The organism is Pseudarthrobacter adonitolis, from assembly GCF_055412845.1.
This window is the reverse complement of sequence record NZ_JBVAYW010000024.1, coordinates 1-48,767: the sequence shown is the minus strand read 5'-3', so window position 1 is coordinate 48,767 and position 48,767 is coordinate 1. Positions and strand designations below refer to the sequence as shown.

Below are 48,767 nucleotides of genomic sequence, written 5' to 3'. Positions count from 1 at the left end.
CGAAGGTGGGACGGATGCAACTTAACTACGAGGTACTCAACGTCTCCAATGCAGAGCATCGACTGGTGGTCTACCAAGCCCCGCCGGGTACAGCCGACCACGACACGATGCTGCTGCTGAACATGGTCGGCGGCCCCGCACCGAACAAAGCGGTGCCCACCGGGGAGCCCTCAACCGGAACATCCTCGGCCCGCCCCAACTGGTAGCCAGGGACCGATCTTCAGCCTCGCGGGGACCCTGTCATGATTGGTGTCTGACCGGATCGACTCGGAACCCTCCACGAACTCACCAAACTCGCACCCGTGGCCATCATCGCCGAAACCCTCGGCTACTCCCCCACCACCATCGAACGCCACGCCACAGACTCGGCCGCCGCCTATGCCCAATACATCGCAGCAGTGAGGACATAACCGGCAAGGAAGGCGCTGCAGTTGCAACTGATCCCGATGGATTAGCCTGTGAAGCCAGAGCTTCGGTGCAACACCGTAGGTTGCATCTGCGGCGAGATGATGGGGGCGAGCAATGAAATACGAGCAGGCCGGCGAACTTGTGGTGACCGAACCCTGGACAGCGCAATCGGCAAGGATCTTCGAGGAGGGACGCGCGCACCGGCTCGTGCTGAATTATGCGCTCGGATTCAACGAACCGACGCTCGACTTCCTCCGCGGGCTTCCGATTTGTGAACTGGAGATCATCGACCGGCGCCAGACCAACCTTGATCCCATCTATTCGCTTGCCCCGACCCTGGAATCGCTGCACGTGACCACCGATCCTGATCTGACGATCAGGATCGCCGAACTTCCCAAGCTCCGTAGTCTCGGGGCATCTTGGGCTCAGGTCAGGGACACCATCGGCCAAGTCTCCGGGCTCGACTACTTGTTCCTGCTGGCCTACACGCCTGACAATCTTGAGCCGCTGTCTTCACATGCAGGTCTCCAAACCCTCCGGATGAAGGATCGTCCGAGACTGAGCTCTCTGGCTGGCCTATCCCACTTACCCAAGCTCCAGCGACTCGGCATCTACCTAGCCACGCGGCTTAACGACATCTCTGAGCTCCGCGGCCGCTCCGAAATCCGAGAGCTCGAGCTAGTCTCCTGCAAAAAACTGACGAGGATCGACGATCTCGCAGAGTGCACAGGACTACGCAGACTCAACATCGCCGAGAGCGGCGACATCGAGTCGCTCAGTCCAGTGGCCGGGCTAACCGAGCTTGAGGAACTCTACCTCTACGGATCCACCAAGATCTTGGACCACGACCTCACCCCCATCACCGGCCTGAAACGACTTAGGAGCTTCGCGATGATGAACCGCCGCGGCTACGAGCCGTCAGTGGATGTTCTCAAACGACAGGTTGAAGGACTCACCTGAGCTCTGCCGGGAAGCAAGCCCCGGCGCGGCACGCAGCCAGCCACCTTCGAACTCCCGTGCCATGAATAACCGTGCATGGCGCCCTACGCCCATACATTGCGGCAACGAAAGTGATCAGGCGAAGCCCCTGAATACGCCGTCGGTATCGGCGCTTTCAGCAAAGTCTTCCCAATCCATGTTGGCAAGGTTCAGGTTGTTATCAACGCCCCACAGCCCACGCGCTACACACCGAAACGGCTGGCGGGAGGCCTCATCAAGGTCGACAACAAGAATCGGATAATCCGGTTCAAGAGCGGCGTGGTCCGCAACGAAGAGGACGGCTGCCTGATCCTCGGCCTCTAGAGCAGTCTCACGAAGCCGCTCCCAATCAGCGTTTTCCCAAGCGTTATCGGCGATGACTTCCACATAGGCACGAAAGCCATCTTCGTTTTCGGTCAGCACAACCGAGAGGGCGTCGAGCCAAGCCTTCTCATCTGCGAAGCTCGTGCGGACCAGAAGCGAATTTTCTGTCTTCGGAAGAATCGGCATGTCGCTATCCAACCATGCCGACCACAAGTGCCCCCGAGACAACGCTTGTGTCGTTAGGCCGCCGGGCTACTCCCGGCTCATGAATAACCGTGCATGCCAGTTGAGTAGGGCGAGTTCAAACAGATGAAGGAACCCGTCCACAGCCGGGTTCCTGTGTTTTCGAGGTCAGGCTTACCTTTCGCCGTCGTCGGCATCCACTTTCGCCCGTTCCTCCCCGTCCACGGCTGGATTGCAGAGATTCTGGGCGCCGTGCCGATCGCGAACGCTACAGCAGGATTTATCCTTTCCGGCGTGGCAATTCCGGGCTTCATCATCGTGTACGGCCTCCGCTGGCTGCTCGCGGGTGTCCTTTGCCTGAAGCTCGCCCCTCACCTGGTCAGCAAAAGCCCCCAACGGAATGGCAGTATATAGGCGATATCTGTCACTTCTGCCATCCAGATACGGACGGCCAATCGTTAGCGTAGGGGACATGACAATTTCAATCGACCTGCCGCCCAGCCCGGTCGCCCGCGCGGCACTCGCTGTAGTACAGGCTTCGGAGAGTCCCTCGGTAGCCAATCACAGCGTTCGGAGCTTCCTGTTTGCTGAACTCCTCGCGATCCACGAGGGCGCACTGAACGATGCGGCATATGACCGGGACCTTCTCTTCGCCGCCTGCGTCATGCACGACCTGGGTACCGGGACCAAAGCACCTGGCGAGCAGCGGTTTGAGGTGGAAGGCGCCGATCTGGCAGCCGAAGTCTTGACCCAGCATGGTGTGGCGGCGGGGGACGTTGACCGGGTCTGGGAAGCGATCGCCTTGCACAGTTCACCGGGCATCGCCGAGCGTCGAGGGCTTCTCGCCTACCTGACAACGGAAGGGATCGGGATCGACTTTGGCCACAAGGCCGACGTCGTCATGTCACAGGAGCAACGCATCCACGCAGAGTACCCGCGGCTGGACATGGTCAAGTCGCTCACGGACTCGATCGTCACTCACGCCGCTCATTCGGTCGCCGCCGCGCCGCGCTACTCACTGCCGGGCGAGCTTGCCCGCGAACGAAAAGAACAAGGAGCCAGCAGCATGGAATTGTCGGCGTCTTCCTCCGTGTGGGGATGCTGACCGCCAGCACCGAACGCACGCGGCGAACTTGCGGCTTTAGAATCAACTTCTACTTAGGCCGACAATGAAGCGAACGAGCAGCGTTTCGATTGTCCGGCGGCACGCCACTGGACAAGCGGCGAGCTGGCGGCATACTCCGTGCCCAAGTTGGTGCCCAGCAAGCCCCGGCTGGCAAAGCAGGATAGCCGACCGGCTGGCGAATGACCTGGACCTGTCCACAATCCTGCACGCCTGCGCCGATCCAACACGGCTTCGGTTGCTTGCCGACATCAACACCGAACCGGGCAAAACCTGTGGAACCTTCGAAACCGAACTTTCCAAATCAACGCTTTCGGCACACTTCAAAGTGCTCCGGGAATCCGGTCTCATCTGCCAGGAACCCGGTCCAGGCAACAGCCGGCTCAATTGGCAAGGACCGGGGAAGTCCAACCGCGATTTCCCGACGTTATCAGCGCCGTACTCAAGTCCGTGACTCGTTTGTCATGGCTGAACTTCGATGGAGTGGATGACGAGGATAACTCTTCGCCCGGCATTCAGTGAGGCCGTCCGATGAGCCGCTCCCAGAGGACGACGGCGCTGCTCAGTTTGTCGTATCGGTGCGGCTTCTGTTCGTCGACGGCGCGCATCCGAGTGACGAAAATTCTGCCCAAGGAGCACCGCTGTGCCATATCCGGAACCCACCACAACCTCTGCCCCGACCGAGCTAGTATTCTCGTTCGGCACCCTATTGGATGAGAAGGTGCAGCAGTCGCTGTTCGGTACCCGGGTCAACATGGTCGAGGACTCCCTAATCGGGCACGGAACCACCGAGGTCGTCATCACCGACCTGGATGTGATTGCCAAGAGCGGCAAGAACGTTCACTTCGGCCTCGTCCGGCGTGAACGGGACACAGTATCCGGCGGCCTGCTGGCTCTAACCCCCGACGAGCTGGCCGCAGCCGACGCATACGAGGTCGAAGCCTACGCCCGCCGCCGCGTGCCTACCGGAGCCCACGGACAAGCCTGGTGCTACGTCTCCGCCGACCCTCTGGACGTGGCCGAACGCATTGCCTTGATCGGCGACAGCATCGCCTACGGGCGCCGCACCCAGGACGGCGGCTGGGCCGCCCGGGTCGCCTCGCGACATATCGCCCGCGACGAGGAAAACAACCGGTTCTTCAACCTCTCCTGGCCCGGCGCCACCATGCTCGAGATCCTGGACGCCGCCGAGGCCGAGGTGGCCGCCCGCCGCGCCGACACGGTCCTAGTGGCGGCCGGCATCAATGACCTGCTCCACGCCGACGGACGAAGCGGGGCACAAGTGAGCCAGGACGTTATCGCCCGGCTGGAATCCTTCTGCGACGCCATGGAACCTCAGGGACGACGCGTGGTCGTGATGAGCCCGAACTGGGTGGACACCACCTTGGTCCCCGGCCTCCACCTAGGCGAGATCCGGGACTTGCGCGAGACTTTGCGGTCGTGGTGCGAGCGGACCTTCCGGGACTTCCTAGACACCTGGGACGTCCTCGCCGACCGCCCGGCCCTGTTCAGCGACGGCCTCCATCCCACGGCCGAGGGCCACCGGCTGCTGGCCGGGGCTGTCGGCAACGTCTGAACTGCTCCCGGGGCCGCGTGTAGTTAATCCGGGACAGCTGTCAGGGCGGTCTGCTCCCGCAGCCTATCGGCGTCGCAGCCGCCTCGGGTCGTGCAAGTCGAGAACGTGTGCGGATGTTGTCGTCAATAGCTCCGCCCGGGCGCGCAGCGACGTTTGCTGGGGCATGTGCCCAGCATCAAACTCCCGGCCGTCCCGTCGGCGACACCTCTGTTCTCTTGGGTCATCGGAGGACGCGGCCCAGCCTTCCCTTGTCGTGGCGGGTGGCAGTTCAGCGTCTGGCCGGGCCTAGTAGCCGCCTGGGGCGAGCCGCGCTGAAAGTGTGGGTTTCCTGCATTTAATGCATGTTTCCATGGATAGGGGTTCAGTCAGCGCTCAGGTTCGGGTTTCGTCTCGCGAATGCTGGCGGATCCGCAGCTAGCTGCATCGCCGCCTGGCTATCGGCTTATATGAGCGCCCAGAAGGGGATCAATACAGCGTCACACCGCTGACTGGAGTTCCAGGGGGAAGATCTCTGATCTGCTGATGGATCTGCCCAGCGATATTCGTGGCAACCACGAAGTCGCTCAGTTCGACGTTCCCTAGTTCCAGCGCACCTCCAAGTGCCGGAGGAACCCGGAAACTGTAAATCTGGGCTTCCCCAGGCCGAAGGCCTGTGCTTTCAGCCTCGCTGGCCAAACCAATCATGAGGTACTCATCCTGCCCGTCCCGGGAATTTAAAGAAGACTTGAACTCGCCTTCAGTTTCCCAATGCCGGCTCAACTCACCGGCAAGTAGGTCTAAGAACCAGAAGCCGTCCTCACCTTGGAGAAACACGTCGCCAAAGGGTGAGGTGAACAATGGCTGCTTACCGGAAAGCTCAAGGTATGACCACGACTCAAGCGCTGCCGCGTAATCCTCCGGTGTAAAGCGTCTAATCGGCTCCATATGCAGACCCTACAGGAGCTAGCGGAGCAACAAATCAGGGTGGACCGCAGACGATCTCGCGGGATGGAGGCTTGGGGCCCTGCGGAAACAGGGCCCCCGGACTCGGCCTGACTCGAACAGGCTGCCACCCTCTCCATCATGGGTGCGGTCATCCGGAGCCAGCGCACCTTGAGCGAGGACAAGATCATTGACTCACACTCGAAGCGGCGAAGCGAGTCGCCGGCTCCTGGTGCCTCCGCTTCACGTAGGGGGCCGAGCACACGTGCCAACGAAAGCGATTAGGCGAAGCCCCTGAACACATTGTCGGTGTCGGCGCTCCCAGCAAAGTCTTCCCAATCCATGTTGGCAAGGTTCAAGTTGTTATCAACGCCCCATAGCTCACACGCTACACACCTAAACGGCTGGCGCGAGGTCTCATCAAGGTCCACAACTAGAATCGGATAATCCGATTCTAGAGCGGCCTGGTCCACAACGAAGAGCACGGCTGCCTGATTCTCGACCGCTAGAGCAACTTCACGAAGCCGCTCGCAATCAGCTTCTTCCCACGCGTTATCGTCTACGACTTCCACGTAGGCACGAAAGCCATCCTCGTTTTCCGTCAGGACAACGGAGAGAGCGTCGCGCCAGGCCTTGTCATTTGTGAAGCTCGTGCGGACAAAAAGCGAATTCTCTGTCTTTGGAAGAACCGGCATGTCGCTATCCAATCATGCCGACCACAACTGCCCACCGAGACGTTGCTTAGTCGTCAGGTCCCCGGGCTACTCCCGGCCCATGAATAACCGTGCATGCCAGTTTATTGAGTACGGGGAGGACCAAAAAGGTTCTCGAAATTACCCGCCGTGCAACCCTTCGATCGTCTTCGTGTCATCAGGTGGCATCGCCCATCACACGACGGTCGCATCCGAAGGTCGCCGGAATGCCCACCGATGCCCAGCCTGACCTGCTCGCCTTCGCCGCTTTCCCAGAGCGTCACTGGCGGCAGAATTGGTCCACCATGGGACGGCATCGATTTTCCTTCCATACGTGCTGGGACGGTGTGTAGCCTCCCTGGCGTTGACCAGGCTCAGTACGCCAGCAGCAGAGTCCCATCTCAAAATCAGCAGAGTCCCATCTCAAAATCGAATCTAAGCGCTTAGATTCGCCATGTCAACGGGCAACTCCGGCAGTGCTATCGATTGGCCGATTCCCTGGAATGCGTGAAGCCGCGTTCCGGTTCAAGGAGCCGCTGCCAACCATCGCCTTGAACATGTTCGAAGATCAGGTTCGTTTCCGTACTCCTAACCGCGGGATGGCTCGCCAGGTAGCGGAGGACGAACTCGCGGAGTTCCGAGGCGCTAGCCGCCGCAATGTGCAACAAATAGTCGTCGGCGCCGGCCATGTGGAAAAGAGCTCTAACTCCGGGCCAGCTCGGAGCCGCTAGGCGGAAACTATCCACTTCACCACGAGCGTGCTTGACCAGGCGAACCGAAACAAGGGCCTGCAAGGGCGCCAACGTGCTGAAATCAAGCTCAGCTCGGTACCCAAGGATGTTCCCTGAGGCTTGGAGCCGGCGCAATCGCGTCGAGATGGTTGACTCTGCGACACCAATGTCAGCCGCGAGGGCGGCTCCGGATGCACGGGCATTAATTGAGAGGGCTCGCATCAGAGCACGATCGACGCTGTCAGGGACGGAAATCTGCGGTTCCATATGGGTCTACATCCAAAAAGTTGAAGAATGTGCGATGTATCTACCAATATAGCTATCTTCTGCGAATCAATTGCATCAAAATGCAGTATCTGCTTTGGTTGGGCCCATGCAAAAACCGCAATTTCGTATCGAAACGCTCGCCGTCCATTCCGGGATGGACGGCGTGACAGAGTCCGGTTCTCACGTTCCGACAATTGATCTTTCGACAACAAACCCGCTTGCGAGTGTCGAATCCGGGGGTGACTCTTACGAGAACCTGGCAGCCGGAGGGGACCTCGCCCCGGAGCAATCCGCCGTCTATCAGAGGCTGTGGCAACCGGGTGTAGCCCGTTTCGAGGACGGCATCGCCTCTTTGGAGGGGGCACACAGGGCCGTAGCCTTCTCCACGGGCATGGCCGCGCTTGCGGCTTGTCTGACAGCGACCGTGGCCGCCGGAAAGCCTCACGTAGTCGCGCTCAGACCTATATACGGTGGAACTGATCACGTACTCGCTTCAGCGCTCTTGGGAACGAGCGTGACATGGGTCGATGAAAACGGCATTGCCTCGGCAATCAGGGAGGACACCGGCCTGGTCATTCTCGAGACTCCGGCCAACCCCACGCTTGAGATGATTGATATTCGTCATGTTGTCGAACAAGCTGCTGGTGTCCCAGTATTGGTCGACAACACCTTTGCGACTCCGGTGATGCAACGCCCGATCGAACACGGCGCGACGCTCGTCCTGCACAGCGCCACGAAATATATAGGCGGCCATGGTGACGTGATGGGAGGGGTGGTTGCAACAAACCCCGATTGGACCGCACGGCTTCGGGGAGTCCGCGCTCTAACTGGAAGCCTCCTCAATCCATTCGCGGCCTATTTGCTTCATCGGGGGTTGCGCACATTACCCGTACGTGTCCGTGCGCAACAAGCGACAGCATTTGAGCTCGCGAGAAGGCTGCAGACTCACCCGGAGGTCGAACGGGTGATGTACCCGGGTCTCCCTGGACAGGATCCCAAGGGACTGCTCGGCCGGCAGCTTGACGGGCCTGGATCTCTCATCGCGATCGAGATGGTGGGCGGCTACGACGCCGCACGAACATTCGTGGAATCTTGCCGTCTCCTCACCCATGCGGTCTCGCTCGGAGGAGTTGACTCGCTGGTCCAGCACCCGGCTTCTCTGACGCACAGGCCTGTCGCTCCGGAAGCCCGACCAGGAGCAGGGATTGTTCGGCTCTCCATCGGGCTCGAGCACGTTGACGACTTGACCGCGGACATAACTGCGGCTCTCAACCCCTTGAGCCGGGTAGTCGAACAGACTCTTGGCGCCGCGACATGATGAGAACCTACGTGCATCCGCACGTTTCGCCCACTGCAAGTGAACCAGAGAGCACGTGATGCTTTGTGGACTCAGGTTGATCCCACGTGTCCAGGACCTCGAACGCCCTTAAGGCGAGCTCGTTGAGGGGAAGAGACACGGTGGTCAGTCGATTGTTTCCATAGAGGGCCTCTCGAATTCCATCGAAGCCGACAACAGCGAGGTCCCGAGGTATCTGCAGACCGACTACAGCAGCCGCACGCATTGTTGCCAGCGCCTGCTCGTCGGTGGTTGCAAAGATTGCCTGGGGTGGTGAATCGGATGCCAACAATCCGCGCACGACCGTCTCGGCTTCCAACCGATCAAACGGCGCACGATGCAGTTTCCCGTGCGTCGAAACCCCGGCTGCCCCGAGAGCCAGTTCCCAACCGCGTTTTCGTTGCCCCGAGGGACCGAAATCGTCCGGGCCGGTGACGCAGTGGATATCAGTTAGACCGTGCCCGAGGAGATGATTCGTGGCCAAGAGTCCGCCCCCCAGGTCGTCGAACACCACGCTGGGGGCATCCGAATTGAGTGGCATCGAATGAAGATAGATCCTCGGGCCGGCGCCCTTGGACTGAACCGTTGAATCGATGCTTGTCACGAATATTCCACGTGGACGCAGGTCCGAAAAGGCCAATTCGTATTCCACTTCCGCTGTTTGGTCGTAAGCAGTGTTTCCGAGGAGTGTGAGAAGGCCGCGCGCTTTGCCTTCCTGCTCGATATGCCGGGACATCTCACCGAAGAATGCATTCGAGGAGTCAGGTACCAAAAGTCCGACAAGGTTGGACCGACCGCTCATCAGGGCCCCCGCGATTGGGTTTCGCCTGTATCCGAGGTCTTCGATTGCCTTCTGCACTTTGCGCCGTGTATCCGGGGCAACCGGGCGCGGCCCGTCATTGATGACATAGCTAACGACCGCGGTGGAGGTTTGCGCCAGACGCGCAACGTCGGCCAAAGTGGGCCTTCGAGAAGTAGTGCTCATGTATCCCATCCCAATCTGCGAAATTCGCTCATCCGTCTGGTGGTATCACCCGCGAGCTCGGGCCCCGGGTCAGGCTCTGTCGTTAGTATGCCGCGGCTTGCAATCGCCCAAGCCGACAGAGCCCAAGCCGGCGTGGTCGTAGAACGTCTCATGCTCGCCCTAAGTCGCAGCCACAATCTCTGTGAGCAGTCGACTGATGGCGGTTCCGCGGCACGTCCGGCAGCAATGACCTCTCTGCCGAGAGTCAAGGCCAGGTCATGTCGTTCCACTCCCGCAAGCCAAGCAGTCTCCTCCGCGGCTTGCTGCGTGACCGCCAATGGATCCGTCTGTGATGTATCAAGAGGGTTGTGGCGTATATCTGGCATGCGGTCACTGCACACGTCATGTTCGAAAACGGGTTCTGCCGATTCCATGGCCCCACCTTGCCTTTCTGCCTCCGAGGGCGTCACTTCTCTGACGATGGTTGACAGCTATCATTCTAAGCGCTTAGAGTCGTCGAAACCCAATGCATATCGGCTCCGTCGGAACCGATGCACACATTCTCACCAACGGAGTTGAGGGCTCGACATGAACGATATCGGGAAGAAAGGGACCTTCTGCTTACCCGCGGCACTCAGGTCGTACTTTGCCCAAGATCCAATGCTGTGATCGGGCTCGATCTTCCCCCCGCCGCGGCGTATCTGAGCGAGGGCCATAAGATTGCGATCGGCACGGACTCGCTCGCCTCGTCCCCGTCACTTGATCTCATGTCAGACGTGAGGCTCCTGGCAGATCTGGCCCGCGAGCAGGGTTACATCAAAAAAGACCTCTTCGTGCGACTGATCCGAGCCGCCACGACCGGCGGCGCCAAGGCGATGGGGCTTGCAGTGGGGTCAGGATTTGGAGCCCTTTCTCCCGGAGGCCCAGCCGATATTGCACTCTTTGCAATTGAAGTTCACGATCATGACGTCGAACGATCGCTGGTATATCAGGGCGAGGGAAACTGTGTTTTAACCATTTCGGGCGGCAAGACCATTTATGACGCCCGCGAAACTGCCAACAATGGCCTCAACCGTCGATTCGACCATGAAGTGGCAGCGTCTCCATGACGGAAGTCTCCGCCTCAGGTTCGCCTCGCGGCAGTCGAGCCAACCACCACTGATCCGGTTTTACGAGAATCGGCTTGCAAATCGCTTCTCACACGCGACCGGTACCCACACCCAGCGCACAGCCGTGCGCACAGATTCACCAGGGGACAACCAACATGACTGCCACCACGTTCTTCGACAATCAGGCGCCCGACTCTGAGACCGGACACGCAGAATTCAGCTCTCAAACCTTGCGCGACATCGAACGGCGAGTGTTGTGGCTTGCAACCTCGATCGTTCACCACGCGAACCGTGTTCGTCCCAACAAGTCAGGAGTCAAGGTCGGCGGGCACCAGGCGTCAAGTGCATCAATGGTAACGATCATGACTTCGCTCTGGTTCGGTCAGCTTCGGGCGGAGGACCGTGTGTCTGTGAAGCCGCATGCTTCCCCGGTGCTGCATGGGATCAACTATCTGCTGGGCAGCCTGGATGAGAAGTACCTCACGACGCTGCGGGAGTTCGGCGGGCTGCAGAGTTACCCGAGCCGGTCCAAGGACCCGGACCCGGTGGACTACTCCACGGGCTCGGTCGGTATCGGTGCGACAGCGCCGATCTGGGGTGCGATCTCGCGGCGTTACACCGAGACCGTGACCGGCACGCCGACCCGGGGGCGCCAGTATTCCCTTGTCGGCGACGCCGAGCTCGACGAGGGGGCCGTCTGGGAGGCCGTCCTGGACTCCAACGTTGCCGATCTCGGTGAGATCGTGTGGATTGTTGATCTGAACCGGCAGTCCCTGGACCGGGTCGTGCCCAACATCGCGGCGGGCAAGATCGAGCGTCTGTTCGCGGCCGCCGGCTGGCAGGTCATCACCGTGCGCTTCGGGCGCCTCCTCGAAAGCCTCATGGCACGTACGGGAGGCGATGCTCTGCGGGAGCGCATCACTGAGATGTCCAACCCCGAGTACCAGCGGCTCCTGCGTTGCTCCGCCGAAGAACTGCGCCGCCGCCTCCCCGGTGACGGCGCAGGGAGTGAGGCCATCGCCGGCCTCATCGCGGGCGTCGAAGACGACGTGTTGATCCGGGCGATCAGGAACTTGGGCGGACATGACCTGGCCGCACTGCGCGAGGCTTACTCGCAGATCGATGACACCAAACCGACCGTCATCATCGCCTACACCGTCAAGGGCAACGGCCTGCCCACCGAGGGCCACCCGCAGAACCACTCCTCGCTGCTCACCGTTGAGCAGTACCGTCAGCTCGCAGACCGGATGGGTGAGAACCCTGATGCCCCGTGGGTGCGTTTTGACCCCTCAAGCCCCGCCGGGCAGCTGGTCCGGACAACAGCTGAGTCCCTCCAGCGCGAGAGCGTACCGGTGGTGGCCCCGCCGACAGTCCCGACCGATTTTGGCAGGACTCCCTCAGGCACGGCCACGACGCAGGCCGCCCTGGGGCGTGCGCTGCTGGACCTCAACCGGACGGCGCCCGAGGTCGCCCGGCGAGTCGTGACCGTCAGTCCCGACGTGAGTTCCAGCACCAACCTCGCCGGCTGGTTGAACAAGGTCGGGGTGTGGTCAGTTGAAGAGCGCCAGAACTGGTTCAGTGACGACGCCGAAACCGTGATGCATTGGCGGGAAAATCCCACCGGACAACACATCGAACTTGGCATCGCCGAGGTCAACCTGGTTGGGCTCATCAGTGAGCTCGGCGCGACTTGGAGCCGTTGGGGCCAGCCTCTTTTCCCGATCGGTGTGCTCTATGACCCGTTCGTTGAACGGGCTCTGGAACCATGGTCCTACGGTATCTACGCCGGCGGGCAGTCGATCCTGGTAGGGACACCGTCCGGTGTTACGCTCGCCCCCGAAGGCGGGGCCCACCAGTCCATCAAGACCCCCTCCATCGGGTTGGAACAGCCCGGGTGCACCAGCTACGAACCGGCGTTCGCCATTGATGCTGAATGGACGCTGCTCGCCTCGATGTCGCAGCTCGGACGACCGGATGGCAAGTCCGCCTACCTGCGGCTCTCCACGAAACCGGTCGATCAGCAGCTGGCTGCCGTGCCCGAGGATCCGGCTGCCCGTGAGCGTCGCCGCCGTCAGGTGGTTGCCGGCGGTTACGTGCTGCGCGCGGCCACTAACCCGGCCGCGACGATCGTCACCATGGGAGCCCTGGTCCCGGAAGCGCTGGCAGCCTCCGATCGCCTGGCGGCCCAGGGCACTCCGGTGGACGTCGTGTGTGTCACCAGCCCGGGCCTGCTCTATGAAGCGCTCCAGGGCCGCAACGGACAGAACCAGGACGCACCGTCCTGGATTCTGGATCAGATCCTGCCACCGGAGCGTGCTGTTCCCATGGTCACGGTCCTCGACGGACACCCACACACACTGGCGTTCCTCGCCGGCGTGCACCAGGTCAAAAGCCGCAACCTCGGCGTGGACCGCTTCGGTCAGGCCGGCGACGTCGACGACGTCTACCGTTACCACGGAATCGATGTGGACAGCATCGTGCGCGCCACCCTGGACGTGACCCAGTGACAGAGACGACGACAACAACGTTCACCCTGCCGCCGATGGGAGCGGGCGGAACGGTCGCGACCCTTTCGCGCTGGCTGAAAAACCCAGGCGATCCGGTCACCGACGGCGAGCCGTTGCTCGAGGTCGCGACGGACAAGGTCGATACCGAAATATCCGCTCCCTTCTCCGGCACCCTGATCCGTATCCTCGCCCAAGAAGAAGGACTCATGGTTCCCGTGGTCCGCGACACCCAAACGAAGGATGTCGACGAGATCGCCGCGGCCGTGGACGATCTCGCCGGACGAGTGCGTACCGGCCGGATCACTCCCGTAGACCTGGAGGGCGGGACGTTCACGATCACCAACACCGGCAGCAGGGGCTCCCTCTTCGATACCCCCATCCTCAACTACCCCCAGACAGCAATCCTCGGCACCGGGACCGTCGTGGAACGCGTCGTGCCCCTCCCCTCAGAAGATGTCCGCATCGGCATCAGATCCTTCGCCTACCTCGCCCTGACCTACGACCACCGGATCGTCGACGGAGCAGACGCCGCCCGCTTCCTCTCACAAATCAAGACACACATCGAAACGGGCGCGGCCGACAGAATCTAAGCCGTGATCCGGTGTGGGCCAACGAGAGGCTATGGATTAAACCAGCCGCCAGAGCGAAAGGAGCACCGGCATGAGCCTGCACCAACAGTCCAGGGAAAGCGTCCTCCTCAACGGGCGGGGCTACAACCGCGTCGGCGAGGCCGCGAAAGAAACGTTGCTAGCCCTGACCATCCAGAATCCTACGGCTACCGGGGCCAGCCAAACGCTCCTTATGAAGCAGTGGAAGCGCCTCTGGCCTCAGGAATTTGTCGAGCTTCGCCGCGGCCTCCAGGTAATTGGCACCGGATGGGTCAATGAAGTCACCCGGGACGGCAGTATCATCTGGATCCATCTGAGCGGCGATGGGGTCGGGTAATGATCCACGAGGGCGACGGGATCGACATTTGCCGTGCAGACCCCCGGATCCGCCAGAAGGGGTGTTGGCAACGGTGCTGCCACGAGCCGCAATCGCCGTATCCGCTTTTCGCGGCGCCAATGCCCGCTGGCATCCTCTCCGGTTTGGTCCATGCCCTTGTGGGAATCGCGTGCCGAGTCAAACAGGTGTCAGCTTGGGGTACACCCCAACCGGACGTCAGGCAGCCTCTTGGACACCGTCAGGATAGGGTCTACATAGCGTTCCGGCACGCCCCCAATGGAAGCACTTAGATTCCAATCTGACAGGACTTTGCAAAGAGCCACCACGTCGCCGGTAGCGCCCACGGTGTCCGTCTGGCCTGGGCACGTTGGCGCTGTCAAGATCAATGAGTCCCGCCGACACCAGGTCAGTGCCTCCCGCGGCCGCCTTCCCGATCGACGTGCTGAGTCGCACGCCCTTCATTGCCCAGCGACGAGCTCTTCTGGAGGCGAATACGCCCAACATTGATACGCAGGGTGCCAGTAGAAGGGATCCTTTGCAGAATCTGCAGAATTGGACTCTGTGATACCGCGTCACCCGTCCGGGTACCTGGACCCTTGAAGTCCGCCCCGCTACAGGGATCTGGGCCTATTCGAGGACTCGCTGGGCCGAGGCCCGGATAGAAACGTCTACGAGTTCGGGGTGCCGTGTCGGCTGTTAATTCCGCGGATTTTCGGGGCTTCCTTGACATGGGTGCGGGCAGCAATCATCTGATTTCGAAAAGCTCGATCCCCGGGCCGCGGCTCAACCGACCGGGACGCTTTACAGCACCTTCCGGATGGTTTCTTCGAAGCTCGTGACGTGGTGCAGGGCCAGCTCGCCTGCCTTGTCGGCGTCCCCCGCGGCCACCGCTTTGAGCAAATCCACATGCTCGGTGATGTGGCCGCTCACCGAGGGCACCTTGTCCAGGACCAGGCACCAGATGCGCGTGGCCAGGTTGTCGTAGCGGATCAGCGTGTCTTCCAGGTGCGGATTGGCGGCCGCCTTGTAGATCAACCGGTGCACCGTCAGGTCGTAGCGCATGAGGTCGCGCGACTCCCCCATGCTGGGATCCAACTCCGCAATGGCACCGGCCACCTGCAGCAATTCCCGGCGCATGCTCTCGCTTGCCCTGCTGGCCGCACGCCGCGCGGCCAGCGGCTCCAGCAGTTCCCGGATCTCCGAGACGTCGGCCAGCTCCGTGAAGTCGACATTGGTGGCAAAGGTCCCGCGGCGCGGATAGGACACCACCAGGTGGTCGACTTCCAGCCGCTTGATCGCCTCGCGCACAGGAGTCCGTCCGAAGCCGAGCTCTGCCGCCAGCTGCCCGTCATTGATCGGCTCGCCCGGACGGATCTCGAGCATAATCAGCTTGTCGCGCAACTGCCGGTAGGCGGCCTCCGCCTGGGACGGAGCTTCCTCCTCGGCGGTAGGCAGGGCAAGAAGTGCATTCAAGGCGCCCCTCCGTTCTTCGCTACATAGCCTCCGGGTTCCAAGCGGAAGCCCAGTGGCACTTTGCTTCGCGCTATTGACTCCGTTGTGACCTCAATCATACCATTGACCTCACACTGATATATCAGTCATCGCAACAGTGGTATTTCAAAGGAGCATCCGTGGTTGAGCAGTTGAACGAGCGACTTTCCGCAGTCGATCCCGAGATCCACCAGGCCATTGTCAATGAGCTGGGCCGGCAGCAGTCCACACTGGAGATGATTGCCTCGGAGAATTTCGCCCCGGCGGCCGTCATGGAGGCGCAGGGCTCGGTCCTGACGAACAAGTACGCCGAGGGCTACCCCGGCAAGCGCTACTATGGCGGCTGCGAGCACGTCGACGTCGTCGAGCAGCTCGCCATCGACCGGGTCAAGGCCCTGTTCGGCGCGGAATTCGCCAACGTCCAGCCGCACTCCGGTGCGCAGGCTAACGCCGCCGCGATGTTCGCGCTGTTGAACCCGGGCGACACCATCATGGGACTGGACTTGGCCCACGGCGGCCACCTCACGCACGGCATGCGCATCAACTTCTCCGGCAAGCTCTACAACGTAGTCCCGTACCACGTCCGTAAATCGGACCTCCTGATCGATATGGCCGAGGTCGAAGCACTGGCCCTGGAACACCGTCCAAAACTAATTGTGGCCGGCTGGTCCGCCTACTCCCGCCAGCTGGACTTCGCCGAGTTCCGTCGGATCGCCGACCTCGTGGACGCGTACCTCATGGTGGACATGGCCCACTTCGCCGGCCTCGTGGCAGCAGGACTGCACCCCAACCCGGTCCCCTACGCCGACGTCGTCACCACCACCACGCACAAGACCCTCGGCGGCCCGCGTGGCGGAGTCATTCTGGCCAAGGAGGAGTACGCCCGCAAGATCAACAGCGCCGTGTTCCCCGGCCAGCAGGGCGGCCCGCTGGAGCACGTCATCGCCGCCAAGGCCGTGGCCTTCAAGCTCGCCGGCACCCCTGAATTCAAGGAACGCCAGGAACGCGTCCTGCAGGGATCCAAGCTGCTGGCCGAACGGCTCCTCCGCGACGACGTCGCCGCGGCCGGCATCTCGGTGGTCAACGGCGGCACCGACGTCCACCTGGTCCTGGTGGACCTCCGCAACTCGGAACTGGACGGCCAGCAGGCCGAAGACGCGCTGCACCGGATCGGCATCACCGTTAACCGCAACGCCGTCCCGTTCGACCCCCGCCCGCCGATGGTGTCCTCCGGACTCCGGATCGGCACACCCGCCCTCGCCACCCGCGGCTTCGGCGCCGTGGAATTCACCGAAGTGGCGGAAATCATCGCGACGGCGCTCATCGCCGCGGCTGGTACTGGCACTGACAACAACGACGCCAGCGCCGAAACCGGCGGCGCCTCACTCAGCGACGACGCCGCCGTCGGACTCCGCGCCCGGGTCACCGCCCTGGCCGACCAGTTCCCGCTTTACACGCATCTTTCCCAGGACGACAGCGGCACCGAGATCGCCGCGTTCGAAACAGCCATGATCGGAGCCGCCCAGTGAGCACCCAACAGCTCCCGGAGCACCCGGATTTCCTCTGGCGCAACCCGGACCCCAAGAAAAGCTACGACGCCGTGATTGTGGGCGGCGGCGGGCACGGCCTGGCCACCGCCTACTTCCTGGCCAAGAACCACGGCATGACCAACATCGCCGTCCTGGAAAAGGGCTGGCTGGCTGGCGGCAACATGGCCCGGAACACCACCATCATCCGTTCCAATTACCTCTGGGACGAGAGCGCGGCCATCTACGAGCACGCCCTCAAGCTCTGGGAAATCCTGCCGGAGGAGCTCGAATACGACTTCCTGTTCAGCCAGCGCGGCGTGATGAACCTCGCCCACACCCTGGGCGACGTCCGCGAAAGCATCCGCCGCGTCGGCGCGAACAAGCTCAACGGCGTGGACGCGGAATGGCTGGACCCGCAGCAGGTCAAGGAACTCTGCCCCATCCTGAACATCAGCGACAACATCCGCTACCCCGTGATGGGCGCCACGTACCAGCCGCGCGCCGGCATCGCCAAGCACGACCACGTGGCCTGGGCCTTCGCCCGCAAGTGCGACGAACTCGGCGTGGACATCATCCAGAACTGCGAAGTCACCGGCTTCGTCAAGGACGGCAACCGCGTGGTGGGCGTCAAGACCAACCGCGGCACCATCAACACCGAAAAGGTGGGCCTGTGCGCCGCCGGCCACAGCTCGGTCCTGGCGGAAATGGCCGGCTTCCGGCTCCCCATCCAGTCCCACCCGCTCCAGGCCCTGGTTTCCGAACTGCACGAACCGGTCCACCCCACGGTGGTCATGTCCAACCACGTGCACGTCTACGTCTCGCAGGCCCACAAGGGCGAACTGGTCATGGGCGCCGGCGTGGACTCCTACAACGGCTACGGCCAGCGCGGCTCCTTCCACGTGATCGAGCACCAGATGGCCGCCGCCGTCGAGCTTTTCCCCATTTTCGCCCGGGCGCACGTGCTCCGGACCTGGGGCGGCATCGTGGACACCACCCTTGACGCCTCCCCCATCGTGGGCACCACTCCGGTGGAGAACATGTTCGTGAACTGCGGCTGGGGCACCGGCGGTTTCAAGGGCACCCCGGCTGCCGGACTCACCTTCGCGCACACCATCGCCACCGGGGCCCCGCACAAGCTGAACAAGCCGTTCGCGCTGGAACGCTTCGAAACCGGTGCCCTGATCGATGAACACGGCGCAGCCGCCGTCGCCCACTAGCCGCCGTCAGCGACCCTGCACCCTAGAAAGAAGACGCACATGCTGCTTATCTCCTGCCCCAACTGCGGCTCGCGCGACGAGACCGAGTTCCACTACGGCGGCCAGGCCCACGTGCCGTACCCGGAAAACCCCGACGGGCTGAACGACCGCGAATGGGCCGAGTTCCTGTTCTACCGGGACAACACCAAGGGCGCCTTCGCCGAGCGCTGGCTGCACAGCACCGGCTGCCGCCAGTGGTTCAACATGCTCCGCGACACCGTCACCTACGACATCCAGGCCGTGTACCCGATGGGCACGCCCCGGCCGGCAACGGCCAGCCCGGCAGCCTCCGAATCCGGCACTGCCAGCCTCGCCGCCGACAGCACCACCACCGGCACCACCGCGCCGAGCACCGCAGCAACCAGCATCACCGCCCCGGAAGGAGCAACCAAGTGACTTCCCAGAACGCCCGCCTCGCCGCCGGCGGACGCATCGACCGCACCATCTCCTGGCGCTTCACCGTGGACGGCGAGGAATTCACCGGACACCCCGGCGACACACTCGCGTCCGCCCTGCTCGCCAACGGCCGGATCGCCGCCGGCAACTCGCTCTACGAGGACCGGCCCCGCGGCATCATGTCCGCCGGGGTCGAGGAAGCCAACGCGCTGGTCAGGATCGAGGCACGGTTCCCGGGCCACGTGGCCGAGTCCATGCTCCCCGCCACCACCGTCACCCTGGTGGACGGCCTGCAGGCGGGCCTGCTCAACGGCCTGGGCCGACTGGACCCCGAGGAAGACCGGGCCGAATACGACAAGAAGTACGTGCACACCGACGTCCTGGTGATCGGCGGCGGCCCCGCCGGCTTGGCCGCAGCCCGCGAGGCGGTCCGCACCGGAGCCCGCGTCATGCTCATGGACGACCAGCCTGAACTCGGCGGATCACTTCTCTCCGGATCCACTGCGCCCGGGCTGGCTGAGACTATCGAAGGCAAGCCGGCCCTGGAATGGGTGGCGGACGTGGAGGCCGAACTCGTTTCGGCAGCTGAATGCACCGTCCTGAACCGCACCACGGCCTTCGGCGCCTACGATGCCAACTATGTCATCGCGGTCCAGAACCGCACCGACCACCTGTCCACCCCGGCCGCCCCCGGCGTTTCCCGGCAGCGGATTTGGCACGTGCGTGCTAATCAGGTGGTGCTCGCTCCCGGCGCCCACGAGCGGCCCCTGGTCTTCGAGAACAACGACCGCCCCGGCATCATGCTCGCCTCGGCCGCCCGCAGCTACCTTAACCGCTACGCCGTTGCCGCCGGGCAGCGCGTGGTCATCAGCACCACCAACGACAGCGCCTACGCCCTCGCCGCGGACCTGCGCGCCGCCGGGGTCAGGGTTCAGGCCGTGGTGGACGCCCGTCCCGCGCTTACCGACGTGGCAGCTGCCGCCGTGGAAGCCGGCACCCGGGTGCTGATCGGCAGCGCGGTGGCGGGCACCGCCGCCGGTGTCAGGGCCGATGGAACCAGCGCCGATGGCCGGCTGGCGGGCGTGACCGTCCGCAGCATCAACGACGACGGCGAACTCACCTCCGGCGTCGAAGAGATCGCCTGCGACCTGCTGGCAGTCTCCGGCGGCTGGAGCCCGCTGGTGCACCTCCACTCCCAGCGGCAGGGCAAGCTGCGCTGGGACGAGGAGCTGGCAGCCTTTGTGCCAAGCACCGTGGTCCCGAACCAGCAGACCATTGGCTCCGGCCGTGGCAGCTTCGAACTCGCCGACTGCCTGGCCGAAGGCATTTCCGCCGGAGCCACCGCGGCCACCGCCGCGGGCTTGGCGTCCACCACCAAGCCGTCCGTCATCGGCGAGCCGAAGGCCTCCGGCCCTACCCGCCAGCTCTGGCTGGTCCCGGGCCAGACCGGCACGCCGGATGAATGGCACCACCACTTCGTGGACTTCCAGCGCGACCAGTCCGTGGCAGACGTCCTGCGCTCCACCGGCGCCGGCATGCGCTCCGTGGAGCACATCAAGCGCTACACCTCCATCAGCACCGCCAACGACCAGGGCAAGACCTCCGGGGTCAACGCGATCGGCGTCATCGCCGCCGCACTCCGCCAGGCTGGCGAAGCGTCCCGCGGCATCGGCGACATCGGCACTACCACCTACCGGGCACCATTCACCCCGGTGGCGTTCGCGGCACTCGCCGGACGCCAGCGCGGCGAACTGTTCGACCCCGCCCGCGTCACCTCCATCAACCCGTGGCACGTCGCACAAGGCGCACTGTTCGAGGACGTCGGACAGTGGAAGCGTCCCTGGTACTACCCGCAGGCCGGGGAGGACATGGACGAGGCTGTGCTGCGTGAATGCGCCGCCGTCCGCGACTCCGTGGGATTTATGGACGCCACCACGCTCGGCAAGATCGAAATCCGGGGCAAGGACGCCGGTGAGTTCCTCAACCGGATCTACACCAACGCGTTCAAAAAGCTCGCGCCCGGTTCCGCCCGCTACGGCGTCATGTGCATGGCGGACGGCATGATCTTCGACGACGGCGTGACCCTGCGCCTGGACGAGGACCGGTTCTTTATGACCACCACCACCGGCGGTGCCGCGAGGGTGCTGGACTGGCTGGAGGAATGGCTGCAGACCGAATGGCCTGAGCTGGACGTGCACTGCACCTCGGTGACCGAACAGTGGAGCACCATTGCCGTCGTCGGGCCTAAATCCCGGGCGGTGCTCGCCAAACTGGCACCGGAGCTGGCAGCGGGTGGCGGGCTGGAAGCTGAAGCCTTCCCGTTCATGACGTTCCGGGAAACCACGCTGGCTTCCGGAGTCCGGGCGCGGGTCTGCCGGATCTCGTTCTCCGGCGAACTGGCCTACGAGATCAACGTGCCGTCCTGGTACGGGCTGAACACCTGGGAAGCCGTGGCCGCGGCAGGGGCCGAATTCAACATCACCCCGTACGGCACCGAAACCATGCACGTGCTCCGCGCCGAAAAGGGCTACCCGATCGTCGGGCAGGACACCGACGGCACCGTCACCCCGCAGGACGCCGGGATGGAATGGGTGGTTTCCAAGGCCAAGGACTTCGTCGGCAAACGCTCCTACGCCCGTGCTGATGCCCAGCGCGGGGACCGCAAGCACCTGGTCAGCGTCCTGCCCGTTGACAGGACGCTGCGGCTGCCGGAAGGCACCCAGCTCGTGGAAAAGGGGATCTCAACGAACCCCGCCTACGGCCCCGTCCCCATGCAGGGCTTCGTAACTTCGAGCTACCACAGCGCCGCGCTGGGCCGCTCGTTTGGGCTGGCCCTGATCAAGAATGGCCGCAACCGCATCGGTGAGACCCTCGTGGCCGCCGCCGGCGACCAACTGGTTGACGTTGTTGTGGCAGAAACCGTACTTTTTGACCCCGAAGGGACCCGCAAAGATGGTTAACTCTGCAGCACTCAATGGCATCAATGGACTCCGGGACATCCGCCGCAGCCCCGCCTCCCACCTGGCCGCAGCGCTGGAGGCCGGCTCCGTCCAGGGAACCGTGGTCCTGGAAGAAGGCCCGTTCCAGACCATGGCGGGCATCCGCGTGGACCCCCGTTCGGAGGAAGGGGCACGGATCTCCGCTGTCGCCGGCGGCCTCCCGGCACGCTGCGGCGACGTTGGCGGCGCGAACGGCGTCAGCGTCCTCTGGCTCGGACCATCCGAGTTCCTGGTAGTGGCACCGGAACAGGCCCACGACTCCCTGGGCGGAGACCTCATCGGCTCCCTCGTGGCCGCCCTGGGCGAGGCCCCCGGCCAGGTGGTGGACCTCTCCGCCAACCGCACCACCTTCGACCTCACCGGCCCACGCGCCCGGGCCGTCCTGGAAAAGGGCTGCGCCCTGGACCTGCACCCCCGCAGCTTCACCCCGGGAACCGCCCTGAACACCGAGGTCGGCAACATCCCGGTGGTCCTGCAGAAGACCGGGGAGGAAAGCTACCGGCTCTTCCCCCGCGCCTCGTTCGCCGATTTCCTGGGCCGCTGGCTCCTCGACGCCATGCGTGAGTACGCCTCGCCAGAGGTCCCCTAAATGGCGCTCAGCGTCCTGGACCTGTTCTCCGTTGGCATCGGGCCGTCGTCCTCACACACGGTCGGCCCGATGCGGGCAGCGAAACTGTTCGCCGACGGACTCAAAGGCGACGGACACCTGAGCTCCACCAGGCGCGTGCAGGCCGAACTGTTCGGCTCGCTCGGCGCCACCGGGCGGGGCCACGGCTCGGACAAGGCCGTGGTCCTGGGTTTCCAGGGGCTGGACCCCGAAACGGTGGACACGTCCACGGCGGATGACCGGGTGGCCGCCGCCGCCCTCGACGCCGAACTGTGGGTGGGCGGGGAGCACCGGGTGGACTTCAACTGGGACGAGGACGTGGTCCTGCACCGCCGCAAATCCCTCCCGGCCCACCCCAACGGCATGACCTTCCGCGCCCTGGACCACACAGGCGCCGTGCTCAGCGAACGGAGCTTCTACTCCATAGGCGGCGGCTTCGTTGTTGACGGGGATGCCGACGCCGGCGACCGGGTAGTGGCCGACGCCACCATCCTCCCCTACCCCTTCACCACCGCAGATGAACTCCTGGCGATCTGCAGCCGTGAAGGCATGTCCATCTCCGACGTGATGCTCGCCAACGAACTCACCTGGCGCAGCGAAGCGGAACTCCGAGAAAAATTGCTGGCACTCTGGGCCGTGATGCGCGAATGTGTGCACAACGGCTGCGCCGCGGAAGGGACCCTTCCCGGCGGGCTGAACGTCAGGCGCCGGGCGCCGTCGTTATTCCAGACCCTGACCGCGGACACCGGCGTCACCGACCCGTTCCGGGCGATGGAATGGGTGAACCTGTTCGCCCTTGCCGTCAACGAGGAAAACGCCGCCGGCGGGCGCATCGTCACCGCACCCACCAACGGCGCGGCCGGCATCGTCCCGGCGGTGCTGCACTACTACATCAAGTTTGTTCCGGGCGCCAACGACGACGGGGTGGTCCGCTTCCTGCTGGCCGCGGCCGCCGTCGGAATTCTCTTCAAGATCAACGCCTCCATCTCCGGCGCCGAAGTTGGCTGCCAGGGCGAGGTGGGCTCCGCCTGTTCCATGGCGGCCGCCGGCCTGTGCGAGGTCCTCGGCGGCACGCCCGAGCAGGTGGAAAACGCCGCCGAGGTGGGCATCGAACACAACCTCGGCCTGACCTGCGATCCCGTGGGCGGGCTGGTGCAGATCCCCTGCATCGAACGGAACGCCATCGCCAGCGTCAAAGCCATCAATGCCGCCCGTCTTGCCCTGCACGGCGACGGCAGCCACAAAGTGTCCCTGGACAAGGCCATCAAAACCATGCGTGAGACAGGAGCGGACATGAAAACCAAATACAAGGAGACCTCCCGCGGAGGCCTCGCCGTCAACGTGATCGAGTGCTAGCCATGACTGCCATCCAGAATGAGGCGTCGCCTGCGCGGCCCGTTACCACCGTTGAACACGTGCTGACCCTCGACTGCCCGGAGCAGCCCGGCATCGTCCACGCGGTTTCCGGCTTCCTGCTGGAGCACGGCTGCGACATCGTGGACAGCAAGCAGTTCGGTGAGCGCTCGGAAGGGCACTTCTTCATGCGGGTGCATTTCGCGTCCGACGGCGACGCCTCCACCGCGGACACGCTGCGGGCCGCTTTCGGCCCGGTGGCGGACCGGTTCGGGATGCGCTGGCGGCTGGAGCCGCAAGGTTCCAAGCGCCGCGTGCTGATTATGGTGTCCAAGTTCGGGCACTGCCTCAACGACCTGCTGTTCCGCGCCAGGAGCGGCGAACTCCCGGTAGAGATCGCGGCCGTGGTCTCCAACCACACCGACCACCAGACGCTCGTGGAATGGCACGGCATCCCGTTCTTCCACGTCCCGGTCACCGCCGACACCAAGCCGGCGGCCGAGGCCCGGCTGCTGGAACTGGTGGACGAGTTCGACGTGGAACTGGTGGTGCTGGCCCGCTACATGCAGGTCCTCAGCGACGAACTCACCCGCAAGCTCGACGGGCGCGCCATCAACATCCACCACTCATTCCTGCCCAGCTTCAAGGGCGCCAAGCCCTACCACCAGGCCTACGCCCGCGGGGTCAAGACCGTTGGCGCCACCGCACACTACGTCAACGCCGAACTCGACGAGGGACCCATCATTTCCCAACAGACAGTGGAAGTGGACCACACCTACGGCCCCGAGGACCTGGTGGCCGCCGGACGCGACACCGAATGCAAGGCTCTCAGCAACGCCGTCCGCTGGCACTGCGAAGGCCGCGTGATACTGCAGGGGAACAGAACCGTGGTTCTCGGCTAAGCAGGGAAACACCGACGGCGGCAGTCACCCGACGCCGTCGGCGTTTCCCGCATTTCCGCATTTCCGCATTTCCGCATTTCCGTGAGTCCGTCACACGGCGCGGGCACCCGACGTGAGCACCCGCTCCACGTCCTCCGTCTCCGGATAGGCTGCCTGCGTTCCTTTTCGGGTGGTGGCCAGCGCGGCGGCAATCGAGGCGAAGGCGGCCGCTTCAGCGAGTGGCGCGCCAGCTGCCAGGCGGGCTGCCACCGCCCCCGTGAAGGCGTCGCCGGCGCCGGTGGTATCCACGGCCTTGACCTTGACGGGTGCCACCCGGATCAGCTGCTGCCCTGAAGGAGCCTGCGAATCCAGCACCACGGAGCCGTGGGCCCCCAGCGTGACCAGGACCCGCTGGAGTCCCCGCTCCGCAAAGGCCAGCCTAACCGCTTCCCAGTCCCCAGCATCCGCGTCGCTGCCGGGAATTGCGGCGGAGCCAAGGAACAGCAACGCCTCGTGGGCGTTGACCAGCAGGACGTCTGTCAGGTCCGCCAGTTGCTGCGGGATTTCCGCGTAAGGCGAGAGGTTGAGCAGAACTTTGGCGCCGGCGTCGTGCCCTGCCCGGGCGGCGGCCTCAACCGTGTCAAGGCTGACCTCCAGGCAGAGACAGACCACCGCGGCGCCGTCGAACGTTTCCGCCGCGGCGGCGACGTCCGCCGGCGAGAGTGTGCCGTTGGCGCCGGCCGAGATGATGATGTTGTTCTCACCATTGGAATCCACGGCGATGACGGCGACGCCGGTGGCCTCAGTTGCTGAGGTCCGCACGCCGGAGATGTCCACCCCGGCGCCGGCAGCCGAGGACAGCAGCATGTCGCCATTGGCGTCCACCCCGACTGCACCCAGCAGGCTGACGGCCCCGCCCAGCAGGCTGGCGGCGACGGCCTGGTTGGCGCTCTTGCCACCCGGGTTAACGGCGAATCCGTTGCCGTGTACCGTCTCACCGGGCAGCGGCAGCCGCTCGCAATAGATGGTCAGGTCCGCGTTCAGGGACCCGACGACGACGATCCTGGCTGGGGAGCCGGCTATTGCGGAGCTCATTCGGTCACCTCAGCCTCGACAGGCTTGGGAATGAGGAGCGACGCGGCGAACGCGGCCACCGTGATGACCAGGCCCGTCACCACCACGGTGAGGTAGGACGCCTTGGCGTCGCCGAGGGCCGAGGTGGCCACCAACACGGCGGGCAGCACCAGGAAGCTCAGGCCGGCGCCCAGGTTGAAGGCGCCCGCGTTCATGCCCGGCAGGAATCCCGGGTTTCCTGCGGGTGCGAGGACAACTCCGAGTCCGTTCAGCATGATGTTGACCGTACCGGCGTACATGATGCCCAACAAGACCGTTCCGGCGATCATCATGGGCAGGCTGCTGAGGCCGAAGAACGCGATGATGGCCAGGGCGGCGATGCTGCCCAGCATGCCAATGCGAAGGACCTTGGTGTAGCCGAGCACCGGCGCGAGCCTGCCGCTGATGGGACCCACCAGCCAGCCGAGCAGGGCGTACGGGGTGAGGATGATGAGCGACATTTCGGTCGGGCCGATGCCGAATCCCGGGTCCGCCGCCTGCACATACGCCGGCACGATCCCGTTGATGACGGCGAAGATACCGGTCATGGTCAGTGTGGTGGTCAGCAGCGGCGCCCAGGTGGAGCGCTGGCGCAGGTGAACGGTTTCCACCATGGGCTGTTTGGCGCGCTTTTCCACGGTCCAGAAGCAGTAGAACGCGACGGCGGCAACCACCACCAGCCCGACGGCCAGCAGGAGCGTGCCGGGCGCGAAGGCGCCCACCAGCTTGGAGCCCTCGTTGAGGGCGGTGAGCAGCGCACCCACGGCGACGACGATGAAGAACACGCCCAGCCAGTCCATGGAGGTGCCGGCGGCCGGCTTGCTCTCGCCGGCGAGGAAGGCGATCAGAGCGGTGGCGACGAGGCCCAGGACCACCATGAGCCAGAAGATGCTGCGGAACCCGAAGTGCTCGGCGAAGTAGCCGCCCACAAAGGAGTCGACGCCGGCCACGCCGCCGTTGACCGCGGTGATGAGGCCCATGAGCGTCCCGTATTTGCGCGGGTTGCTGACGGCGGAGCGGAGCATGATGAGGCACAACGGCACGGTGGGGCCGCTGACGCCCTGGATGATGCGGCCCACAAACAGCCAGGTCACGTCCGGGGCCATGGCCGCAATGACCGAACCGACGGCCATCAGGAGCATCATACCGATCAGGATTTTCTTGCGGCCGATGATGTCGCTCAGGCGGGGCAGGAAGAGGGAGAACAGGGCTGCCGCGGTGAAGAACCAGGTCTGGGAGAGTCCGATGACGGCCTGATCGGTGTTCAGTTCCTTGCCCATGGTGACCAGGGCCGGGCTGAGCATGGAGGCGTTGAGCTGGAAGGCGACGCACGCGGCCAGCAGGGCGACCATCAGGGCGGTGACGTTGCCCCGGCTGGTTTTTGAGTCAGTGAGGGTGGCACTCATTTACTTGGCTCCCGTGGCTGCTGCAAGGCCGGCAGGTTCACCGATGCGCACGAGGGCATCCGTGATGAGATCCCAGAAACGGGCGTGGTCCAGGTCAACGGCCACGGAAGTGGTGCAGTCGTCCGGCGCGGGGGCGCGGAAGTCAGCTACGGTCATGCCGAGGGTCAGCGTGCCCTGCAGTTCGATGTCCACCGGAACCTTGCGGGTGGTGACGATGCTGGGATCGATCACGTAGGCCACGGCGCAGGGATCGTGGACGGGCGGAAAGTCAAAGCCCTGGGCGTCCTTGTAGGTCTGGGTGAAGAACTCCATCAGTTCCATCACAAACTTGGCGGGTCCGGTACCCACAGCCTCAATCCTCTCCACCACGTCCGGAGTAGCGAGCGCCTGGTGGGTGAGGTCCAGGCCCACCATCACCACGGGCCATTTTTCGTTGAAGACGATGTGGGCGGCTTCGGGGTCGATGATGATGTTGAATTCGGCCACGGCGCTCCAGTTGCCCACGTGGTAGCCGCCGCCCATAAGGACAACTTCCTTGACGCGTTCCACGATGCGCGGTTCCTTGCGGGCTGCCAGCGCGATGTTGGTGAGGCCGCCGGTGGGAACGAGCGTGACCGTGCCGGCTTCGTGGGCCATCACGGTGTCGATGATGAGGTCGACGGCGTGGCGCGGGTCCAGTTCGATGGTGGGCTCCGGCTGCGCGGGGCCGTCCATGCCCGTCTCGCCGTGGATGGACGGCGCGGTTTCGATGGTGCGGACCAGGGGCCGGCCGCAGCCGGCGGCAAAAGGCACCCCGGTGATGCCGGCGATGGTCCCGACGGCGAGCGCGTTCCGGGTGACCTTTTCGAGCGTCTGGTTGCCCACAACGGTGGTGACGGCCAGCAATTCGATGTCAGGGTTGCCGTGGGCGAGCAGGATGGCCACGGCGTCGTCATGCCCGGGGTCGCAGTCAAGAATGATCTTCTTGGCGGCGGGTTTCATCGGTTTGGATTCCACGTTAAATCTCCACGTCATTGGGGCCTGCCGGAGCAGTGGCCGAAAGTATTCAGTGCGATCATGGCACCCGCCCCGGCCGCGCGTCAAGCGCTTAACGTTGCAGCACGTCAAGCGCTTGATGTCTTAATGGGCTTCTTCCGACCCCGGTGGGTTCAGTCGGTTAGCGAGCGCACTACCCGTGCAGGCGACCCCACAACAATGGCACTTTCCGGTACGTCCTTCGTGACCACGGACGCAGCCGCCACCACGGCATCATCACCAATAGTCACGCCCGGCAGAATTGTGGCGTTCGCCCCGATCCAAACATTGCGGCCAATAACCACAGGGGCCGGGTGCATGTCCGCGCGACGGCTCGGCATGAGGTCGTGGTTGAGCGTGGCAATCACCACGTTGTGCCCGATCAGACAGTCGTCCCTGATGACCGCACCGCCCTGGTCCTGAAACTTGCACCCGGAATTGATGAAGATCCTTTCCCCGAGGGAGATGTTTTTCCCAAAGTCGGAGTATAAGGGCGGGAAGACAGTCACAGATTCGTCTACCGGCTTGCCGGTCAGCTGAGCTAACAGCTCCCGTACCCGCGCCGGTTGCTGATATCCGCCATTGAGTTCGCCAGTGACGCGCAGGGCATCCTGGCTGACCCGGTGCATGACCTCATGCAACGACGAGTCCCCGGTGATGGTCTATCCGGCATTCAGTGCCTCAAGGAGATCGGCGAGTTCCATGGTGTCCTTTCGGTCAAAGCTCGTAACGCGTGTGCGCACACGTTAATTGTTGGGTTCTGCTGCTTCCGAAACCGCCGTGGCCGCCCAGCTGGTGAGGAGTTTGATGCGCTCTTCGTGGGTCGTCCCGGGTTCGGCGGTGTAGAAGCTGACGTCGTTGACGACACCCGGGGAGGTAGGCAACGCCAGGGACTGGTAGGTCAGCTCCAGGTCGCCGACCACGGGGTGTCGCAACCGTTTGGTTCCCTCGTGGCGGAAACGGATGTCATGCGATGCCCATAGCGTGCGGAACTCGGGGCTCAATGTGGATAGTTCGCCTACGAGTTCGCGCAGAGAGCGGTCGTTGGGCTCACGGCCGGCTTCGGCGCGCAGCAGAGCGGCGGTGGCCGCGGCGCCGGCGTCCCAGTCGACGAAGAACTCCCGTGAGGCCGGGTCGAGGAAGTGAAAGCGTGCGAAGTTTGCTGGGCCGTTGGCAGTTGTGGTGTCGCTGGCAAACATGGGCGCGTGGAGTGCACGCCCCAGCGCATTAGAGGCCACGATATCGAGGCGGCCATTGCGGACGAACGCCGCAGACATGGTGATGGAGTCAAGCAGCCAATGGACAGTGACCGCCAGCCCCACTTCCTTACGGCGGGAATGCGTGCGGCTCCTGGGTCTGGCGGCCCTTGCCAGCTCGAAAAGGTACAGGCATTCCTCATCGTTCAGGTGCAGTGCCCGGGCGACGGCCCTGAGGACGTCTTCAGACACGCCGCTGATGTTGCCCTTCTCCAGCCGCGCGTACCACTCGGTGCTGACTCCGGCGAGGACCGCGACCTCCTCGCGGCGTAGTCCTGGAACGCGTCGGCGGCTTCCGGCAGGCAGGCCCACCTGCTCCGGGAGGAGTTTGGCGCGACGGCTGGCCAGGAAGTCCCGGATGTCGGCGCGGTTATCGGGCTGATTGTCCATGAATCCACGATAGCCCCGGTTCATCTGGCTTACGGGGGGGAGAGTTTGTCCCCCCATAAACGCAGCCTTCTTCGTCCGATGAAATTGGGGTGACATTGATGGAAAGGCACCCAAAACAGGAGAAATATGTTTACCGTCAATGCTTACGCCGCGCCCTCCGCTACCGGGGACCTGATCCCCACCACCATCGAACGCCGCGACGTCGGCCCGCACGATGTCTTGATCGAGATCAAGTACGCCGGCATCTGCCACTCGGACATCCACACCGTCCGGGGTGATTGGGGACCACAGCAGTACCCGCTCACCCCCGGCCACGAAATCGCGGGCATCGTCGCGGAGGTCGGCGCCTCCGTCACGAAACACTCAGTGGGCGACCGGGTGGGAGTGGGCTGCATGGTCAATTCCTGCCGGGAATGTGCCAACTGCCTCAAGGGCGAGGAGCAGTACTGCCTGGCTGGGAACACCGGCACCTACGGCGCCGTGGACCGCGACGGCACCATCACCCAGGGCGGCTACTCCACGCACGTCGTCGTAACCGAAGACTTTGTTGTGCGGATCCCCGAAGGCATCGAGCTCGACGTCGCCGCTCCCCTGCTGTGCGCGGGCGTCACCACCTATTCCCCGCTGCGGCACTGGGGCGCCGGTCCCGGGAAGAAAGTTGCCGTCGTCGGCCTGGGCGGCCTCGGCCACATGGCCGTCAAACTCGCGCACGCCATGGGCGCGGATGTCACCGTACTCTCGCAGTCGCTGAAAAAGCAGGAGGACGGTCTCCGCCTCGGAGCTGGCCACTACTACGCCACCAGCGACGAGACCACCTTTGAGGATCTCGCCGGCACCTTCGACCTGATCATCAACACCGTGAGCGCATCGATCGACATCAGCGCCTACCTGCAGCTGCTCACCCTCGACGGCGCCCTGGTCAACGTCGGCGCTCCCGCTGAACCGCTCCCGGTCAACGCGTTCGCCCTCATCATGGGCCGCCGCTCCTTTGCCGGCTCCATGATCGGCGGGATTCGCGAAACCCAGGAAATGCTCGACTTCTGTGCCGAGCACAACCTCGGGGCCGAAATCGAAGTCATCCCCACCGACAAAATCAACGATGCCTACGAACGCGTCCTGGCCTCCGACGTCCGCTACCGGTTCGTCATCGACATCTCCACCTTGGGCTAGAACGCCCGCACGCAACACTGTCGCGCCCCGCCTACTACGATCGGAGGTATGGAATCCGTCGAGCAGGTGCAGCGCCCTGGACGCACGGCGCGCATCACGGCGGCCATGGTCGCGGCCCGCGCCGGCGTCTCGACGGCGACGGTTTCCCTTGTGGCCAACGGCAAGACTGCGGGCCGGGTCTCGGAGGACAACATCGCCAGGGTGCGGGAGGCCATTTCCGAGCTTGGGTACGTGGTGGACGGCATCGGCAGCTCGCTGGCCAAAGGCGTCAGCTCCATCGTTATCCTCGTGTCTCCGGACATCTCCAACCCGTTTTTCGCCAAGGTGATCGCCGGTGTCCGGGAGTCGCTCGGGGCCGACTACCAGCTGCTGCTGTCCGTCACCGCCGCCGGGGAGTTCCCGCAGGCGGACGACGTCCGGAAGCTGATGGCGCTCCGGCCGGCCGGGCTGCTGGTCGGTGCCCCCAACGCCGAATTCCTGGAAGAACTTTCCGCCGCCGGCCCCGTGGTCCTGCTCGATGCCCCGGGGCTGGAGGCCTACGCCCCGTCGGTGAATCTGGATGTAGCCCACGGCGCGCGGCAGCTGGCCGCGCACTTGGCCAGGTCGGGCCACCACCGGGTGGCCTACGTGGACAGCGTCACCGGCACGGCGACGTTCGAGGTCAGGCGCCGCGCCTTCCTGGCCGAGGCCGGTGCACGCGGCATGTCGGTGCCCGCTGACGGCATCATCAGCACCACCATCGACGTCGGTGCGGCCGCCGCCGCGTTCGCCACCGCCTGGCCGGCGTGGCAGCAGTCCGGGGTGACCGCCGTCGCGTGTTGCACGGACACCCACGCCTACGGCGTGCTGCAGGAAGCACGGGTGGCGGGGGTGCAGATCCCGAATCAGCTCGCCGTCGCAGGCTTTGATGATCTGCCGTACTCGGCGACCAGCAATCCCAGCCTGACCAGCGTGCACCTGCCGGCAACCTCCCTGGGACTGAAGGCAGGCGAGCAGCTGCGCCGGCTCATGGAAGGCCACCGGCTGGAGCAGCCGCAGCTGACGCTGGAGAGCTCCCTGGTGGTCCGCAACTCCACCTCGTCAACGCCTACCGGAGCATGACAACGTTCTGTCGCACCCCCACCGTAAGCTGGGGGCATGCCGAGTAACTGGGACAGCCTGGACGTCAGCCTGCGTGAATCCGTGCAGGAGAACGTGGCGATCTACGAGCGCGTGCGCCCTGCCCTGAAGCTGGTCACCCGTGATGTCCTGCACATCCTCCGGGGCATGTTGAAGGACACCGAGGTCACGCCGCTGTTTGTCACCGGGCGGACCAAGTCGGTGGAATCGTTCCGGGAGAAGATTTCCCGGATTGAGGAACCGCTGGAACCCGGCGGACCCCCGGTGCTGAAGTTCCCGGACCCGTTCCGCACGCTCAACGACATGGTGGGCGTGCGCGTCATCACCAAACTGCCCGCGGAGAATGCCCTGGTGGCCAACATCATCAAGCGCCAGCGCCAGGTCTTCGACTGCCGCGGGGACCGCGAGAAGGACATCGGCTCCATTGAGTCCGGCACGTACGGGTACTCCAGCCGCCACCTCATCCTGCGCACCATCCAGAACGAGGCCGTCAAGGATTACCAGCAGGCCTTCAACCCGGACACTCCGGCCAACGGCAGCTACTTCTTCGAATGCCAGATCCGCACCGTCTTTGCCCACGCCTGGAGTGAGATCGAGCACGACATCCGTTTCAAGGCCGAGGACCCCCGCGCCTGGACTCCGCATTTCGACCGGCAGTTCACCGCCACCGCCGCCATGCTGGAAACAGTGGAAGGCGCCTTCGCTGACCTCCACGAACGCTATGAGGAAGTTCGAAGCTACTGGGACATGGACGGCGAAGGTGCCGCGCAGCTCACGCCCAACCGGATCCGCGACGTCTGGCGCACGCTGCTGCCGCACGTGGACCGCAAAGTGGATGACGACTGGGGCTGGGCGGCCGAGCTCATGGCGGCCCACGGCCTCAACCAGACCGTCCAGCTGGCAGCCCTTCTGAGCGCCCAGCGGATCACCGAGGTCCGCAAGGCGCTGGACCACCGCTACTCCCCCGGCCCGGACCGCCTGCTGGATGACCTCCTGCTGTGGCAGTACGGCACCAAGCACATTGACCTCACCGCAGAAACGCCCGACGCCGTCCCGCACCCGCGGCGCGACAGTCTCCTGCGGCGGCTCAAACAGATCGAGCGCTACCGCCAGGCCAAGGCCGAGTAGACCAATCGCGGAGCCGCAGGATTGTTGGGCACCACTGACATTCAACTACCCTTGACTCATGGTGGAGGCTGTTGCAGACGGACCTCGCATGCTCCCGGCTCCAGCCCAGCGGCAAGATCCGGCACCTGTTTTTGCCCCTCTCTGACAAGGATTCCGCCATTTCCACGGACGCATTCTTCGCCACGCTCACCCGGAGCCGCAACGTCATCCTGCCTGCGGCCGCACGGTCCTGGCTGAACACGCCGCGTGGACTGCTCACGGGCTTCATCCTGGTGCATCTGGGGTTCCTCATCTTCGCGGCGCTGCTGTCCCTGCGCGGCGAAGCGTTCAGTGACACGTTCATTTACCGCGACTGGGCCCGGGCAGGTTTCGACGAAGCGAACCTCAGCGGCGGCCCCAGCCCCTGGGTGTACCCCATCCTGGCGCTGATCCCCATGGCACTGGCAGGGCTTGCCGGTCCCGGACCGTTCTTCTTCCTTTGGGTGCTGATGACCGCCATCCTCAACGGCTGGGCCCTGGCCAAGCTCACGGAGCGTGGCCGCAATCAGGATGCGATTCCCGCGGCCTGGTGGTGGCTGATCTTCACCCTGCTCATGGGGTGGCTCGGCTTCGCACGCGTGGACGGCCTCACCGCACCGATCGTCCTGGTGGCCCTGGCCTACGGGGTGGGCCGGCCGTTCATCGCCTCGGTCCTGCTCAGCGCCGCCACCTGGGTGAAGGTGTGGCCAGCCGCCGTCATGCTGGCCCTGTTCGCCGTCGTCAAGAACCGCCTGCTGGTGGTGCTGGCAGGCGTGGCCACGTCGGCGGTGGTGGTGGCACTCGCCGCCACGGTGGGCAGTGTGCCCAAGCTGCTGAACTTCCTGACACAGCAGGGCGACAGGGGCATGCAGCTCGAGGCAACGTTCACCACCCCGTGGCTGTGGCTGTCCGTGCTGAACATCGGCGACTCCCGGATGTACATGAACACCGACATCAACTCCATGCAGGTCGACGGCCCCGGCACCGCCGTCATGTCCGTGCTGATGCAGCCGCTCCTCATCCTCGCCGCGCTGCTCGTGGCCGGACTGACGTTCTGGGCGCTACACAACGGCAAGCTCAACGGCAACGGAAAGGCCGACGGCGGCGTTGACCGGACCGAGCTGCTGCTGGCCGGCGCGCTCACCCTGGCCACCGCCTTTGTGGTCTTCAACAAGGTGGGCTCGCCCCAGTTCATGGTGTGGCTGGCCCCGGCTGTGGCCGTGGGCCTGGCACACAGCTGGCGTGAATGGAGGGTCCCCGCGGCCATGCTCATCGCCATCGCCGTGGCCACGTTCTTCATCTACCCCCTGTTCTACGATGCCCTCAGCCACAACAACCCCCTCATGGCTGGCGTGCTGACCATCCGCAACGTCCTCCTGGTGGTCCTGTTCCTGTGGTCCGTCCGGCGCCTCTACTCACTGGGCAAAAAGACTTCCGCGTCCGTCCCCGTGCTCAAGGAGTCCTGAGATTTCCACGAAGTTCTTCGACCGGCTGGTCAGCGTCCGCAGCACCGTCCTGCCCTCCCGCGTGGTGGACTGGTTCGCCCGTCCGTCCAGCGTCTGGTGGGGCTTCGCTGTCATCCACTTATACTTCCTGGGCTGGATGGCGTCTTTCTTCCTCAACGGCGATACGTTCAGCGACACCGAGCAATACCGCCAGTGGGCCATGGACGGCTACAACCCGGACAGCCTGGACGGCAAAATCAGCCCCTGGGTATACCCGGTGCTCGCGCAGATCCCCATCTTCCTCGCGAACATTGTCGGACCCAGCCTCTACCTCCTGTGCTGGTACCTGATCATCACAGCCCTCAACGCCATCGGACTTGCTTTCCTGACCCGCGGACCGCGCAAGGTGAAGGGCATCGCCCCGGCGTGGTGGTGGCTGTTTTTCACCGTCTTTATGGGTTACCTCAGCTTCGCCCGGGTGGAGGGCATCACCGCCCCCATCGTGCTGATTGCCCTGCTGTACGCGGCTGAACGCCCCGTGGTGGCGGGGATCCTGCTGAGTGTCGCCACCTGGATCAAGGTGTGGCCGGCAGCGGTCCTGGTGCCCATCGTCATCGCCAGCCGCAAGCGGATCCAGGTGCTGGTTTCCGGCGTGGCAGTCACCGCCGTCGTGGGCCTGGGCACTTACCTTTCCGGCGGCCTGCCGCACATCATGGACTTCCTGACCAACCAGGGCGAACGTGGCATGCAGCTTGAAGCCACGTTCTCCACCCCGTGGGTATGGCTCAGCGTGTTCAACATCGCCGGGTCCAAGATGGCGGACAACACCGCCATCAACTCCACCGAGGTCTACGGCCCCGGAGCCACGGTGGCCGCGTTCCTGATGCAGCCGCTGCTGATCCTCGCCGCTGTGGTAGCCGCCGTCCTGCTGATCCGGGCCCTGAACCGCGGCGCAGAGCGGGAGGAACTCTTCCTCGAGGGCGCACTGATGATGACCACAGCATTCATCGTGTTCAACAAAGTGGGTTCGCCGCAGTTCATCATCTGGCTGGCACCGGTGATCATCGCCGGCCTGACGCACGACTGGGAACGCTGGAAGGTTCCTGCCGCACTGCTGATGGGCATCGCTGTTACCACCTTTGTGATCTACCCGCTGTTCTATACGCCGCTCATCCATGCCCACCCAGTCATGGCTGCCATCCTGACCACGCGCAATGTGCTCCTGGTGGTGCTGCTGTGGTGGTCGGTGAAGCGGACCGCGGAGCTTGGCCGCAAATCGCAGGCGGTCCCGCAGGCCCGAACCGCCTGAGGCGGCGGGCGCCCTCAGCCGACGAGCGGCAAGGATCTGCGGACTCGCCTCAGCGGGGCGTGTCTTCGTGAGACTTCCTGCGGCCTCAGGTCTTTCACCACAATGGGATGTCAGCAGCAGACCCGGGACTGCGGCAAGGCCGGATCGGTTATTTCGGGCAAACGACGTTTTACCCCGTGTCCCGTCGCATCTAAGTTGGCTGACTATGTCAACCTTTATTGGCCCCGGCAGGACGGCTATTTAGGCTCCACCTGAGTATGTCATCTGGTCGGAGTCCACTAGGACGGCCGGGAGGGTGCCCACCTGCTTGCTCTCAGACGATTCGGCTTGTTGGCCTTGGTAGGCAATCAGCGAGGTAGCCGGTCGCCTACGCGGCCGAGGCCGTCGACTGGGTCTTTTTTGGGCGCCACTTGGGCGGTACCGGGCAGGTCCCATCGAGGATGCCAGGGTGGAAACGTGATTCGTCGGGCGATCAGGTGAGCGTGCGCCACGAGCTGGACGCCGAAGCTTCAGGTAGCATACGACTGCTCTGGAAGCTGCTCGTGCTGCCGATGCACAGCGGCGTGATCGAGGATATCTTCGATCATCTTGAGCGCGCTTCCACTGGCACCGCCCATCGGCAGCAGCCAACAAGTGCACCCATAAGGTGGCTTGCGCGTCGAATGGCGGCCGCGGGCCTTAGATGAGTGAGTCCTATTTAGGCAGTTGCCGCGTGGACGTGGAGAATTCGGAGGTGGAGGCTGACTGGATCGACCACGGTTGCGACGAACCGGATTGCGGTGGTCACCAGTTGAATTTCAGGAGGTCTAGGCCATTCGGTGAACCAGGAAGTGGACGGCACGGCCTGGCGTTCGGGATCTTACGCTGCCCTGATCGGTCCCACGTTCCCGGGGACCACTGGCCCGGCCGTGCAGTTCTTCGTATATACACCCGGTACGGGGGCAGTCTCTACGGGGTGTCGGAGTGGCCCGGCCGGTGAGGCGCGAGCGGTGCGATGTGAACCTCACAGTTGGCTGCGATTGCTTCTCTGTCCGCGGCGGGTACGTCGTCGGTGAGGATGACGTCTGTGAAATCGCTGACGGGGACGAAGTGGTGCAGGGAGGTACGGCCTACTTTGCTGCCGTCCATCATCAGAATCCGCCGCGTGCCTGCTTTGAGCATGGCGCGCTTCATGAAGACAATGTCCTGTTCCTGGTGGTAGGTCATCTCGGAGCCCATGGTCGAGGTTGACTGGAACACTATGTCCACGGCGTAGGAGTTCACTGAGCTGTCGGTGGGCAGTCCGATGAACGAGTCGTGTGTCCGGGAGTACTGGCCGCCGATGACAATGAGACGGATGTCGTCGTTTTCACGCAGGACTTCGAGGGCCTGCCGGTAGTTCGTGAGGACCGTCAGAGGGCCGGTCTTATTCAGCAGGCGTGCCAGCGCGAGAACGGTTGTGGAATCGTCGAGCATGACCGACATGCCGGCCTCTACGAACCCCAGAGCCTTGTTGGCCAACGCCATCTTGGCCTGGGCCTGCATCTGCATGCGTATTTCGGAGCTGGCTTCGAACACGGTTGAAGGCAGTGCGGACACGCCGCCGTGAACCTTGCGCAGAACTCCCCTCCCGGCCAGGTCGTCAATGTCGCGGTGAACGGTCATGAGGCTGACACCGGCGAGGGCTGCCAGTTCGGCAGCAGTTGCAAACCCGGCACCGACCACGTGTTCGACGAGTTCCTGCTGGCGGCGGAGCCGCGGCTTCTTCAACGCAGTTGTCTCGCTCATCGGCTTGCCTTCACCCTCGACTTGAATATGTTCCCTGCACCTGCCGGGGCCTTTGCGGCACGGAGTCTCTTCAGGATACCGCGGTCAAGCAGCCGGGCCTTGTAGAACGATATCAATTTTAGTGAGTTAATTCACAGAATTTCTGTTACTCTTATCACATCCGTTGCGATGCGGGATGACCGCACGCCGTAGACCTCACCCGAGAAAGGGAATTCAATGAAGAACTTCTACACACGAGCGGCCGCCATCACCGTGGCTGTCCTGGCAACCGCGGCGGCCCTAGCCGGCTGCTCGTCACCCCAGGGCGGCGTGGGCGCCGGCGGCGACGCCTCCAGCGCCAAGATCGCGTTCCTGATGCCGGACATCGCCTCGACCCGCTACGAACTGTTTGACAAGCCGCTGTTCGAGGCCAAGATTAAGTCCCTGTGTTCGGGCTGTTCGGTCATCTATTCCAATGCCAACGCCAGCGCAGCGAAACAGCAAGAGCAGGCGAACTCAGCCCTGGCCCAGGGGGTAAAGGCGATCGTGATCGACCCTGTTGACTCGGCTGCGGCGGCCACCATCGTCAACACCGCGAAGGCACAGAACGTCCCGGTCATCGCCTATGACCGGCCGATCCCGTCAGTTCCGGCCAGCTACTATGTCTCCTTTGACAATGAAAAGATCGGTTCCCTGATCGCCCAGTCCCTGGTGGACCACTTGAAGAAAAGCAATGCCACGGGCGGGCTGCTTCAGGTCAACGGTTCCCCCACGGATGCGGCCGCCGGGTTGATCAAGAAGGGCATCCACACTGCAGTGGACTCCAGCGGCTTCAAGCTGCTGGCCGAATTTGACACCCCGGGCTGGGAACCGACCAAGGCGCAGGACTGGGTCAGCGGTCAGATCACCCAGTTCCCGGGACAGATCGCCGGCGTTGTTGCTGCAAATGACGGCACCGGCGGCGGCGCGATTGCCGCCTTCAAGGCCGCCGGCGTCAACCCGCTACCGCCCGTGACGGGCAACGATGCCGAGCTTGCAGCTGCCCAGCGGATCATTGCGGGGGACCAGTACAACACCATCTCCAAGCCGATCAAGATCGTTGCCGAAGCGGCTGCGGAAATCGCCTACAAGTTTGCCAAGGGTGAAAAGCCCGAGGGCAAGGCCACCTTGTTTGACACCCCGTCGGAGCTGTTCGTCCCGACCGTGGTCACGATCGACAACCTCAACGAGACACTGGTGACCAGCGGCATCCTGAAGGTCTCCGACCTCTGCACGCCGACCTACGCTGCAGCCTGCGCCAAAGCCGGCATCAAATAACAGGGAAATGGTGCCCCGCCCGTTCGGCCGGGGCACCCATCCGCCGATCGCACCACTATTACTGCTTAGAGGATCACATGTCTTCAACACCCACTACACCCGGCGACGGGACCGGAACGCCGCTTCTGTCTTTGCGCGACATCAACAAATCCTTCGGCGCCGTCGCCGCGCTCATGGAAATCGATCTGGACGTGGCCGCGGGAGAGGTCGTCGCCATCGTCGGTGACAACGGTGCCGGCAAATCAACGCTGGTCAAAGTGCTCTCCGGAGTGCATGCCCCCGACTCCGGGACCATCGCCTTCGAGGGCAACGACGTAACCATCCCCACCCCGATGGCCGCCCTGCACCTGGGCATCGCCACCGTCTTCCAGGACCTTGCCCTCTGCGACAACCTCACCGTCGTCGACAACCTCTTCCTTGGCCGCGAAATTTCACCGCTGCGGCTGAACGAAGTCGAAATGGAAACCCGGTCCTGGGAACTACTGAAGCAGCTCTCCGCCAAGATTCCCTCGCTGCGCACACAGGTCGCCTCCCTCTCGGGCGGGCAACGCCAGACCGTGGCCATCGCGCGGTCCCTGCTCGGGGATCCCAAAATCGTCATCCTGGACGAACCCACTGCCGCCCTCGGCGTGGCCCAGACCGCTGAAGTGCTGAACCTGGTGGAGCGGCTGCGCGAAAGAGGGCACGGCGTCATCATGATCAGTCACAACATGGCCGATGTGAAGGCCGTCGCCGACCGCGTCGCCGTGCTCCGGCTTGGCCGCAACAACGGTGTCTTCAACGTCAGCGACGTCTCGACGGAAGACGTCATCGCCGCCATTACCGGTGCGACGGACAACGTCGTTTCCCGCCGGTCCGCCGCACGCGGGGCACCCGGAGCTTCCACACCCAGCGAGGAGAACCAGGCACAATGAACAGCAAAACCGCACCCACGCCCCAGATCCGGCCGCTGGACCTGCAGGACGAACGGCTTCAGGACCGCACTGGACTCAAGGGACAACTCACGGCCTTCGTGGACAGAACCCGCTCCGGCGACCTTGGCGTCCTGCCCGTAGTGGCGGGGCTCATCGTCATCTGGGCCGTCCTACAAAGCCTGAATCCCATCTTCCTCTCCAGCGCCAACCTGGTGAACCTCGCGATGGAAAGCTCCGCGGTCGGAATCATCGCCCTCGGCATCGTCGGCGTCCTCCTCGTCGCGCAGATCGACCTGTCCGTCGGTTCCGTCAGCGGCCTGTCCGCGGCCGTCGTCGCCGTGACCGTCGTCAACCTGGGCTGGCCGGTCTGGCTCGCTGTCCTGGCCACGGTGGCCCTGGGCGCGGTCATCGGCTGGGTCTACGGACAGATCTTCAACCGCTTCGGTGTGCCCAGCTTCGTCATCACCCTCGCAGGCCTGCTGGGATTTCTTGGTCTGCAACTGTACGTTCTCGGAGCCAAGGGTTCCATCAACCTTCCCTTTGATTCGGCCCTGGTCTACTTCGCGCAGCTTGCTTTCGTGCCGCCATGGCTTTCCTATGTCCTCGTCGTCGCAGCGGCCGGCGGACTGTTTCTCACCGACTACATCCACGCACGGGCCCGCCGTACCGCCGGGCTGTCATCCATGCCGCTGCAGAGCATGATCCCCCGCAGCGTCCTCCTGCTGCTGGTCCTGGGCTTTGTCGTCTGGTACCTGAACCAGACCCGCGGTGTGGGCTGGATGTTCGTCTTCTTTATCGCACTGATACTGGCCATGAACTACCTGCTGAAGCGGACCAAATGGGGCCGGTCTGTCTACGCGGTCGGAGGCAACGCCGAAGCGGCCCGCCGGGCGGGCATCAACGTCAAAGCCGTGTACACCTCGGTCTTGGTCACCTGCTCCACCCTGGCCGCGGTCGGCGGGCTGCTGGCTGCCGCACGCCTGGCCGCCGCCAACCAGGGCAGTGGCGGCGGAGACGTCAACCTCAACGCCATCGCCGCCGCCGTCATCGGCGGCACCAGCCTCTTCGGCGGCCGGGGAAGCGCTTTCTCCGCCCTCCTGGGCATCGTTGTCATCCAATCAATCTCCAGCGGACTGACCCTGCTGAACCTGGACTCCTCGTTCCGGTTCATGGTCACCGGTGTGGTCCTGCTCCTGGCCGTCATGCTCGACTCGGTCTCACGCCGGTCCCGCACCTCGCACGGCAGGGCCTGACCCCGCCACCCGCGGGCCACACATCTATAGCACGAAGGAAGGTTCGGACATGGCCGTCATCTGCGTTGACGCCGGTACCACGATGATCAAGGCGGTCGGGTACGACGAGGAAGGCACGGAAGTGGTGGTCGTGCGACAGGTAACCTCTGTAACCCGCCCCCACCCCGGGTGGGCGGAACAGGACATGCTTTCGGTCTGGGACGCCGTGGTCTTCACCGTCCGCGGCGTGGTCCGCCAGCTCCAGTCCGAGGTCGACTACCTGGCCATTACCGCCCAGGGCGACGGCGCCTGGCTCGTTGACGCCGGCGGGGCCCCGACGGGCCCGGCCATCCTGTGGAACGACGGCCGCGGCGTGGACATCCTCTCCGCCTGGACAGACGCGGGGACCCTTGACCAGGCCTTTCCCATCAACGGCTCGCTGACATCCTCGGGAATGCCCAACGTCATCCTCAGCTGGCTGCATCAAAATGATCCCGACAGGCTCGACCGCTCGCACGCGTCGCTGACCTGCGGAGGATGGATCTTCAGCCGGATGACCGGCGAATTCGCGGTCGATGAGTCCGACGCGGCCGCCCCGTTCATGGACATCCGCACCCGGCAGTACTCCCCGGAGCTGCTGGGCCTCTACGACATGGAATGGGCACGACCCCTGCTGCCGCCCATCCGCGACGACGACCACCGGGTCGCAGAGCTCACCCGTCACGCCGGGACACTTCTCGGCCTGCCCGCGGGCCTGCCGGTCGTCATGTCCTCCTACGACATAGCCTCCACCGCTATCGGCGTCGGCGCCGTCAGCTCCGGCCAGGCCTGCAGCATCCTGGGCACAACACTGTGCACCGAGATCATCACCGACCAGGTCCGGATCAGCGACCCGGCCGCCGGACTGAACATTGCCCCGGGCCTGCCCGGGAAAATCCTGCGCTCCTTCCCCACACTCGCCGGCGGCGAAGTCATCCAATGGGCCTGTGAACTGCTCGGCATCGAGGACCCGGAGGCACTCACGCACCTCGCTTCGACGTGCGGACCCGGCGCCGGAGGCCTGATGTTCCTGCCCTACTTTTCCCCCGCCGGCGAACGGGCACCGTTCCTGGACCCCATGGCCCGGGGAACCTTCCTGGGGATGTCCTTCGAGCACCGGCGCGAACACATCGCCAAGGCCGTTCTGGAAGGGCTCACCCTGGTCATCCGGGACTGCCTCACCGCCTCCGGACACACCCCCACGCAATTGCGCGTCTGCGGCGGAGGAGCAGCCAGCGCGCTGTGGCTGCAGCTGATCGCCGACGTCACCGGCATCCCGGTACTGCGGTCCATGGACACCGAAGTCGGCGCCAAAGGAGCCTTCCTGATCGGACTCGTCGCCACCGGCGGCGCCGGAAGCGTTGAAGAGGTGGCCCCCTGGTATGTCCGGATGCGGGACACCTTCACACCGGACCTTTCCCGGGCCGCCTTCTACAACGAACTCTACGTAGACTTCCTGGCCCTGCGCGCTGTCACTCAGAAGGCCTGGCCCCGACTGGCCAGGATGCGGCAGCGCTCCGCGGCTACCGGCGGGCCGGAGACTTTCCCGCCCGCCACATCCGTGCCCGCCACCGACGGCCACGGCACGTCACCGCGAACCATTCACAGGACTGCAGGGAGCACCACATGAGAGAGAAGCCGGGCCCGTTCGAAGAGGTGTGGATGGGGATCGATCTGGGGACCCAAAGCGTCCGCGTCCTGGCGGTCACCGGCACCGGCGAGGTGATCGGTTCCGGCAGCCGCCCGCTGACCAGCCACCGGGACGGCGCCCGCCACGAGCAGAAACCGGAGCAATGGTGGGAGGCGGTCGCCGGGGCATCCACGGATGCCCTCCGGGATGTCCCCGCCGCAGCGGTACGGGGGGTCGCCGTCGACGCGACCTCCGGCACGATCCTGCTCATGGACCGGGACGGCCGGCCCCTGACGCCGGGGCTCATGTACGACGACGGACGCGCCGCAGCGGAGGCCGCCCGCGTCAACGAGGCCGGCGCCGATGTCTGGGCCGAACTGGGCTACCAGCGGATGCAGCCGGCTTGGGCACTGCCGAAACTTCTCTGGCTGCTGCGCGAGCATCAGGACAAGGTCCCCGGCGCCCGCCTGGCCCATCAGAACGACTTCATCAACCGGCAACTCACGGGCCATGATGTCCCCACAGACCTGAGCAATGCCCTCAAAACAGGGGCACACCTGATTCAGGAAAAGTGGCCCGAGGAACTCATGCAGGACCTCGGGGTCCCGGCGGGGGTCCTTCCGGACCTCGTCCGCATGGGCACCCGGATCGGGGCCGTCTGCAGCGCGGCCGCCGCGGCCACCGGCATCCCCGCCGGCACACCGGTCATCGCCGGTGCCACCGACGGCTGCGCCGCGCAGCTCGGCGCAGGGGCACTGAAAGCCGGCAGCTGGAACTCCGTACTCGGCACAACACTGGTGCTCAAAGGCGTCACCCGGGACCTGATCCAGGACCCCCTTGGCGTCGTCTATTCGCATAGGGCCCCCAACGGCGACTGGCTCCCCGGCGGCGCCTCCAGCACCGGAGCCGGCGCCATCACCCGGGACTTCTCCGGCCAGGATCTTGCCCGGCTTGAGCGTCAGGCCAGAGCCTATGAGCCCGCCGGCGTCCTAGCCTACCCCCTCGTGTCTCGCGGTGAACGCTTCCCTTTCCTCGCCCCCGGCGCGGAAGGATTCATTCTCGGGACCCCCGCCACCGACGGCGAACGGTACGCCGCAGTCCTGCAGGGCATCGCCTACATTGAACGGCTCTGCTTCGACTACCTCGCCCTCCTGGGCGCACCCCTGCACGGCGAGCTGATCCTCACCGGCGGAGCCACCAAAAGCGAGTACTGGTGCCAGCTGCGCGCAGACATTCTGGGCCGACCGGTGACATTGCCGCAGAACGCGGAGCCGGCGTTGGGAATGGCCGTCCTCGCGGCCTCCCCGGGGCGGCAAACCGCCGACGTGGCCGCGGAGATGGTGCGGATGCGACGGATAATCGACCCCCGGGACGGTGCAACCGCCACGTACGACGCCTCCTACCTGAACCTTGTCGGGGAGCTCGAAGAACGCGGCTGGCTCCCGGAAGCCGTCGCCGCACACGCACGTGAAAGGACAAACGCATGACCGACCTCATCCTCGTCCGGCACGGCGAGACCATCTGGCACGCGGAGAACCGGTACGCCGGCCGCAGCGACATCGACCTGACACCCCGCGGCGTGGAGCAGGCCTCCCAACTCGCCCGCTGGGCAGAAACCGCGGAACTGACCGGTATCTGGGCCTCGGACCTTAGCCGGGCCCGCCGGACCGCCGAAGGCTGCGCCGAGGCCACAGGCCACGAACTGAAGATCGACCCGCGGCTGCGCGAGCTCGACTTCGGCGACGGAGAGGGCCTGACCGGTGCTGAGATGGAAGCCACATTCCCCGAGGCCCGCAAAGCCTTTCAAATCGATCCCGCCGCGTCCCCGCTGCCCGGCGGTGAAGACCCTTTCAAGGCCGCTGAACGGTTTGTGCAGTGTCTGTACGACATAGCGGAGGAACAGCCGGATGGCTGTGTCCTGGTCGTCGCCCACACCACGGCCATCCGGCTTAGCCTGTGCCGGCTCCTGGGTATCCCCCTCGGCGAATACCGGCGGGTTTTCCCCTCTCTCCGCAACTGCGCCCTGACCACGATCCGTCTTCAGGGCCAACAGGCCGGCCTGCTCGAATACAACGCAACAGCCGGGCCCGCTGACTGAACCATCCGCAGCTGGACCACCTGCTGCGTCCCCGGCATCCTGACCAACCAGACCTAGGAGTCCCACATGACCACCCGCATCCTCGCCGCAGGAGACCACTTCGTCCTGAACCGCCTTCTCATCGACGCCGTAGAACGCGAAGTAGCCGACGGCGTCGAATTCACCGAAATGACGCTCCCGTGGCCGCTTACCCCGTTCGGCCCGGTCGCAGAAGTGGACGAAGCCTCCGGAACCGAAGAACAGCTGATCGAGTCGCTCCGCGGCGTCGAAATCTGTGTCACGCAGATGGCACCGCTGACCGAAAAGGTCCTCAAGGCCTGCCCGGACCTGAAACTGTTCTGCATCAGCCGGGGGGGCCCGGTCAACGCAAATCTGGAAGCAGCCACCCGCCACGGGGTTGCCGTCACCTCCGCACCCGGACGCAACGCCGCAGCCACGGCCGAACACACCCTGGGCATGATGCTGGCCGCCATCCGCCGCATCCCCCAGACCAACGCCGACCTTTCCGCCGGAACCTGGCGGGGCGACTACTACACATACGACAACGTCGGTCCCGAGCTTGAGGGCAGCACCATCGGCCTCGTTGGCTACGGCGCCATCGGCAGCCGCGTTGCGCGCATGCTCAAGGGCTTCGGCGCGGAGGTCCTAGTCCACGACCCCTACGTAACCGCCGACCTCCTGGCAGGAAACGCCACACAGGTGGGACTGGACGAACTGCTCTCCCGCAGCCTGGTGGTCAGCCTGCACGCCCGGGTGACGCCGGAGACCACCGGAATGATCGGCGCCGCACAGATCGCCGCCATGCCCGCAGGGTCCATCATCGTCAACTGCGCCCGCGGGGCTCTGCTGGACTACGACGCCCTGTGCGACGCCCTCGACTCGGGCCACCTCTTCGGTGCCGCATTCGACGTCTTCCCCGAAGAACCCATCCCCGCAGGCTCACGCCTCCTCACCACCCCCAACATCGTCATGACCCCCCACCTGGCCGGCGCCAGTAAACAAACAGCTGCCAAAGCCGCAGCGATCATCGCCGGAGACGTCGGACGCTACCTGCGGGACGAGCCCCTGGCCCACTGTGCCAACCCCGACGCCCTGCGTCCCGCCAGCAGATAGCCGTCGCCGGCCGCTTACCCGACCACTCTCCCGGCGGCGGGACACTCAGGAAACGGCCGACATCACCCAGGCACCCAGGTCCCGGATCCGTCCGCGCCGGGTCCGGGCACACCGGAAGCATGGAGGGCGCCGACCGGCGCCGTCAGCTCTGGGCCTGCGCACCGCACGCCGCGGCGACTACCGCGTCCTGTTTCACACTCGATGTCGAAAAGCACATCTTGTACGTTCATCGCATCGAGCACCGATCCGACGTGTACAAGCCGTGTTGATCCGGGTCCGGCACCGCGTACCCTCACCCGTTGGCCCGGCGTTGCACCCTTCAGTCCACGTCACAGGGCGTCTGGGGCTGTGGAGGCATGCAAGACAAGAGGGTCGGCAGCGCTTGGGGTGCTGAGACCGAGCCCACGGGCGAGAACGAAGTCGTGGTTGCAACACGTTCGTCAGAGATTGTGCACGTTCCTCCATCAGCTTCGCGCAGGAATACAGGCTTTTTCCATTGTGGTTGGCGTCGGGTCTGCCGGTGCCGCTATCGCCCGCCGACTTGTCGGCGCAGGACGGTGGCCGTACTGGAGGCAGATGCTGAGGATACCAACCCGCTGTGCGCCGAGGTCTGCGCCGGCCGGTTCTGGCAGTCAGGTAATGGCGGGCCTGTTGGCAGCCCCTTGCACCAGCCCATGTTCTTCATGGACCCGCTTAGATGAAGCCCCGCTTATGCTCGGCTGGGAGAAGCGGCGCCGAAGGCCAAGAGTTGGGAGTTCAGGGGCAGCAGCATTTGCGGACACGGGCTGTGAAGAACCAGTGTTGCGGATGTTGCCCCCGTCACCCTCAGTGGTGCCAAAGCCCAACCCGGAGGAAAAATGGCCATTGGCTCCCCCACCCTGACCGTCGAAACATTGGAACAAACCGAAAAACGCGGCCTTCGAAGGTCGATGGAGGCCCGGCACCTCGTCATGATCGCAATGGGAGGTGTCATCGGGTCGGGACTCTTCCTCAGTTCGGGGTACACCATCGCCCAAGCAGGGCCGCTGGGGGCAATTATCGCCTACCTGATTGGCGCGGTGGTGGTGTACATGGTGATGGCATGCCTGGGCGAACTGGCAGTCGCCTATCCGGTGTCCGGCGCCTTTCACATCTACGCGGCGAGGACCATGGGCCCTGCCACCGGCTTCGCCACCGCCTGGCTTTACTGGCTCTGCTGGGCGGTTGCCCTCGGCTCTGAATTCACAGCTGCCGGCCTGCTGATGCAGAGGTGGTTTCCTCATGTGGATGTGTGGATTTGGTGCCTTGTTTTTGCTGCGGTCCTGTTCACGCTGAACGCCATATCGTCACGGGTCTTCGGTGAATCCGAGTTCTGGTTCGCCCTGATAAAGGTCAGCGCCGTGGTCGGCCTGATCGTTTTGGGCGGCGCAGCCCTGCTTGGTTTCCATCCGCTTGCAGAAAACGACTATCCGCTCCTTGGCGAGAACCTCAATACGCCGCAGGGCCTGTTTCCCAACGGCTTTACCGGCATCCTGATCACCACGCTCGCTGTCTTTTATGCATTCTCCGGCTCGGAACTCATCGGCGTGGCCGCAGGAGAAACGGCAAACCCGGCAGTCAACATCCCCAAGGCAATGCGAACCACGGTTATCCGCCTCATGATTTTCTTCGTGGGAGCTATTGCGGTGATTGCCAGTACGGTGCCATATAAGGACACCTCGCTGGAAGTCAGCCCCTTTGTCACGGTCTTCTCGCAGCTGGGTATTCCTTACGCCGCAGACATCATGAATTTCGTCATCATCACGGCCCTTTTGTCGGCAGGAAACTGCGGCCTGTTTTCCTGCGGCCGCATGCTTTTCTCGCTGGCGGACGAGGGTTATGCCCCTAAGGCCCTGAAGAAGCTGACAAAACGCGGCATCCCCCTGCTTGCCCTCTGCGTCAGCATGCTCGGCGGCCTTGCCTCGCTCATCAGCAGCGTGGTGGCACCAACCACGGTTTACCTGATCCTCGTTTCCGTGGCAGGTTTCGCCACCGTGGGTGTTTGGATGTCCATCACAGCCTCACACTTCCTCCACCGGAGGGCATTCCTGCGCGCCGGCGGCGACACCTCAACCCTCCCCTACCGCGCCCCTTTGTTTCCGCTCCTGCCCATCGTCGCGTTCCTTCTGTGTCTCATTTCCCTCATTGGCATCGGCTTTGATCCAACCCAGGCGACGGCGCTGTACTTCGGGATCCCGTTCGTGGGTGCCTGCTACGCCTACTTCCATTTCAAGTACGGGCGCAAGCAGAAGTCGCCCGGGCAGGATCTGGACGCGGGAACGCAAACAGTGGACGCACCCTAGATGTAGTGTCCCGGTATCTTGGTGACACGGGGATTGATCTGACGCGTTAGAGAACCTCCGGGTGTTGTGTGGTGCTTGCCGAGAGCTAACACAATCCAGGAGGTCCTCGAGCGGCGCTCCTGGGGCCGTGACCGTGTCCGCCGGCATGAGTATGCCCGGCACGGTCAAATGGTCCACGTCGACGTCGACGTCAAAAGCTCGGACTGATCCCCGACTGCGGCGGGTTGATCGACCGGGTGCAGGGCAAAGCGACTCCCAAGCCCGGATCTGACCGAAGGCCGCCGCAGCACGGACCCGGCCTAGGGCATGTCTCCTAATTCCTTGAGCCAGATGGTGATGGCGCGGAGGACGACTCCGCCGCGGTAGGTCAGAGCGAGCTTGTCGTAGCGGGTGGCGAGGCCGCGCCATTGCTT

The 48,767-nt window shown here is 64.3% G+C and carries 43 protein-coding genes and 1 pseudogene; 31 read left to right on the top strand and 13 right to left on the bottom strand.

What is annotated here, in order from left to right; translation table 11 throughout:
* Both ACZYZ4_RS17240 and ACZYZ4_RS17235 read left to right on the top strand, forming a co-directional pair.
* The coding region (locus tag ACZYZ4_RS17240) for a hypothetical protein (protein WP_463862849.1) at nucleotides 1-206 on the top strand (206 nt) is incomplete at its 5' end.
* 316 nt (nucleotides 207-522) lie between these two features.
* Nucleotides 523-1,368 (top strand): leucine-rich repeat domain-containing protein, encoded by an 846-nt coding sequence (locus ACZYZ4_RS17235; protein WP_463862847.1) that lies wholly within the window; start codon nucleotides 523-525, stop codon nucleotides 1,366-1,368.
* Between the two features lie 114 nt (nucleotides 1,369-1,482).
* On the opposite strand, the gene ACZYZ4_RS17230 is transcribed toward ACZYZ4_RS17235, so the two are convergent.
* A complete protein-coding gene (locus ACZYZ4_RS17230; protein ID WP_463862845.1) occupies nucleotides 1,483-1,896 on the bottom strand; it encodes a DUF6924 domain-containing protein in 414 nt (137 codons plus the stop codon).
* A 123-nt stretch (nucleotides 1,897-2,019) separates the two neighbouring features.
* Here ACZYZ4_RS17230 and ACZYZ4_RS17225 point away from each other — a divergent pair, with 123 nt between their 5' ends.
* From ACZYZ4_RS17225 to ACZYZ4_RS17210, 4 genes are all read left to right on the top strand, one after another.
* The gene (locus tag ACZYZ4_RS17225; RefSeq protein ID WP_463862844.1) at nucleotides 2,020-2,307 is read left to right on the top strand and encodes a DUF6609 family protein; all 288 of its coding nucleotides are present in this window, start codon (nucleotides 2,020-2,022) and stop codon (nucleotides 2,305-2,307) included.
* 58 nt (nucleotides 2,308-2,365) lie between these two features.
* Complete coding sequence (locus tag ACZYZ4_RS17220) at nucleotides 2,366-2,998, top strand: HD domain-containing protein (protein ID WP_463862842.1); 633 nt, start codon at nucleotides 2,366-2,368, stop codon at nucleotides 2,996-2,998.
* 64 nt (nucleotides 2,999-3,062) lie between these two features.
* Nucleotides 3,063-3,470: an ArsR/SmtB family transcription factor gene (locus tag ACZYZ4_RS17215; RefSeq protein ID WP_463862840.1), complete on the top strand. Its 408-nt coding sequence runs from the start codon at nucleotides 3,063-3,065 to the stop codon at nucleotides 3,468-3,470.
* 189 nt (nucleotides 3,471-3,659) lie between these two features.
* Nucleotides 3,660-4,592, top strand: coding sequence for a GDSL-type esterase/lipase family protein (locus tag ACZYZ4_RS17210; RefSeq protein ID WP_463862839.1), 933 nt, complete (start codon nucleotides 3,660-3,662; stop codon nucleotides 4,590-4,592).
* 465 nt (nucleotides 4,593-5,057) lie between these two features.
* Here ACZYZ4_RS17210 and ACZYZ4_RS17205 read toward each other — a convergent pair whose 3' ends face one another.
* The 3 genes from ACZYZ4_RS17205 to ACZYZ4_RS17195 form a co-directional block, all read right to left on the bottom strand.
* On the bottom strand, nucleotides 5,058-5,516 hold the full coding sequence (locus ACZYZ4_RS17205) for a T6SS immunity protein Tdi1 domain-containing protein (RefSeq protein WP_463862838.1): 459 nt from the start codon (nucleotides 5,514-5,516) through the stop codon (nucleotides 5,058-5,060).
* 278 nt (nucleotides 5,517-5,794) lie between these two features.
* Entirely contained in the window at nucleotides 5,795-6,208 is a 414-nt protein-coding gene (locus ACZYZ4_RS17200; protein ID WP_463862836.1) for a DUF6924 domain-containing protein, read from the bottom strand.
* A 476-nt stretch (nucleotides 6,209-6,684) separates the two neighbouring features.
* Nucleotides 6,685-7,203 (bottom strand): Lrp/AsnC family transcriptional regulator, encoded by a 519-nt coding sequence (locus ACZYZ4_RS17195; protein ID WP_463862835.1) that lies wholly within the window; start codon nucleotides 7,201-7,203, stop codon nucleotides 6,685-6,687.
* 106 nt (nucleotides 7,204-7,309) lie between these two features.
* Here ACZYZ4_RS17195 and ACZYZ4_RS17190 point away from each other — a divergent pair, with 106 nt between their 5' ends.
* Nucleotides 7,310-8,521, top strand: coding sequence for a trans-sulfuration enzyme family protein (locus ACZYZ4_RS17190; protein ID WP_463862833.1), 1,212 nt, complete (start codon nucleotides 7,310-7,312; stop codon nucleotides 8,519-8,521).
* Nucleotides 8,522-8,528: 7 nt separating this feature from the next.
* Here ACZYZ4_RS17190 and ACZYZ4_RS17185 read toward each other — a convergent pair whose 3' ends face one another.
* Nucleotides 8,529-9,524 (bottom strand): LacI family DNA-binding transcriptional regulator, encoded by a 996-nt coding sequence (locus ACZYZ4_RS17185; RefSeq protein WP_463862831.1) that lies wholly within the window; start codon nucleotides 9,522-9,524, stop codon nucleotides 8,529-8,531.
* A gap of 530 nt (nucleotides 9,525-10,054) precedes the next feature.
* Here ACZYZ4_RS17185 and ACZYZ4_RS17180 point away from each other — a divergent pair.
* The 4 genes from ACZYZ4_RS17180 (at nucleotide 10,055) to ACZYZ4_RS17165 (ending at nucleotide 14,064) form a co-directional block, all read left to right on the top strand.
* Complete coding sequence (locus tag ACZYZ4_RS17180; protein WP_463862830.1) at nucleotides 10,055-10,612, top strand: amidohydrolase family protein; 558 nt, start codon at nucleotides 10,055-10,057, stop codon at nucleotides 10,610-10,612.
* A gap of 362 nt (nucleotides 10,613-10,974) precedes the next feature.
* Nucleotides 10,975-13,119: a thiamine pyrophosphate-binding protein gene (locus ACZYZ4_RS17175; RefSeq protein WP_463862828.1), complete on the top strand. Its 2,145-nt coding sequence runs from the start codon at nucleotides 10,975-10,977 to the stop codon at nucleotides 13,117-13,119.
* Nucleotides 13,116-13,709 carry a 2-oxo acid dehydrogenase subunit E2 gene (locus tag ACZYZ4_RS17170; RefSeq protein WP_463862826.1) on the top strand — a complete coding sequence of 198 codons (594 nt, stop codon included), beginning with the start codon at nucleotides 13,116-13,118 and terminating at the stop codon, nucleotides 13,707-13,709. Before ACZYZ4_RS17175 ends, ACZYZ4_RS17170 begins: the two co-directional genes overlap by 4 nt.
* Nucleotides 13,710-13,779: 70 nt before the next feature.
* Nucleotides 13,780-14,064 carry a hypothetical protein gene (locus tag ACZYZ4_RS17165; RefSeq protein ID WP_463862825.1) on the top strand — a complete coding sequence of 95 codons (285 nt, stop codon included), beginning with the start codon at nucleotides 13,780-13,782 and terminating at the stop codon, nucleotides 14,062-14,064.
* An 801-nt stretch (nucleotides 14,065-14,865) separates the two neighbouring features.
* On the opposite strand, the gene ACZYZ4_RS17160 is transcribed toward ACZYZ4_RS17165, so the two are convergent.
* Nucleotides 14,866-15,537, bottom strand: a complete 672-nt coding sequence (locus tag ACZYZ4_RS17160; RefSeq protein WP_463862823.1) for a GntR family transcriptional regulator — start codon at nucleotides 15,535-15,537, stop codon at nucleotides 14,866-14,868.
* A 158-nt stretch (nucleotides 15,538-15,695) separates the two neighbouring features.
* Here ACZYZ4_RS17160 and glyA point away from each other — a divergent pair, with 158 nt between their 5' ends.
* Genes glyA through purU form a run of 7 tightly spaced genes read left to right on the top strand, consistent with a single transcriptional unit; the run spans nucleotide 15,696 to nucleotide 24,597 of the window.
* Complete coding sequence (gene glyA / locus ACZYZ4_RS17155) at nucleotides 15,696-17,084, top strand: serine hydroxymethyltransferase (RefSeq protein ID WP_463862821.1); 1,389 nt, start codon at nucleotides 15,696-15,698, stop codon at nucleotides 17,082-17,084.
* Nucleotides 17,081-18,301: a sarcosine oxidase subunit beta family protein gene (locus ACZYZ4_RS17150; RefSeq protein WP_463862819.1), complete on the top strand. Its 1,221-nt coding sequence runs from the start codon at nucleotides 17,081-17,083 to the stop codon at nucleotides 18,299-18,301. Before glyA ends, ACZYZ4_RS17150 begins: the two co-directional genes overlap by 4 nt.
* Nucleotides 18,302-18,340: 39 nt before the next feature.
* Nucleotides 18,341-18,736 carry a sarcosine oxidase subunit delta gene (locus ACZYZ4_RS17145; protein WP_463862818.1) on the top strand — a complete coding sequence of 132 codons (396 nt, stop codon included), beginning with the start codon at nucleotides 18,341-18,343 and terminating at the stop codon, nucleotides 18,734-18,736.
* Nucleotides 18,733-21,696, top strand: coding sequence for a sarcosine oxidase subunit alpha family protein (locus ACZYZ4_RS17140; RefSeq protein WP_463862816.1), 2,964 nt, complete (start codon nucleotides 18,733-18,735; stop codon nucleotides 21,694-21,696). Before ACZYZ4_RS17145 ends, ACZYZ4_RS17140 begins: the two co-directional genes overlap by 4 nt.
* Entirely contained in the window at nucleotides 21,689-22,324 is a 636-nt protein-coding gene (locus tag ACZYZ4_RS17135; protein ID WP_463862814.1) for a sarcosine oxidase subunit gamma, read from the top strand. The genes ACZYZ4_RS17140 and ACZYZ4_RS17135 overlap by 8 nt, the downstream gene beginning before the upstream one ends.
* Nucleotides 22,325-23,698, top strand: a complete 1,374-nt coding sequence (locus ACZYZ4_RS17130) for an L-serine ammonia-lyase (RefSeq protein ID WP_463862813.1) — start codon at nucleotides 22,325-22,327, stop codon at nucleotides 23,696-23,698.
* A 2-nt stretch (nucleotides 23,699-23,700) separates the two neighbouring features.
* A complete protein-coding gene (purU, locus tag ACZYZ4_RS17125) occupies nucleotides 23,701-24,597 on the top strand; it encodes a formyltetrahydrofolate deformylase (protein WP_463862812.1) in 897 nt (298 codons plus the stop codon).
* A gap of 90 nt (nucleotides 24,598-24,687) precedes the next feature.
* Here the strand turns inward: purU and ACZYZ4_RS17120 are convergent, their stop codons facing one another.
* From ACZYZ4_RS17120 to ACZYZ4_RS17100, 5 genes are all read right to left on the bottom strand, one after another.
* Nucleotides 24,688-25,671 carry a ribokinase gene (locus ACZYZ4_RS17120; protein WP_463862811.1) on the bottom strand — a complete coding sequence of 328 codons (984 nt, stop codon included), beginning with the start codon at nucleotides 25,669-25,671 and terminating at the stop codon, nucleotides 24,688-24,690.
* On the bottom strand, nucleotides 25,668-27,095 hold the full coding sequence (gene uriT, locus ACZYZ4_RS17115; RefSeq protein WP_463862809.1) for a uridine transporter UriT: 1,428 nt from the start codon (nucleotides 27,093-27,095) through the stop codon (nucleotides 25,668-25,670). Before uriT ends, ACZYZ4_RS17120 begins: the two co-directional genes overlap by 4 nt.
* Nucleotides 27,096-28,109 carry a uridine-preferring nucleoside hydrolase UriH gene (gene uriH / locus ACZYZ4_RS17110; RefSeq protein WP_463862807.1) on the bottom strand — a complete coding sequence of 338 codons (1,014 nt, stop codon included), beginning with the start codon at nucleotides 28,107-28,109 and terminating at the stop codon, nucleotides 27,096-27,098.
* A 134-nt stretch (nucleotides 28,110-28,243) separates the two neighbouring features.
* Nucleotides 28,244-28,738: a DapH/DapD/GlmU-related protein gene (locus ACZYZ4_RS17105; RefSeq protein ID WP_463862805.1), complete on the bottom strand. Its 495-nt coding sequence runs from the start codon at nucleotides 28,736-28,738 to the stop codon at nucleotides 28,244-28,246.
* Nucleotides 28,739-28,855: 117 nt separating this feature from the next.
* Complete coding sequence (locus ACZYZ4_RS17100; protein WP_463862803.1) at nucleotides 28,856-29,755, bottom strand: helix-turn-helix domain-containing protein; 900 nt, start codon at nucleotides 29,753-29,755, stop codon at nucleotides 28,856-28,858.
* A gap of 126 nt (nucleotides 29,756-29,881) precedes the next feature.
* Between ACZYZ4_RS17100 and ACZYZ4_RS17095 the strand changes: the two genes are divergently transcribed.
* The 5 genes from ACZYZ4_RS17095 to ACZYZ4_RS17075 all read left to right on the top strand — a co-directional run bounded on the left by ACZYZ4_RS17095 (nucleotide 29,882) and on the right by ACZYZ4_RS17075 (nucleotide 35,944).
* Nucleotides 29,882-30,925, top strand: a complete 1,044-nt coding sequence (locus tag ACZYZ4_RS17095; RefSeq protein ID WP_463862801.1) for an NAD(P)-dependent alcohol dehydrogenase — start codon at nucleotides 29,882-29,884, stop codon at nucleotides 30,923-30,925.
* A gap of 105 nt (nucleotides 30,926-31,030) precedes the next feature.
* Nucleotides 31,031-32,026, top strand: a complete 996-nt coding sequence (locus ACZYZ4_RS17090) for a LacI family DNA-binding transcriptional regulator (protein ID WP_463862852.1) — start codon at nucleotides 31,031-31,033, stop codon at nucleotides 32,024-32,026.
* A 36-nt stretch (nucleotides 32,027-32,062) separates the two neighbouring features.
* On the top strand, nucleotides 32,063-33,172 hold the full coding sequence (locus ACZYZ4_RS17085) for a GTP pyrophosphokinase (protein ID WP_463862799.1): 1,110 nt from the start codon (nucleotides 32,063-32,065) through the stop codon (nucleotides 33,170-33,172).
* A gap of 158 nt (nucleotides 33,173-33,330) precedes the next feature.
* Nucleotides 33,331-34,656 (top strand): glycosyltransferase family 87 protein, encoded by a 1,326-nt coding sequence (locus ACZYZ4_RS17080; protein WP_463862850.1) that lies wholly within the window; start codon nucleotides 33,331-33,333, stop codon nucleotides 34,654-34,656.
* Nucleotides 34,657-34,717: 61 nt separating this feature from the next.
* The gene (locus ACZYZ4_RS17075; RefSeq protein WP_463862797.1) at nucleotides 34,718-35,944 is read left to right on the top strand and encodes a glycosyltransferase 87 family protein; all 1,227 of its coding nucleotides are present in this window, start codon (nucleotides 34,718-34,720) and stop codon (nucleotides 35,942-35,944) included.
* Nucleotides 35,945-36,892: 948 nt separating this feature from the next.
* On the opposite strand, the gene ACZYZ4_RS17070 is transcribed toward ACZYZ4_RS17075, so the two are convergent.
* Complete coding sequence (locus tag ACZYZ4_RS17070) at nucleotides 36,893-37,711, bottom strand: DeoR/GlpR family DNA-binding transcription regulator (RefSeq protein ID WP_463862795.1); 819 nt, start codon at nucleotides 37,709-37,711, stop codon at nucleotides 36,893-36,895.
* Between the two features lie 216 nt (nucleotides 37,712-37,927).
* Between ACZYZ4_RS17070 and ACZYZ4_RS17065 the strand changes: the two genes are divergently transcribed.
* From ACZYZ4_RS17065 to ACZYZ4_RS17030, 8 genes are all read left to right on the top strand, one after another.
* Entirely contained in the window at nucleotides 37,928-39,007 is a 1,080-nt protein-coding gene (locus ACZYZ4_RS17065; RefSeq protein WP_463862793.1) for an ABC transporter substrate-binding protein, read from the top strand.
* 77 nt (nucleotides 39,008-39,084) lie between these two features.
* The gene (locus tag ACZYZ4_RS17060) at nucleotides 39,085-39,921 is read left to right on the top strand and encodes an ATP-binding cassette domain-containing protein (RefSeq protein WP_463862791.1); all 837 of its coding nucleotides are present in this window, start codon (nucleotides 39,085-39,087) and stop codon (nucleotides 39,919-39,921) included.
* Entirely contained in the window at nucleotides 39,918-41,174 is a 1,257-nt protein-coding gene (locus ACZYZ4_RS17055; RefSeq protein ID WP_463862790.1) for a sugar ABC transporter permease, read from the top strand. Before ACZYZ4_RS17060 ends, ACZYZ4_RS17055 begins: the two co-directional genes overlap by 4 nt.
* Before the next feature lie 49 nt (nucleotides 41,175-41,223).
* Nucleotides 41,224-42,822, top strand: coding sequence for an FGGY family carbohydrate kinase (locus tag ACZYZ4_RS17050; protein WP_463862788.1), 1,599 nt, complete (start codon nucleotides 41,224-41,226; stop codon nucleotides 42,820-42,822).
* Complete coding sequence (locus ACZYZ4_RS17045) at nucleotides 42,819-44,309, top strand: FGGY-family carbohydrate kinase (RefSeq protein ID WP_463862786.1); 1,491 nt, start codon at nucleotides 42,819-42,821, stop codon at nucleotides 44,307-44,309. Before ACZYZ4_RS17050 ends, ACZYZ4_RS17045 begins: the two co-directional genes overlap by 4 nt.
* Entirely contained in the window at nucleotides 44,306-44,920 is a 615-nt protein-coding gene (locus tag ACZYZ4_RS17040) for a histidine phosphatase family protein (protein ID WP_463862784.1), read from the top strand. Before ACZYZ4_RS17045 ends, ACZYZ4_RS17040 begins: the two co-directional genes overlap by 4 nt.
* Nucleotides 44,921-44,986: 66 nt before the next feature.
* Nucleotides 44,987-46,033, top strand: a complete 1,047-nt coding sequence (locus ACZYZ4_RS17035; protein ID WP_463862782.1) for a 2-hydroxyacid dehydrogenase — start codon at nucleotides 44,987-44,989, stop codon at nucleotides 46,031-46,033.
* An 857-nt stretch (nucleotides 46,034-46,890) separates the two neighbouring features.
* The gene (locus tag ACZYZ4_RS17030) at nucleotides 46,891-48,354 is read left to right on the top strand and encodes an amino acid permease (RefSeq protein WP_463862780.1); all 1,464 of its coding nucleotides are present in this window, start codon (nucleotides 46,891-46,893) and stop codon (nucleotides 48,352-48,354) included.
* 299 nt (nucleotides 48,355-48,653) lie between these two features.
* Here ACZYZ4_RS17030 and ACZYZ4_RS17025 read toward each other — a convergent pair.
* A pseudogene (locus ACZYZ4_RS17025) lies at nucleotides 48,654-48,767 on the bottom strand (IS5/IS1182 family transposase); the annotation flags it as partial.

Bases quoted from the DNA above. Each gene is read 5' to 3' on its own strand.
- ACZYZ4_RS17235 (WP_463862847.1), top strand. From the start codon at position 523: ATGAAATACGAGCAGGCCGGCGAACTTGTGGTGACCGAACCCTGGACA.
- ACZYZ4_RS17230 (WP_463862845.1), bottom strand. From the start codon at position 1,896: ATGCCGATTCTTCCGAAGACAGAAAATTCGCTTCTGGTCCGCACGAGC.
- ACZYZ4_RS17225 (WP_463862844.1), top strand. From the start codon at position 2,020: ATGAAGGAACCCGTCCACAGCCGGGTTCCTGTGTTTTCGAGGTCAGGC.
- ACZYZ4_RS17220 (WP_463862842.1), top strand. From the start codon at position 2,366: ATGACAATTTCAATCGACCTGCCGCCCAGCCCGGTCGCCCGCGCGGCA.
- ACZYZ4_RS17215 (WP_463862840.1), top strand. From the start codon at position 3,063: ATGAAGCGAACGAGCAGCGTTTCGATTGTCCGGCGGCACGCCACTGGA.
- ACZYZ4_RS17205 (WP_463862838.1), bottom strand. From the start codon at position 5,516: ATGGAGCCGATTAGACGCTTTACACCGGAGGATTACGCGGCAGCGCTT.
- ACZYZ4_RS17200 (WP_463862836.1), bottom strand. From the start codon at position 6,208: ATGCCGGTTCTTCCAAAGACAGAGAATTCGCTTTTTGTCCGCACGAGC.
- ACZYZ4_RS17195 (WP_463862835.1), bottom strand. From the start codon at position 7,203: ATGGAACCGCAGATTTCCGTCCCTGACAGCGTCGATCGTGCTCTGATG.
- ACZYZ4_RS17190 (WP_463862833.1), top strand. From the start codon at position 7,310: ATGCAAAAACCGCAATTTCGTATCGAAACGCTCGCCGTCCATTCCGGG.
- ACZYZ4_RS17185 (WP_463862831.1), bottom strand. From the start codon at position 9,524: ATGAGCACTACTTCTCGAAGGCCCACTTTGGCCGACGTTGCGCGTCTG.
- ACZYZ4_RS17180 (WP_463862830.1), top strand. From the start codon at position 10,055: ATGCACACATTCTCACCAACGGAGTTGAGGGCTCGACATGAACGATAT.
- ACZYZ4_RS17175 (WP_463862828.1), top strand. From the start codon at position 10,975: ATGACTTCGCTCTGGTTCGGTCAGCTTCGGGCGGAGGACCGTGTGTCT.
- ACZYZ4_RS17165 (WP_463862825.1), top strand. From the start codon at position 13,780: ATGAGCCTGCACCAACAGTCCAGGGAAAGCGTCCTCCTCAACGGGCGG.
- ACZYZ4_RS17145 (WP_463862818.1), top strand. From the start codon at position 18,341: ATGCTGCTTATCTCCTGCCCCAACTGCGGCTCGCGCGACGAGACCGAG.
- ACZYZ4_RS17135 (WP_463862814.1), top strand. From the start codon at position 21,689: ATGGTTAACTCTGCAGCACTCAATGGCATCAATGGACTCCGGGACATC.
- ACZYZ4_RS17130 (WP_463862813.1), top strand. From the start codon at position 22,325: ATGGCGCTCAGCGTCCTGGACCTGTTCTCCGTTGGCATCGGGCCGTCG.
- purU (WP_463862812.1), top strand. From the start codon at position 23,701: ATGACTGCCATCCAGAATGAGGCGTCGCCTGCGCGGCCCGTTACCACC.
- ACZYZ4_RS17120 (WP_463862811.1), bottom strand. From the start codon at position 25,671: ATGAGCTCCGCAATAGCCGGCTCCCCAGCCAGGATCGTCGTCGTCGGG.
- uriT (WP_463862809.1), bottom strand. From the start codon at position 27,095: ATGAGTGCCACCCTCACTGACTCAAAAACCAGCCGGGGCAACGTCACC.
- uriH (WP_463862807.1), bottom strand. From the start codon at position 28,109: ATGACGTGGAGATTTAACGTGGAATCCAAACCGATGAAACCCGCCGCC.
- ACZYZ4_RS17105 (WP_463862805.1), bottom strand. From the start codon at position 28,738: ATGCACCGGGTCAGCCAGGATGCCCTGCGCGTCACTGGCGAACTCAAT.
- ACZYZ4_RS17100 (WP_463862803.1), bottom strand. From the start codon at position 29,755: ATGGACAATCAGCCCGATAACCGCGCCGACATCCGGGACTTCCTGGCC.
- ACZYZ4_RS17095 (WP_463862801.1), top strand. From the start codon at position 29,882: ATGTTTACCGTCAATGCTTACGCCGCGCCCTCCGCTACCGGGGACCTG.
- ACZYZ4_RS17090 (WP_463862852.1), top strand. From the start codon at position 31,031: ATGGTCGCGGCCCGCGCCGGCGTCTCGACGGCGACGGTTTCCCTTGTG.
- ACZYZ4_RS17085 (WP_463862799.1), top strand. From the start codon at position 32,063: ATGCCGAGTAACTGGGACAGCCTGGACGTCAGCCTGCGTGAATCCGTG.
- ACZYZ4_RS17070 (WP_463862795.1), bottom strand. From the start codon at position 37,711: ATGAGCGAGACAACTGCGTTGAAGAAGCCGCGGCTCCGCCGCCAGCAG.
- ACZYZ4_RS17065 (WP_463862793.1), top strand. From the start codon at position 37,928: ATGAAGAACTTCTACACACGAGCGGCCGCCATCACCGTGGCTGTCCTG.
- ACZYZ4_RS17060 (WP_463862791.1), top strand. From the start codon at position 39,085: ATGTCTTCAACACCCACTACACCCGGCGACGGGACCGGAACGCCGCTT.
- ACZYZ4_RS17055 (WP_463862790.1), top strand. From the start codon at position 39,918: ATGAACAGCAAAACCGCACCCACGCCCCAGATCCGGCCGCTGGACCTG.
- ACZYZ4_RS17050 (WP_463862788.1), top strand. From the start codon at position 41,224: ATGGCCGTCATCTGCGTTGACGCCGGTACCACGATGATCAAGGCGGTC.
- ACZYZ4_RS17045 (WP_463862786.1), top strand. From the start codon at position 42,819: ATGAGAGAGAAGCCGGGCCCGTTCGAAGAGGTGTGGATGGGGATCGAT.
- ACZYZ4_RS17040 (WP_463862784.1), top strand. From the start codon at position 44,306: ATGACCGACCTCATCCTCGTCCGGCACGGCGAGACCATCTGGCACGCG.
- ACZYZ4_RS17035 (WP_463862782.1), top strand. From the start codon at position 44,987: ATGACCACCCGCATCCTCGCCGCAGGAGACCACTTCGTCCTGAACCGC.
- ACZYZ4_RS17030 (WP_463862780.1), top strand. From the start codon at position 46,891: ATGGCCATTGGCTCCCCCACCCTGACCGTCGAAACATTGGAACAAACC.